We start from the raw sequence: 55997 nt of genomic DNA, 5'->3' as shown, positions 1-55997 counted from the left end.
CTCGCAAGGAGGCGCTCATGACCGGCGCTTCCGTCGCCCGTGACGCCTTCGTCTCGGGCAGCGCCCGGCACGTCGTCGTCGACGTTCGCGAGGAGGGCGCGCCGTTCCTGAAGGTGTCGATCACGCTCGAGGTCGACGAATCTTAGGCGTGCGGTGTCGGCAGGGGCGTGGCCGCTTCGCACCTGCGGCAGGGCGGCGCACGCGATCTTGACGTATCGCAAGGAGGCGCCGCCTCCAGCCGGTAAGGTCTGCTTGCATGACTGCCGAACCAGCGTTGCGCTCCCGCGGAGGCAAGTGGACTCCGGATCATGCCGACCTGGAGACGCCGCCATGAGCCTGATCCTTCGCATTCTGTTCGTTCTCGCCGGAGCCATCACCGCGCTGTTCGTCGCGCGGGACGCGCTCAACTTCACCATCATCCAGACTTTCGTCGCCATTCTGCTCGTGACCGTCGTTCTGCTCGCCGGGAGTCTCTGGAGCCTGCGGCGGAAGACGTGAGCGGCAAGACGAAGGCGCGACCGGCCGGACTGAGCGAGGCCGAGGCGACGGCGCGGCTGAAACAGGACGGCGCCAACGAGTTGCCGCGGCCCGAGCGGCGCAGCCCCTTGCGCATCGTCGTGGAGGTGCTGCGCGAGCCGATGCTCCTGCTGCTGCTTGGCGGCGGGCTGATCTACCTCGTGCTCGGCGATCTCAAGGAAGCGCTGATCCTGCTGGCCTTCGGTGCGATGTCCATCGTGATCACGGTGGTGCAGGAGACCCGGACCGAGCGCGTGCTGGACGCCCTGCGCGACCTGACAAGCCCGCGGGCACTCGTGGTGCGGGACGGCACGCGCCGGCGAATCCCCGGCCGTGAGGTCGTGCGCGGCGATCTCCTCGTCCTCGGCGAAGGCGATCGGGTTCCCGCCGATGCCGCGCTCGTGGAGGCACGCGATCTGCAGATCGACGAGTCCCTGCTGACGGGCGAGTCCGTGCCGGTTCACAAGCAGGCCGCGGACCGGATCGCAACAACCGATCACCGGCCCGGCGGCGAGGATCAGCCCTTCGTGTATTCCGGCTCGCTCGTCGTGCGTGGTGAGGGGCTGGCGCTCGTCGAGGCGACCGGCCCGCGCAGCGAGATCGGAAAGATCGGACTGTCGCTGCGCGGCTTGCAGGCCGAGCCGCCCCGGCTGCAGCAACAGACCGCAAGGCTGGTGCGGCTCTGCTTCCTTGGCGGCGCAATGGTCAGCCTCGCCGCCGTCGTGCTCTACGGCGTCTTGCGCGGGGACTGGCTGCAGGCGTTGCTTGCAGGCATCGCCATCGGCATGTCGATGCTGCCGGAGGAATTCGGCGTCGTGCTCACGGTCTTCATGGCGATGGGAGCGTGGCGGATCTCGCAAGCCCGCGTGCTGACGCGACGCGCCGCCGCCATCGAGGTCCTGGGGTCTGCGACCGTCCTGTGCACCGACAAGACCGGAACACTGACGCAGAACCGCATGTCCGTCGCAGAATTGCGGCTGCCCGATGGGGCGCGGATGCGCCCCGCGGCCGGAGAAGATCGCGCCAGGCCGGAATTTGTCGAGCTGGCACGCTGCGGCGCCCTGGCGAGCTCGCCGGAACCGTTCGATCCGATGGAGAAGGCGCTGCACCTGTTCGCGCATGAGGCCTTGCAGGACGGCGATGCCATGGATGGTGAGCGGACGCTGCTGCGCACCTACGGTCTGCGCCCAGAGCTGCTGGCCATGACCCAGGTCTGGTGGATAGCCGGCCGGGCGGATCTCGTCGCGTGCGCCAAAGGTGCGCCCGAGGCGGTCGCGCGCCTGTGCAGGCTGAACGATGCCGACCAGGAGCAGGTCAGGGATGCCGCCAGCGCGATGGCGAAGGACGGGCTTCGGGTGTTGGGTGTCGCCGTTGCCGTCTGCGATGACAGCTCACTCCCGCAGTCACAGCAGGCGTTCGCGTTTCGATTTGTCGGCCTGGTCGGGCTTGCCGATCCGCTGCGACCCCATGTCCCGGAGGCGGTTCGCGAATGCCGTGCGGCCGGGATTCGCGTCGTCATGATCACGGGCGATTATCCGGCAACGGCCGTTGCCATTGCGAACCAGGCCGGCCTCGACGTCCAGGACGTCATGACCGGCGATCAGGTCGGACTGGCCGATAATCCGGAGCTTGCACGGCGCGTCAGGCATGTGAGCGTGTTCGCGCGGGTCCTTCCGGAACAGAAGCTGCGCATCGTCCAGGCGATGAAGGCCAATGGCGAGATCGTGGCGATGACCGGCGACGGCGTCAATGACGCGCCATCGCTCAAGGCCGCCCACATCGGCATCGCGATGGGTGGGCGCGGCACCGACGTCGCGCGAGAGGCATCGTCGATCGTGCTGCTCGACGACGATTTCGGCTCGATCGTCTCGGCCATTCGCCTCGGACGCCGCATCTATGACAATCTGCGCAAGGCGATGGCCTTCATCTTCGCCGTACATGTCCCGATCGCCGGACTTGCGCTGCTGCCGCTGGTGTTCGGGCTGCCGCTGATCTTCAGTCCGGTGCACATTGCGTTTCTGGAGCTGATCATCGACCCCGTGTGCTCGCTGGTGTTCGAGGCCGAGCGTGACGAGCGCGATGCGATGACGCGTCCGCCAAGGCGGGCCGATGCCGAGCTGTTCTCGTGGGCCCTGGTCGGCTGGAGTGTTCTGCAGGGCGCGCTCGCCTTCGCCCTGACGGCCGCCATATTCGTCGGCGCGCTTCGCTCCGGCCTTGCCGCCGACGAGGCGAGGTCACTCGCCTTCGTGACCCTCGTGGTCTGCTTCGTCGCGCTGGTCCTCGTCAACCGGTCCTTCAGCGCCTCGTTCGTGTCGGCCTTCTTCCGGCCCAATCCCGCGCTGGCCTGGATCTTCGCAGGCGTCGCCGCCATTCTCGCCGCCGCGCTGCTCTGGCCGCCGGCCTCCAGCCTGTTCCGCTTCGGTCCGCTGCATGCCGATGATCTCATGATCACGCTCGGCGCGGGACTCTTGCTGCTGACGCTGCTCGAAGCGCTGAAGCCGTTGTGGACGCGGCGGCTGCGATTCTAGTTCACACCCGGAGGGCCCGGCTTCGGCGGCGCATCGGTTTCATGCGTCTCGTGCCTGCCACCGAGCATTCGGTGCAGCCAGTGCTCGGTGCGGTTGCCGACGGTGAGGATCAGGAAGGCCAGCGTCAGCGCCGTGCCGACGATCGGCCACTCGCCGACGCCGCAGGCGATGCCGAGGCAGGCGGCGAGGAAGGTGCAGGCGGCACTGGTCAGGCCGCGGACGCGAAACCTCTCGCTTTCGTGGACGATGACGCCGGCACCGAGGAAGCCGATGCCGGTGAGGATGCCCTGGATGACGCGGCTCGCCGCATCGGTGATCTTGCCGGCCTCGGCGAACTGCACGGCCAGCAACACGACGGTCGCGGTCGACAGCCCGACGATGCCGAGCGTCTTCAGCCCGATCGGCTTGCCGTGCAGGTCACGATTGAGGCCGATGGCGCAGCCGGCGAGCGTGGCGACGCCGAGGCGCAAAAGGATCTCGGGCCAGTCCAGCACGGTCAATGCCCTTCTGTCATTTCTTCGGCAGGCGTCCCATCAGATAGAACTCCTCGTTCGGCCGCATGCCCGTGAAGTTCGCCAGCCGGTTGGACAGCGCGAAGAAGGAGGAGATCGCGGCGATGTCCCAGATGTCGTCGTCGCTAAAGCCATGCGGGGCGAGCGCGGCGAAATCCTCCTCCGAGACGCGCTGCGCATCGGCGGAGACCTTCATCGCGAAATCGAGCATCGCCTTCTGGCGCGGCGTGATGTCGGCCTTGCGGTAGTTCACCGCGACCTGGTCGGCGATCAGCGGATTCTTGGCGCGGATGCGCAGGATCGCGCCATGCGCGATCACGCAATACTGGCACTGGTTGGCGGCGGACGTCGCCACCACGATCATCTCGCGCTCGGCTTTGGTCAGGCCGCCGTCCTTCTCCATCAACGCGTCGTGATAGGCGAAGAAGGCGCGGAACTCGTCGGGGCGGTAGGCCAAAGTGAGGAACACGTTCGGCACGAAGCCGCTCTTTTCCTGCACGGCGAGGAGGCGGGTGCGGATGTCCTCGGGGAGCGTGTCGAGAGCGGGAGCGGGGAAGCGTTGCGCGGCGGTTTTTGTCATGTGCATGGTTTCCGGCTTTCAGGCCGGCGACCATAGTCGATGCGGGCGGCGGGCTCAATCTGGCCGGCCGCGTTCGTCGCGACGAAAGTGCGAGTTACGGACGACGCTCCATCCGCCGTCATTGCGAGCGCAGCGAAGCAATCCAGACTCCCTCCGCGGAAAGACTCTGGATTGCTTCGCTGCGCTCGCAATGACGGTGTGGATAAAGCGTGGCCTTACCGCAGCGGCTTCTTCAGCAGCGAGAAGCGATCGGGATCGAGTCCCATCGAGGGCTGCAGCATCGGGGCTTCGAGGCTGGACATCGTCTTCGTGGGCGGAGCCGAGAACACCGGATCGTTCGGCACGTCGCGCTGCGAGGTGGCGCCGCGCCAGCGCTCCAGCACCGCGCCGACGAAATGCATGTCGTGGCCGGAGGTGAGGGAGGGAACGCTGCTGATGGTGGCTTCGCCGCGCGGCAATTGGTGCGGCGGCACCTCCTTGAAGCGCAGACGGGTCGGCAGCGCGACGCCTTCGCCGAACGCCAGCACCTCGCGGGTGCCGAGCGAGGGCACGAAGGACAGGAGGTTCGCGGCCGCATCCGACACCGCGGCGCGCAGCAGCGCCTGGTCGCGGTCGTTGGCAAGACGCATCGTGAACAGCGTGTTGCACTGGGAGATAATGGTGGCGTCGAGCTCCGCGGGGCGCTGCGTGATGAGGCCGAGATAGACGCCGTATTTGCGGCCTTCCTTGGCGATGCGCGACACCGCCTTGCGGGTCGGGCCGAAGCCGACGTTGCGGTCGGCGGAGGCGTAACGGTGCGCTTCCTCGCAGACGAACAGCATCGGGGAGACGCCGTCGCTCCACAGGCCGAAATCGAACGCCATGCGGCAAAGAACAGACACGACGGAGTCGATGACCTCGGCCGGGAAGCCGGCGAGCTGCATCACCGTCATCGGCTTGCCGTTGGCGGGCAGGCGGAACAGATGGCTGATCACCTCGGCCATGGTGTCGCCGCCGACATTGGCGTTGTCGAACATGAAGGCGTAGCGCGGATCGTTGCGCACGGCGTCGATGCGCGAGATCAGCTTGTGGTAGATGATGCGCGAGGAGCGGTTTTCCAGCTTGCCCATGCGCTCGTCGATCAGCGAGATCAGGTCGACCAGGCGGTACGGCACCGGCGTGTCGACGGTGAAGCCGATCTGCTTGGGATCGATGCGCTTCAGGCCGAGGCGATCGGAGTTTTGATACTGAGTGTAGATGCCTTTGGCGAGCGGGATCACTTCCGCAAGGACGTCGAGCTCCTCGGGCACGCCGGCGCGGCCGCCGAACAGCACGTCGACGATTTCCTCGAAATTGAACAGCCAGAACGGCAGCTTCAGGTTCCGCGGGTTCAGCACCAGCGCGCGGTCGCCGAAGCAGCGGCCATATTCGTTGTGGACGTCGAGCAGGAAGATGCGCAGGTTCGGCCGCGCCTTCAGGATCTCGTTGAGCAGCAGCGAGACGCCGGTCGATTTGCCGACGCCGGTCGAGCCCAGCACGGCAAAATGCTTGGACAGCATTTCCTCGACGTCGACATAGGCGACGACGGAGCGGTCCTGCTGCAGGAAGCCGACATTGATCTGGTCCGATCCGGTCGGCGCGTAGATCGTGCGCAGCTCCTGGCTGGTGATCAGGTCGACCGCATCGCCGATGGTCGGATAATTGGTGACGCCGCGCTGGAATTTGGCCTTGTCGGCGGCGTTGAGGATTTCGCCGAGCAGGTCGACCGAGGCGATGGCGATGTAATTGTCCGTGCTCGACAGGTTCTCGCAGGAGACCTCGGTGATCATCGCGACGATGACCGAGCTGGCGCAGCGAATGCTGACGAAGCGGCCGACGGTGGCCCGGACCTCCGAGATCGGCATTTGGCTGGCCGCCAGAAGCCCGACCCGGGCGAGCGACCCACGTACCGAAATCACGCGTCCAAAGGATGTCACGATGAATGAACCCGGCAAGAGCGAGGAATTTGTTCCAGACTATGCGCGGGCGTCGCTGGACAAACGGTTAAACGCCGGGCGCGCCCGCTCCGTCAAATCCGCGGTAATTCGGTCGGAAGCTTTGTTGCAAATGCATCTTTATGGACGAAATCGCCGAGAAAACGCTGCATTTCCCGGCGGCCGGAGGCGAGGCGACCTTAAGGAAGATTTTACCATTCGGGCAGGCCGCCTTCGTTCGCGCGACGCCTGCCGGACGCACGGGGCCCCGTTTACGGCGGGGGGATGGTGGTTGATTTGTTGACGGGACCTAATCATTTGTACATTAGTACAAATGAAAACGTTCGGCGCCGTGCAGAGACGCCTGTCGTTATGTCCCGCGTCTCAATCGCGCCGTCGGTCAGGCGGAACGCAGCCACGCCTTACTGGACAAGCCCTGGAGGAAATCATGCAGCCCGAACCGATTCTCGATCTCGCCCATCTCGGCCACATGGAATTGCTGACGCCGAAGCCCGACGAGAGCCTGAAATTCTTCGTCGACGTGATGGGCATGACCGTCAGCGGGCAGAAGGGTGAGTCCGTCTATCTGCGCGGCTGGGACGATTACGAGCGCTATTCGCTCAAGCTCACGGCGTCAAAGACGTCAGGCATGGAGCACATGGCGCTGCGCGCGCGCAGCCAGCAGGCGCTGGAGCGCCGTGTTGCGGCGCTGAAAGGATCCGGCTTCGACATCGGTTGGATCGACGGCGACATGGGGCAGGGGCCGACGTTCCGCTGCCGCGACCCCGACGGCCACATCGTCGAGCTCTATTACGAGACCGAATGGTATCAGGCGCCGCCGGAGCTGAAGCCCGCGCTGAAGAACCAGGCGCAGCGCTTTCCCGCGCGCGGCGTCAATGTCCGCCGCCTCGATCACCTCAACTGCCTCGCCGTCGACATCAAGGCGAACCGCGAGTTCTTCGAAAACTATCTCGGCTGCCGCCTCACCGAGCAGATCGTGCTCAACGATGGCCGCGAGGCGGCGATGTGGCTGACCATGTCGAACAAGAGCTACGACTTCGCCTATTCGCTCGACCATTCCGGCACACCCGGCCGCTTCCACCACGTCACCTATGCGCTCGACAGCCGCGAGGAGATTCTTCGCGCTGCGGATATTTTCCTTGAGAACGGCATCCACATCGAGACCGGCCCGCACAAGCACGCGATCCAGCAGACCTTCTTCCTCTATGTCTACGAGCCCGGCGGCAACCGCGTGGAGGTCGCCAATGCCGGCGCGCGCCTGATCCTCGCGCCCGACTGGAAGCCGATCGTGTGGACGGAAGAGGAGCGCAAGAAGGGCCAGGCCTGGGGATTGAAGACGATCGAGTCCTTCCACACCCACGGAACGCCGCCGGTGGAGGTGAAGAAGCACGCCTGATTGCGCGCTTCTCTTAATGCGCAGACGCCCGCACCCTCGCGATCGTCTCGCGCACGCCGGTCCAGGCCGGCTTGTCCGGCGCGAACTGCCGGCGCAGGAAGGTGACGAGCTCCTCGAGCTGTGCGTCGCTCATGCTGTTCCTGAACGCCGGCATGTAGCCGAGATCGCTCGAGACCGGTTCAGTGATGCCGTGCAGGATCACCTGCACGAGATTGTCCGATGTCGTGCTGTGCAGATTGCTGTTGAGCGCGAGCGAGGGACGGCTGCCGAACAGCGGCAGGCCGCCGACCTCGTGGCACACGGCGCAGGCGCCTTGATAGAGGCGCGCGCCGGAGGAGGAGGCGACGGTGACCTGCGTCGCGCTTTCCAGCCGTGCTGCAAGCGCGTCCGGCGTCTCGGTCGCGGTGTCGTTGAACGAGTTGAGATAGACCGCCATCGCACGGATGTCCTCGTCGGGCAGGGCCTTGAGGTCCCTCACGATCGGCGCCATCGGGCCGGCGGCGACGCCGTGATAGCGTGAATGGCCGGTGCGCAAATAAGCGTAGAGCTCGTCCTCGCTCCACGGGATCGGCGCGTGCGAGAGCGAGGTCAGCGGCGGCGCTTCCCAGCCCTCGGCAAAGCCGCCGGCAAGATAGGCCTTGCGCTGCTCGGCGCCGAGCGCGTTGCGCGGTGAATGGCAGCCGCTGCAATGGCCGAGACCTTCGACGAGATAGGCGCCGCGATTCCATTGCTCGGACTTGGCGGGATCGGGCTTGAACTCCTGCGTCTGATGGAACAGCGCATTCCAGCCTGCAAGCAGCGGACGGAGATTGAACGGGAAGGCGAGCGTGTTGGCGGGCGCTGTCGCGCGCACCGCGGGCTGGGCCATCAGATAGGCGTAGAGCGCCTGCATATCGGCGTCGCTGGTCTTCGCAAAATGCGTGTAGGGGAAGGCGGGGTAGAGCTGGCGGCCGTCGCGATGCAGGCCGTCGCGCATCGCGCGCTCGAAGGCGGGATAGGACCAGGCGCCGATGCCGGTCTCGACATCGGGCGTGATGTTGGTTGAATAAATCGTGCCGAAAGGCGTCTCCAGCGCGCGGCCGCCGGCGTTTGGCGCGCCGCTGAGGCTGGTGTGGCACTCCGCGCAATTGCCGAGCGCTGCGAGCTCTTGGCCGCGCGCGATCGTCGCGGTGGTATAGACCGATGCATCGGGCCGCGCGATCGGCGCAATGGCGCGCCCGGGCAGAAGCGCGGCGCCGATTCCGATCGCGGCGGTGCAGACGGCCGCAATCGTCGCGAAGATCCCGGCGCGCTTGGCGAATGGACTTTCCCAGATGCGGAACGGTCGCGGGGCTGCGGGCGCGGGCAGCGATTGCGGCACGGGCGATGCCTCCCCGTACAGCCCCTTCAGAATGCGCTCCGGCGTGAATGGCGGCTCGCGAAAGCGCACGCCGGTGGCATCGAAAATCGCGTTCGCAATCGCCGCCGCGCTCGCCACCGAGGCGGACTCGCCGACGCCGAGCGGCGGCTGGTCCTGCCGCGGCAGCAGGAGCACGTCGATCTTGGGCACGTCGGGGAAGGGGATGATCGGATAGGCGCCCCATTCGCGCGCCGCCACCGCGCCGCGCTCGAACGAGACCTCCTCCATCAGCGCACGGCTGGCGGACTGGATGACGTTGCCGTGGATCTGGTGGCGGACGCCGTCCGGATTGATCATCAGGCCGGAATCCTGCCCGGCGACGACGCGCGTGACGCTGACGTCGCCGGTGGCCTTGTTCACCGCGACGTCTGTGACCCAGGCCGACCACGCCGCGCCATAGCCGGGAAACTTGCTGTGGACGTAGAGCGCGTAGGCAAAACCGCGCCCGTGCACGACCTCGCCATCCTTCTCCTCGCGAACCGGCCGCGGCGTCCAGCCGGCGCGCTCGGCCACCGCATTGACCAGTTCGACGGCGCGCTGGTCCCTCAGATAGCGCAGGCGATATTCAATCGGATCGACGCCGGCCTCGGCCGCGGCCTCGTCGATATAGGATTCATGCGCAAAGGTGTTCGGCAGCGCCGAGACGCCCCGAAACCAGGAGGCGCGCACGATCGGCGCCATGTCGTGGGCGACGACGCGCATGTGGTCGTAGTCGTAAGGCGGGATCGCGGTGCGGTCGCCCATCTGGAGCACGGCGGGATCGGGCGAGATGCGACCGGTGAGCAGGAGCGCGAGCGTCGGGGCGGCGTTCGAGGGATAGCGCGTGGCGAGGTCGTAGGCGGCGATGCCGCCGTCGGCGTCGAGGCCGCCATTGACGTCGATGAGTTGCGCGGTGCCCTTGGGCTCCCAGGCATGCTCCTGCTCGCGCGTCAATTGCACGCGGACGGGGCGGCCGACCGCGCGCGACAGCAGCAGCGCGTCGGCGGTGACGTCATCGGCGCAATTGCGGCCGTAGCAGCCGGCAGCCTCCAGCCTGACGACCTCGATCTCGCTCTCGGGACGCTCGATCAGCAGCGCGAGATCGCTGCGCAGGACATGCGGGTTCTGCGTGCCGGACCAGACGCGGATATTGCCGTCCTGAAAATCGGCGACCGCGCAGGACGGGCCGATCGAGGCGTGCATCTGATACGGCCAGACGTAAGTGCGCTGCATCGGCTTGGCCGCGCCGGCAATGGCAGCATCGACGTTGCCCTTGTCGATCAGCGTGCGCGGCGTCGAGGGATTGGCGCGCAGCGCGGTCTCGACATCGGCGAGATCGGTGAGGGAGGGCGTCGGCTTCCAGCTCAGCTTGAGCTGCTCGGCGGCGCGAATCGCATTCTCTTCGCGCTCGGCAACGACACCGACGAAATCGCCGATGTGGACGACGGCGACGATGCCGGGAATGTGGCGCACCGAGGCTTGGTCGACCGCAAGCAGGCTGGTGCCGACGAACGGCCCGGCATCGACGCCGGCATAGGGCGGGCGCACCACGCGGCCGTGCAGCATGCCCGGTACGCGGATGTCGTGGACGAAGGTCAATTCGCCCGTGGCCTTGGCCGGCACGTCGACACGCGGGACGGAGTGGCCGACGATGGCGTAATCGCCGACAGGCTTCACAGCGACGTCGTCTTCGAGCTCGAGCCGGATCTCTTCGCCGGCGATCAGTTCGCCATAGCTGACGCTGCGGTTGTCATGTCCGCGCACGAGGCCGTCCTCGATCTTGAGGTCGGCGGGCGGCAGCTCCAGCCGTTCGGCCGCGCGTGCGATCAAGAAGTGCCGCGCCTGCGCTGCGGCCTTGCGCAGGGGGACGGCGGTGATCTGGATGGTCTCGCTGGCGATCGTCGCGCCCTGGTTTGGCACCACGGCCGTGTCGCCGAGCACGACGACGACGCGCGCAAAGGAGACGTCGAGCTCTTCGGCCACGATCTGGCCCAGCGCAGTGCGGATGCCGGTGCCGAGATCGACATGGCCGTTATAGGCCGTGACCGAACCGTCCGCGGTGATGCGGACGAAGGTCTCGGATGTAACCTCGTCCACGCTGCGGGCGACGACGAGCGAACCCGATGGGCGCCCAGCTCCGTTCGAAACAGGGGAGGCCATCAATCTGCGGCCTCGGTGAGCTGACCTGATGCGCGCATCACGGCGCGCAGGATTTCGACATGCGTGCCGCAGCGGCAGAGATTGTAGCGCAGCGCAGCCAGCGCCTCCTGCTCGGTCGGACGGGGGTTCTGCGCGAGCAGCGCCTTGGTGGTCATGATCATGCCGTTGAGGCAGTAGCCGCATTGCGCGGCCTGCTCGTCGATGAAGGCCTGCTGCACGACATCAGGCTTGTCGCGCGTGCCGAGGCCTTCGAGCGTCACGATGTCGCGGCCGGCGCAGCCGCCGATCGGAATCACGCAGGAACGCGCCGCGGCGCCGTCGATCAGGACAGTACAGGTGCCGCATTCGCCGAGGCCGCAACCATATTTCGGGCCGTTGAGCGCGAGATCGTTGCGCAGCACATAGAGCAGCGGCGTCTGGCGCTCTGCAGCGACCTCGTGGATCCTGCCGTTCACGGTGAGGCGGATCGGTGTCTGCGTCATCCCTGTTCCCAAGTCCAAGACCATGCAGTCGCAAAAATTCTACGTCGCGACGATACCGTTTGTACACAAACGTGCAAGCCGTGCATGCCGCACTGCAGCGCGAGTGCCTTCTTTGTGGACAGAACCGATAGGCAAATGAGGTTTTATGCGGCAGCTATATCTTTTGCGCTGCACCGCCGCTTGACAGGCCTAGGGGACCACGCGCAACATCGTTCGTATACGAATGATAACGACGTCTCCGCTGGCCTGACATGGTGATGGAAACAACGAGCGCTGCCACCGACAAGATCCGCTGCGATGCCTGTCCGGTAATGTGCTACATCAAGCCGGGCGCGGCGGGCGCCTGCGACCGCTATGCCAACCACGATGGCAAGCTCGTCCGCGTCGATCCGCACGTGATCCTGGAGCGCACCGTCTCGCATGGCGGAAAGCTCGTTCCGTTCAGCCGCACGGAAGACTGGGACGGCAAGATCGTCCACGAACCCTCGACCTTCGTCACCGCGATCGGCGCTGGCACGACCTATCCCGACTACAAGCCGGCGCCGTTCATCGTCTCCGCGGAGGTCGACGGCGTCGACATGGTGACCGTGGTCACCGAGGGCATCTTCTCCTATTGCGGCATCAAGGTGAAGATCGACACCGACCGCTATCTCGGCCCGGAGACTGCGACCGTGCGCGCGCAGGGCGAGGCGGTCGGTCACGTCACCACCAGCGAATACGGCTCGCAGATGCTGTCGCTCGGCGGCGTGCATCACCTGACCGGCGGCTCCAAGAAGGAGGGCCGAGTCACCTGCGACACGCTGATGGACCTCGCCAATTGCAAGGCGGTCGAGCTCACCATCGACGGCGGCGCCACGGTGGTGGTGCAGGCCGGCCAGCCGCCGATCGTCAACGGTGTGAAGGAAGAGCGCATGCGCGTCGGCTGCGGCTCGGCGACGATCGGCATGTTCGCCAAGCAATGGCACGGCAAGGTCGACGAGGTCGTCGTGGTCGATGACCACATCACCGGTGTGCTCTCGGAGCACCAGGCCGGCAAGCTGCTCGACATCGCCGACACCGGCATCAAGATGAAGGGGCGCCGCTCGACGCCCGGCCGCTACTTCCAGGTGGCCGATCCCGGCACGGGCTGGGGCGGCACCAACATTTCCGATCCGCTTGCGATCCTCGGGCCCTTCGACAAGAAGGAGGCCAAGGCCGGGCTGACCATGTTGATGGTCTCCACAACCGGCGAGCATTCGTCCTATTACGTGCTCGACGAGGCCTTGAATCCGGTTGAGACCGAGATGCCGGCCGATCTGAAATTCTCGGTCGAGCGCATCCAGGAGAATTGCGAACCGGCATTGTGCACGGTGTTGTTCATGGCCGGTGCCGGCGGCTCGCTGCGCGCCGGTGTCACCGACAATCCGGTGCGGCTGACGCGCTCGGTGAAGGACGCGCTGACGCGCGTCACCAGCGGCGGCGCGCCTGTTTACGTCTGGCCGGGCGGCGGCATCACCTACATGGTCGATGTGACGCAGATGCCGGCGGGCGCATTCGGCTACGTGCCGACGCCGGCGCTGGTCGCGCCGATCGAGTTCACGATGAAGCTGTCGGATTATGCCGCGCTCGGCGGGCACATGGATTACGTGAAGCCGCTCTCGGAAGTGCAGAGCGGCGAGGATGTTCGCCAGCTGCCTTGGCAGAATCCGATTCCGGGGCCTCGGGCATGACACGGCTCCCGCAAATCGCATTGCTGTCTGATGGCCGGCGGCTGCATTTGCAGGATGGACCGATTGATCTGATCGTCGAGGCGAGGGGACGCGCGGACGAGGTGCGCGCGGCCTATGAAGCTGCGGCGCAGCGGTTCACCGGACTGCTCGACGAGCTCTGTGCGGAACTGCCGGCGCTGCGGGCGGCCGCCGAGGAGAAAAGCTTGCTGAAGGGCGTTGTCGCGCGCCGCATGCACGCCGCCGTCGCGCCTTATGCCTCCGGTTGCTTCATCACGCCCATGGCCGCGGTCGCAGGCAGCGTGGCGGAGGAGATTCTGGGCGCGATGCTTGGCGCCGCGACGCTCGATCGGGCCTATGTCAACAATGGCGGCGACATCGCGCTGCATCTCGGCAAGGGCGAGCATTTTGCCGTCGGCCTGATGGACCGGCCGGACCGCGACGGCGTGATGCGGACCATGAGGGTCGATGCGAATGATCCCGTGCGCGGGATCGCGACCAGCGGACGCCACGGCCGCAGCTTTTCGCTCGGGATCGCCGACGCGGTGACGGTGCTCGCGGCGACAGCGTCGCAGGCCGATGCGGCCGCGACGGTCATCGCCAATGCCGTCGATCTGCCCGGGCATCCCGCCATCGTCCGCAAGCCTGCGAGCGAGCTTCAGCCCGACAGCGATCTCGGCGAGCGTCTCGTGACCCGCGATGTCGGCGAATTGTCTCACAACGAGATCGCAGCCGCGCTGGAATCTGGCGCGGAATGTGCACGGCAATTGTTCGATCGCGGATTGATCGAGGATGCCGTGCTGCGGCTTTGTGGTGATATGCTTGTCATCGGAACCAAGGATATAGAAGAGCAACGAACGCGCCCGCTTGTGCTGGAGAACGCGGTCGATGCCTGAACGGGGAAGCGAAACATGAGCGCGATCATCCGCAAGATCGTCACCGTCGTCGAAGAGACGCAGATGGAGATGGGCCGCCAGGTCTCGCCGCCGACCCGGCGTGCCGCCGCGATCGCCGTGATCGAAAATCCCTTTGCCGGAAAATATGTCGAGGATCTCTCGCCGCTGATCGCGATCGGCGAGGAGCTCGGCGAGCTCCTGTCGAAGCGCGCGGTGGCGGCGCTTGGCATCGAAGGCGCGAAGGCTCAAAGCTATGGCAAGGCCGCAGCGGTCGGCGAGAACGGCGAGCTCGAGCATGCCGCCGCCATCCTTCACCCCAAGATGGGCGCGCCGGTGCGTAAGGTTCTGGGCAAGGGCGCGGCGCTGATCCCGTCGTCGAAGAAGCGCAGCGGGCCGGGCACGACCCTCGATATTCCGCTCGGGCACAAGGACGCCGCCTTCGTGCGCAGCCATTTCGACGGCATGGAGGTGCAGATCAACGACGCGCCGCGCGCCAACGAGATCATGGTCGCGGTCGCCGTCACCGACAGCGGCCGTCCGCTGCCACGCGTCGGCGGACTGACGGTTGCGGAAGTCAAGGGCGAAGACGGTCTGAGATAGGTTTGAACCGGGGAGGCGGGCACAGCTTCCCCGACAAGATCACGCTGAAGACGTAGAGAGTTCAAAACTGGAGGTTGGGATGCGAGCAAGAAATTACTTCGTCGGCGCGGCCTTCGCGCTACTGGCCGGCGGCATGGCCCATTCGGCCGTGGCACAGGACATCAAGATCGGCGAGATCAACAGCTATTCGCTGTTGCCGGCGTTCACCGAGCCCTATCGCAAGGGCTGGCAGCTCGCGGTCGAGGAGATCAACGCGGCCGGCGGCATCAACGGCAAGAAGCTGGTCGTCATCTCCAAGGACGACGGCGGCAAGCCGGCCGATGCGCAGACCGCGGCCAACGAGCTCGTCTCCAGCGAAGGCGTTGCAATGCTGACCGGCACGTTCCTGTCGAACATCGGCCTCGCGGTCAGCGACTTCGCCAACCAGAAGAAAGTGTTCTTCCTCGCGGCCGAGCCGCTGACGGATGCCGTCACCTGGTCCAAGGGCAACAAGTACACGTTCCGTCTGCGTCCCTCCAACTACATGCAGGCCGCGATGCTGGTGGAGGCTGCCGCCAAGCTGCCCGCAAAACGCTGGGCGACGATCGCGCCGAACTACGAGTACGGCCAGTCGGCGGTTGCCGTGTTCAAGAAGCTGATGTCGGAGAAGCGCCCGGACATCCAGTGGGTCGACGAGCAGTGGCCGCCGCAGGGCAAGATCGATGCGGGCCCGGTGGTGCAGGCGGTTGCCGCGGCCAATCCGGAGGCGATCCTCAACGTCACCTTCGGCGCCGACCTCGTCAAGCTCGTGCGCGAAGGCAACACCCGCGGCCTGTTCAAGGGGCGCGAGGTGGTGTCGTTTCTGACCGGCGAGCCGGAATATCTCGATCCGCTCAAGGACGAGACGCCCGAGGGCTGGATCGTCACCGGCTATCCCTGGTACTCGATCAAGACGCCCGAGCATGATGCGTTCCTGAAGGCCTACCAGGCCAAGTACAACGACTATCCGCGCCTCGGCTCGATCGTCGGCTATCAGACCATCAAGTCGGCCGCCGCCATTCTCGCGAAGGCCGGCTCGACCGATCCGGAGAAGCTGATTGCCGCGGCTGAAGGTCTGTCGATGGGCTCGCCCTTCGGCGAGATCACCTTCCGCAAGATCGATCACCAGTCGACGCTCGGCGCCTATGTCGGCAAGACCGCGCTGAAGGACGGCAAGGGCGTGATGGTGGATTCGTCCTACAAGAAGGGCGCGGACTATCTGCCCAGCGACGCCGAAGTCGAGAAGCTGCGGCCGAAGGATTGATCGTTTTCTATCTCTCCCTCTCCCCGCTCTTCGCGGGGAGAGGTGACTTCAAACCTAACCCGGACCGAAGATGGCCTTTTACGTCGTACAGTTTTTGACCGGTCTCGCCAGCGCAGCGTCGCTGTTCCTGGTGGCGTCGGGCCTGTCGATCATCTTCGGCGTGACCCGGATCGTGAATTTCGCGCACGGCGCGTTCTACATGATCGGCGCCTACATCGCCTTCACGCTGACGGAGCGCCTGTCGGGCGCGTTCGGCTTCTGGGGGAGCATCGTGCTGGCCGCGCTGGCGGTGGCGCTGATCGGCGTGCTGGTCGAGATGGTGCTGCTGCGCCGCATCTATCATGCGCCCGAATTGTTCCAGCTGCTCGCGACCTTCGGCCTGACCTTGATGGTCGAGGATCTCGTCGTGCTGGTCTGGGGTCCCGACGATCTCGTCGGCCGCCGCGCGCCGGGCTTCAAGGGCGCGATCGATTTCTTCGGCCAGAACATCCCGAGCTACGATCTGTTCCTGATCGTGCTCGGCCCGGTCGTGCTCGGCATTCTCTGGCTCTTGTTCCAGCGCACGCGGTGGGGCGTGCTGGTGCGCGCGGCGACGCAGGACCGCGACATGGTCGCAGCGCTCGGCGTCAATCAGAAATGGCTGTTCACATCAGTGTTCGCGGTCGGCGTCTTCCTCGCCGCCCTCGGCGGCGCGCTCCAGATCCCGCGCGATGCCGTGCATCATGCGATGGACCTGCGCATCATCGTCGAGGTCTTCGTCGTGGTCGTGATCGGCGGCCTCGGCAGCATCGTCGGCGCCTTCGTTGCGGCGGTGCTGGTCTCCGAGCTCAACGCCTTCGGCATCCTGATCTTCCCGAAGATCTCCATCATCCTGGTCTTCCTGGTGATGGCGGTGGTGCTGATCGTGCGACCCTGGGGCCTGTTCGGCAAGCCGGAGGCCGCCGCGCGCAAGACGCCGGGTCTCACCGTCAATCCCTGGCGGCCGCTGACGTCGAACGAGCGGCTGGCCTCGCTGGCAGCGCTCGTCATCGCGGCGACGCTGCCGCTGTTCGCCGGAAATTACGCGCTGACCGTCGGCTCGGAGATCGCGATCTTCGTGATCTTCGCCGTCTCCTTGCACTTCCTGATGTCGGTCGGCGGGCTCGCCTCGTTCGGCCATGCCGCCTATTTCGGCCTCGGCGCCTATGGCATCGCCTTCCTTGCCAAGATGGCGGGGCTGCCGATGATCGTGTGCCTGCTGCTCGGGCCGCTGCTCGGCTGCATGGGCGCCGCCGTATTCGGCTTCTTTGCCGTGCAGCTCTCCGGCGTCTACTTTGCGATGCTGACGCTTGCCTTCGCGCAGATCGTCTGGTCGATTGCGTTCCAGTGGGTGAGCGTCACGGGCGGGGACAACGGCATTCTCGGTGTATGGCCCGAGAAGTGGGCGGCGAGCCCATCGCATTTTTACTGGCTGGCGCTCGGCGTCGCCGCGCTCGTCACGATCGTGCTGCGGGTCATGGTGTTCTCGCCGTTCGGCTATGCGCTCCGGGCGACGCGCGACTCGCTATTGCGCAGCGAGGCGATCGGCATCAATGCCAAGCGCATCCAGTGGACCGCCTTCGTGATCGCGGGCACCACTGCCGGCATTGGCGGCGCCCTGTTCGCGTACCTGAAGGGCAGCGTCTTTCCTGACAATCTCGGCATCTCGCTCTCCGTCGATGCGCTGGTCATGGTGCTGCTCGGCGGCGTCGAGACGGTGTCGGGCGCGGTGATCGGCGCCATCGTCTACAAGGCGCTGAACATCTGGCTGGTGAGCCAGACCGACCTCTCAAAACTCGTGCTCGGCGGCTTCATCGTGCTGATCGTCGTCGTCTTCCCCAAGGGCATCGTCGGCATGCTGGAGATGCTGGCGCAGCGCCGCAGGAAGTCATCGCCGCCGGGATCTCCTCTGCTTGCCAAGCCGATCGAGTCCGCCGAATGAGCGTTGCACCCCCACTTCTCGCGGTCGAAGGCCTGACCAAATCCTATGGCGGCATCCATGCCGTGCGCGGCGTCTCGTTCTCACTGCGCGCAGGCGAAATCCTGGCGCTGATCGGTCCGAACGGTGCGGGCAAGAGCACCTGCTTCGACATGCTCAACGGCCAGAACAAGCCGGATAGCGGCCACGTCCGCCTGCTCGGCGAGGAGACCACCGGCAAGAAGCCGCGCGAGATCTGGCGGATGGGCGTCGGCCGCACCTTCCAGATCACGGCGACCTTCGCCACCATGACGGTGCGCGAGAATGTCCAGGTCGCGCTGATCTCGCACGGGAAGCAGCTGTTCAATCTCTTCGGCTCGGCGCCGAATTTCGACCGCGGCGAGGCCGGGCGGCTGCTCGAGCTGGTCGGCATGGGCGGCTACGCCGATCGTCCCTGCGGCGAGCTCGCCTATGGCGACCTCAAGCGGCTCGAGCTTGCGGTCGCGCTCGCCAATGAGCCAAAGCTTCTCCTGATGGACGAGCCAACCGCCGGCATGGCGCCGCGCGAGCGCGTCGACCTGATGCGGCTGACCGCGCAGATCGCGCGGGAGAAGTCGATCGGCGTGCTCTTCACCGAGCACGACATGGACGTGGTGTTCGAGCATGCAGACCGCATCATCGTGCTCAACCGCGGCACGCTGATCGCCGAGGGCTCGCCGGCCGAGGTGCGCGGCAATCCGCAGGTGCAGGCGGTCTATCTCGGCGAGGGTCTCGTCTACGATTCCCGCCACCGCGAGGGGACCTCGGCATGAAGCTCACGGTGCAAGATCTCAACAGCCATTATGGCCCGGCGCATATCCTGTTCGACATCGGCTTCGAGGTCGGGGAGGGGGAGGTGGTAGCGCTGCTGGGCCGCAACGGCGCCGGCAAGTCGACGACGTTCCGCTCGATCGTGGGCCTTGTCGCGCAGCGCTCCGGCCGCATCATGTTCGAGGGCAAGGACGTCTCGGCGAAGCCGACCCATGAGATCGTGCGCGATGGCCTTGGCTACGTGCCGGAGGAGCGGCGCATCTTCACCGACCTGACGGTGGAGGAAAACCTCGAAGTCGGCCGGCAGCCGAAGCGTCCCAATGCGCCGCACTGGACGCGCGAAAAACTGTTCGCGCTGTTTCCAAATCTCGGCGAGATGAAGAACCGCCCGGGCGGACGCATGAGCGGCGGCGAGCAGCAGATGCTGACCATCGCGCGCACGCTGATGGGCAATCCGTCGCTGGTGCTGCTGGACGAGCCGTCGGAAGGCCTGTCGCCGAAGATCGTGGAGCAGATGGTCGATGCCATCCTGACCATGAAGAAGGAGGGCGTCAGCATCGTCGTCTCCGAGCAGAATTTGCACTTCGCGCGGTTGATCTCCGATCGCGCCTACATCATCGAGCGCGGCCGCATCTGTTTCGGCGGCACCATGGCCGAGCTCGATGCGCGTCCGGACATCCGCGACGCGCATCTGTCGTTGTGAAGGCAAGGGGAAGGGCGGCGAGGGGATGGCGAGAAGCGTCGCGGCGAAGAAGAACATCAAACCGGCAAAACCGCCTTATGTGCTCGACGAGCAGGTCGGCTTCATCCTGCGCCAGGTCTGGCAGCGTCACAGCTCGATCTTCTCCCGCGACATCGGCACCAATCTGACACCGACGCAATGGGCGGCGCTGTCAAAACTCGCCGAGACCGGTCCGTGCTCGCAGAACCAGCTCGGTCGGCTGACGGCGATGGACGTTGCCACCATCAAGGGCGTGATCGACCGCCTGACCGCGCGCGGCCTCACCGAGACCAGCCAGGATCCCGAGGACGGCCGCCGCCTGCTGGTGAGCCTGACCCGCGCCGGCCAGCAGCTTGCGGAGAAGCTCGCGCCCAATGCGCTGGCGATCACCCGCGAGACGCTGGCCCCGCTCGATGCGAAAGAGCGCGAGCTGCTGATGGCGCTTCTCAGTAAGCTGAGGTGAAGGCGGTCTCGTAGGGTGGGCAAAGGCGCGAAGCGCCGTGCCCACCATCTTTGCCCGCTCCAGCAGAGACGATGGTGGGCACGCTTCGCTTTGCCCACCCTACGGCAGCTGAACAAGCCGATGTGAATTCGAGACTTTGCCCGTCACCCTGAGGTGGCCGCTTCTTCAGCGGCGCTCGAAGGGCGACGGCCCGGCTGCATCTCGGCCGTTCATCCTTCGAGGCTCGTGCACAGCGCTATCGCGCCGTGCATTCGCACCTCAGGATGACGGGGTGGACACTTGCGCAGCTTTTACTTCGCCACCACCTCCGGCACCTTGCCGGCCGGCGGGGTGTTGCGGCTGCGCTGGGTGCGCACAATGCCGTCGATGATGGTCATGCCGATGCCGGGGAGGTCGCCGAGCTGGACGCTCTCCAGGATGTTCTTGCCGGGTGAGTGCTGGGCCTTGTCCATGATGACGAAGTCGGCGGAACGGCCGACTTCGATGAGGCCGCAATCGAGCTGGCGCATCCGCGCGGTGTTGCCGGTGGCCAGGCAGAAGGCGATCTCGGCCGGCAGCTCGCCAAGCGAGGACAGCATCGAGACCATGCGCAAAATGCCGAGCGGCTGCACGCCGGAGCCGGCGGGCGCGTCGGTGCCGAGGATGACGCGGTGCAGATCGCCCATCTCGCGCGCAATGCGCAGTGTGAACAGGGCCGAGCGCTCATTGCCGTTGTGCACGATCTCGAGGCCGCGCTTGCAGCCCTCGCAGATACAGCGGATCTGGTCGTCGGGGAGCGCGGTGTGGCCGCCATTGATGTGGCCGACCACGTCGGTGTCGGCCTCCAGCACGACGTCCTTGTCGATCAGGCCGGAGCCGGGGATCGAGGGGCCGCCGGTATGGATGGTGCTCTGGATGCCGTATTTGCGGGCCCAGCCGACCATCTTTCGCGCGGTCGGGCCGTCCTTGACGCCGCCGAGGCCGACCTCGCCGAGCAGCTTGACGCCGGCGGCGGCCAGCTCCTTGAAATCCTCCTCGACCATCTCGCATTCGATCACGGGCGCGCCGGCGTGAACCTTCACGCCGCCGGGCCGCAAATTCCAGAAGGCGCGCTGGGCGAAGATCGCCATGGCCTTCAGCCCGACGACGTCGCGGGGCCGGCCCGGCATGTGCACTTCGCCGGCGGAGATCATGGTGGTGACCCCGCCATGCAGATTGCTGTCGATCCAGCCGATCTGGTTCTGGCGGGGCGTCCAGTCGCCCGCGACGGGATGGACGTGGCTGTCGATCAGGCCGGGCGCCACCGTGGTGCCGTTGGCCTCGACGATGGTGGTCGCGCCTTCGGTATTGAGGTCCTTGAAGCGGCCGATCGCGGTGATCTTGCCGTTCTCGGCGACGATGGTGTCGCCGTCCAGGATCGGCTTTTCCAGCGCGCCGGACAGGATCAGGCCGATATTTCGGATCACCAGCTTCGAGGGTCCGGTGGCCTGGGGGGCGTCATGCGCCATGGAAGGGGCTCCTTATTCCTAACTGCAACGCTTCCGATCTTGGGCAGCCTTGACCGCGGGATCAAGCCGGATTATTCATTAGTATACGAATGATCGTGTACAAACGACGCATAGCTGACCGCCTCGGAACCGCACAGAAGCGAAACGGAAGGGTGAGATGAGCAATTTCAATCAGGAAAGCGTTTTGAGCGTCCACCACTGGACCGACACGCTGTTCTCCTTCAAGACCACCCGCAGCCCGACCTTCCGCTTCCGCAACGGCGAATTCACCATGATCGGGCTCAAGGTCGGCGAGAAGCCGCTGCTGCGGGCCTATAGCGTCGCCAGCGCCAATTACGAGGACACGCTGGAGTTCTTCTCGATCAAGGTGCCGGACGGTCCGCTGACCTCGCGGCTCCAGCATCTGAAGGAAGGTGACGAGATCATCGTCAGCCGCAAGGCCACGGGTACGCTGGTGATCGACAACCTGGAGGAGGGGCGCAACCTCTACCTCATCGGCACGGGCACCGGCCTTGCGCCGTTCCTGAGCGTGATCAAGGACCCCGAGACCTACGAGCGGTTCGAGAAGGTGGTGCTGCTGCACGGCTGCCGGCACGTCAAGGAGCTCGCCTATGGCGAGATGATCACCGAGCATCTGCCGAAGGACGAGCTGCTCGGCGAGTACATCCAGAGCCAGCTGATCTACTACCCGACCGTGACCCGCGATCCTTTCCGCAACCGCGGTCGCATCACCGACCTCATCACGTCAGGCAAGCTGTTCACCGATATCGGCCTGCCGGCGCTGGAAGCCGCCCATGACCGCGTCATGATCTGCGGCAGCCCGGCGCTGGTCGCCGACACCCGCGTGCTGCTTGGCGAGCGCGGCTTCGTCGAGGGCAACCACGGCGAGCCGGCCCAGTTCGTGGTCGAAAAGGCCTTTGCCGAGCGCTAAATTTCTGCGCGAGAAGATCGTATTTTCGCCACCGCCGGGGCGTTGCGGCGTCGATTCGGCGCACGATACTATGTGGGACCGAATCAGCGGAGTTCCCACATGGTTGCGGACAGCGACAGCAACATCGCCTGGCACCGGGTTCAGTTGAAGAAGAATCGCGCCGAGTTGAAGGCGCTGGAGACCGCGCGCTTCACGATGGGTGAGATCGCCTCGTCGAAGCGGAACGGCCAGACGCAGAAATCCATTGCGGAACTCAAGCGCAAGATCGCGCAGTCGGAACGCGTGATCGCCGATCACGACAAGCGCACGCGCCGTCCGCTGGGCACCGACATGCAGAGCCTCAGCAATGGCAGCTGGAGCCATTGGGACTCCTATACCAACCAGCAGCAACGCAAGACTGGCCAGCGTTCGCCGGGGCGGGGGTAGTTCCTCGGAAAGGCGAGGGTTCCTGCCCTTGCGTCGGCGTGGCGCCACACCATCTGGTTGAGACGCCACCAACCATCCCGGTGATTCCATGTCCGGTGATCGCATGTCCGGTGATCTCTTGGCACCGCGCCTCGATTTCACCAGCGAGGCTTTCTTTCGCGATCCGCCCAAGGCCATCGCCGCGTTGCGGGCGCAGGGCCCCGTGGTCGCGACGCGCTTTCCTCTGATCGGCAGCGTCTGGATCACCACCACGCATGACGCCACGGCGCAGGTGTTGAAGGACGGTGCGACTTTCACGCTGCGCAAGGAAGATGGCGACGTCGCGGGCCTGCGCTGGTGGATGCCGAGATATGTGAGGACCATCGCCAACAATATGCTGACGATGGACGAGCCGGATCACACCCGGCTGCGCAGCATCGTGGACGAGGCTTTTCGTCGCCGCGCCATCGTCGCGATGGAGCCCCACATCCGCGGCATCGCCGATGGCCTCGCCAGCGAGCTGTTCGCGAAGGGCAGCCCGGCCGATCTCGTCCAGGACTACGCGCGCATCCTGCCGCTCGCGGTGATCTCCGAGCTTCTGGGCCTGCCGCCGGCCGATCGTCCGAAGTTCATGGCCTGGGCCAATGCAATGTCCTCGCTGACGAGCGTCGCCAGCTTCGTCCGCCTGCTGTTCGCGCTGCGCAAGATGCGGCGTTATCTGGAAGGGCAGTTGCAGATCGCGCGCGAGCAGGGCGGCGAAGGCCTGATCGCGGAACTAGTCCAGGTCGAGCGCGAGGGCGGCCAGATCACAGCGAACGAGATGGTGTCGATGGTGTTCCTGCTGCTCGCGGCCGGCTCGGAGACGACGACGCATCTGATCAGCGGCTCGGTCTTCGAGTTGCTGAAGAATCCCGGCCTGCGTGACTGGTTGGAGCAGGACTGGAGCCGCGCCTCGCTCGCGGTGGAAGAGTTCTTGCGCTTCGTCTCGCCGGTGCAATTCTCAAAACCGCGTTATGTGCGGCGAGACGTCGAGCTGGAGGGCGCGCGCCTGAAGAAAGGCGACCGCGTGATGGTGATGCTCGCCGCGGCGAACATGGACCCGGCCGTGCATGACCAGCCCGAGCGGCTCGACCTCGAACGCAAGCCCAACCGTCACATCTCCTTCGGTACAGGAATTCATTTCTGCCTCGGCCACCAGCTCGCGCGGATCGAGGCGACCTGCGCGCTCCAGGCCCTCTTCACGCGCTGGCCGCGGCTTGGGCTCGCCGTCGAGGCCTCGCAGATTCGCTGGCGCAAGCGGCCGGGCATTCGCATGATTGCGCAATTGCCTGTCATTGCCGATGCTGGTGAGGGGCGCGAGCCGAGCACTGCAAAGGCCGAGCAGTTGCTCGCAAGCTGACGGAACCGCCATCGCCGTTCCCTCATGAAACCGCGAAACAAACCCGGCGGTGCAGGCGTTGGCCAATTGCGCACAACAATGATGGAGCAATCCATGCCCCACGGAGGCAAGACGCATATCGGCTCAGGCGCGCACGGCAAGGGTGCAGGCAACGGCGCGCTGACGGACATCCCCAAGGACAAGATCGGTGACAACATGATCCTGTCGAACCGCGACAAGGCCCAGCATTCCGACATTCGCGGCATGGACAGCAAGTTCATCCAGACCGAGCAATATCAGGATCATTCGGCCAATCGGCTCACCGACGACGAGGAGCCTGAGGATTAGGCGCGCTCAGGAGCCGGTCGACTTCTTCGCGGCCGCGAGCTCGCGCTCCCAGCCGAACACGGAGCGACCGTCGAGATCGGGCGAGGCGGCGCGTTCACCCGCGATGAACGACTCCACCGACGGTCCACGCGCGGTCCGCTCCAGCCGCCGCGCCTGGTCGTCGAGGCGCTTGATCGCCTGCATCTCCTCCTCGCGACCGAGCTTTGCGTTCTGGATTGCACCTTTCAGCACACGAATGGTCTCGTCATAGACCTTGATCGGGACCGGATAGGGATGTCGGTCCTTGCCGCCATGGGCGAGCGAGAAGCGCGCCGGGTCCGTGAAGCGATAGGGCGCGCCGTGCACGACCTCGGCCACCATCGCCAGCGAGCGCACCGTGCGCGCGCCGACGCCGGGCGTCAGCAGCAACTCCGGGAAATCCACCGGGCCGCGCTCGGCCGCCGCAGCCAGCGTGCCATGCAGGCGGCGGGCGAACACGTCCTTGGGCCTGACATCGTGATGATCAGGCATGATCAGATGCGGCAGCATGGCCTGCGCCGGCTCGGGCGTCGTGTTGGTGAGCCGCTCGAATTCCGTCAGGATGCGATCGGGGCCGAGCTCGGAGAGCAGTTCAAGCTGCGCGGTGCGCGAGACGTCGGCGCGGTGATCGGTGAGATTGACGATCTCGCCTTGGGCGGGACCGTCGATTGCGCTGTGGGGCGCATCGACAAAGCTCTTCAGCGTCTCGGAATGCCAGTGATAGCGGCGGGCCTGACGCTTGTCGCCGTTCATACCCTGCTGCACCACCGTCCACTTGCCCTCAGTGGTGACGAAGAAGCCGTGGAGATAGAGATCGAATCCGTCCTGCACCGCGGCGCTGTCGACCTTGGCCACCAGACGGCTGGCGCGCGTCAGCTTTGCGCCATCGAACCCGACGCGATCGCCGAGCTGCAGCAGCTCGTCCGGCGTCTTGCGCGAATGCTGGCCGCGGCCGCCGCAGACATAGATGCCGAGCTCGTCCTGGAGCGGGCCGAGCCCGCGCTTCAGCGCGCCGATCACCGACGTGGTGATTCCCGAGGAGTGCCAATCCATCCCCATCACGGCGCCGAACGACTGGAACCAGAACGGATGCGACAGCCGCTGCAGGAATGCATCGCGCCCGTAATGATGCACGACCGCCTGCGTGACGATTGCGCCGAGCGTTGCCATGCGGCTCGCGAGCCACGGCGGAACCCGTCCGGTGTGGAGAGGAAGATCGGCGCTGCCGGTTCGTCTGGTCATCCGAACCACAAACTAGCGCAGGTCGGCGACAGTTGCACCAGCGGAATGCTGCGTTGCACGAGGCGGGGGAGCGAAGCCGGCCGGGGGGCGTTGAGCGCTGACGCGAATGCAAGACGGGGATATCAATGAATTGGCAGACCCTCATGGCCGACATCGACAAGATGTTCGGGTGGATACCATCATGGTTCATTGGTCTCGGCCTGGTCGCCGGGGCGATGCTGCTTGCCCTGTCGTTTTATCGATTTGCCGTCTGGCTGCTGAATCGCGCCTTCGGAACCCGGCTTCCGCTTCTGAGCGTGTTCATCGAGCGTACGTCCGGCCCAGCCCAGCTGGCGCTGTGCCTTGCCGCCGTCGCACTGGTCCTGCCGCTCGCGCCGCTGGATGATGTTTTCCGCAAGCCGCTGACGAGCCTTTTCGTCGTCGCCTTCATCGCGCTGATCGGCTGGATCTCGATCCGCGTCGTCGACATGAGCGCGGCGCGATACCTGCAGAACTTCCGCGACGTCGCCGAGAATTTCGTCGCGCGCAAGCATGTCACGCAGGTGCGCGTGTTCAAGCGCGTTACCGACACCATCATCGTCATCATCACGGTATCGGCAGCGCTGATGACGTTCGATTCGGTGAGGCAATACGGCGTCAGCCTGTTCGCCTCCGCGGGCGCTGCCGGTATCATCGTCGGTCTTGCCGCCCGTCCGCTGCTCAGCAACCTGATCGCGGGATTGCAGATCGCAATCACCCAGCCGATCCGGATCGAGGATGCCGTGATCATCGAGAACGAGTGGGGCTGGGTCGAGGACATCGCCTCGACCTATGTGGTGATCCGACTCTGGGACTGGCGACGCATGGTGGTGCCGCTGTCCTACTTCATCGAAAAGCCGTTCCAGAACTGGACCCGCGACACCGCCTCCCTGATCGGCGTGATCGCGCTGCATATCGATTATCGCGCCGATGTGCCGCGCATCCGGCGCTGGCTGGAGGAGGCGGTGAAGGAGTCCAAGCTTTGGGACGGCGCCGTCGTCAATCTCCAGGTGATCGACGCGGATTCGCGCACCATCGAGCTGCGCGCGCTGGTCAGCGCCCGGAATGCGCCGCAGTCCTGGGACCTGCGCTGCGAGATGCGAGAGAAGCTGATCGCCTTCATCCGCGACGAGATGCCGGAAGCCCTGCCGCGCGAACGCGCGATCCTGATCCCGCAAGGAGGAGGCGATGACATCGAATTGTTCGAGCGCCCCGCCGCGCCGGAGCGGATTCGGGCGGGCGCCCACAATTGACCGGTGCGGTGCTGCCTTTATTGAGCCTTGGTCGCGCCGCGCAGGCCCGCCTGCTGCTGGATCGTGTCCAGCGCGCCGGATGATCGCTCTTCGGCCACGAAGTGGTTGAGCAGGGGAAGCGCGTCCTCGCGCCCCCGGGGGATCGCGATCGCCATGTGCTCCAGCCCCCAATTGCCGTCGAGGATCTTGGCGCCCGGCATCTGGTCGGACATTTCGAACAGCGTCGGCTTGTTGGTGGCGTAGAGGTCGATCTCGCCGCGTCCGAACATGGCGGTGGCGACCTTGACGCTTTCGGCGGGAATGATGGTTGCCGCCTTGAATTTCGCCGGCAGGACGCGCTCGGAGGTCGAGCCCTTGGTGACGCCGATCTTCACGCCAGGCTTGTCGATATCCTCGATCTTTGCGACCTGTGAATTCGCGGGAACGAGATAGCCGAGCTCGATCGAAAGCACTGGCTGGCTGAAGCTGACCTCGCTCGCGCGCGCCGGTGTGGCGTTGGTCACGGTGAAGTCGACCTGGCCGTCGTGGATCGCGGTGACGATGTCGGCGACGCGCTGAAACCTGACATAGTCGACGCCAACGCCGAGCCGTTTTGCCAGCTCGCCGCCGAGATCGTAGGCGAGGCCGTGCGGCTTGCCGGCCGGATCTGTGACCATCGAGGTCGGACTGCCCGGATAGATGCCGACGCGCAAGGTGCCGCTCGGCGCGAGAAGCTTTGCTTCGCCATCGGCGCGCGCAGGCGCGCCGAGCAGGCTAATGACGGTAACCGCGAGCAGGGCGGTGCGCGCAAGGCGTCCGGAAGAGGTCCTCATGTGAAGAACCCTACTGCGCGCGGATGTTGGCGGCCTTCAGCACCGGCTCCCATTTGGTCGCCTCGGCGTGCATGTAGGCGTCGAAATCCTTGGCGGAGGAGCCGACGGGGGCTGCGCCGATCTTGCCGAGCGTCGACAGCACGCTCGGGTCTTGCAGCGCGCCCTTCAGGTCGGTCTCGAGCTTGGCGACGATCTCCGGCGGCATCTTGGCCGGACCCAGCACGCCCCACCAGACCGAGACGTCGTAGCCGGGTACGCCGGCCTCGGCGATGGTCGGAACATCCGGCAGCGCCTTGGAGCGTTCGGCCGAGGTCACCGCAAGCGCGCGCACCGGGCCGCCCTCGAGCTGGCCGATGGCTTCCGCGAGCGGATTGATGCTGAGCGGGATCTCGCCGGCGATCACGGCCGTCAGCGCCGGTGCGCCGCCCTTGTAGGGGATCGCGACGATCTTGGTGCCGGACATGTATTTCAGCAGCTCGCCGGCGAGATGCGCCGAGGTGCCGTTGCCGGACATGCCGTAGGAGAGCTTGTCCGGCTCCTTCTTGGCCGCGGAGAGGAGATCGCCGAGCGTCTTGTAGGGGCTGTCCTTGGCCACGACGATCGCGAGCGGCGAGGAGGCGACCTCGGTGATCGCCGTAAAGTCCTTGAACGTGTCGTAGGGCACGCTCGGATAGATGAACTGGTTCAGCGGATGACCGCTCGCGACCAGGATCAGCGTGTAGCCGTCGGGCGCAGCCTGCGCCAGGGTCTGTGACGCCACGATGCCGCCGGCGCCGGGACGGTTGTCGATCACTGGCTGCTGACCCCAGGTCTTGGCCAGCGCCTGGCCCAGGGTACGCGCGAGCACGTCGACCGCGCCGCCGGCCGCATAGGGCACCAGGATGTGGACCGGCTTGCTCGGATAATTGTCGGCCTGCGCGGCACTCGCTGCCAGCAGCATGCCTGCACCGACCGCGAGCCGGCCGATCATTGTGTTCAAACCCAGCATTCCCAGCACTCCTTGCGGGCATTCCATCCCTGGCGGCGGTCTCTGAGCCGCTCCGGACGATGCCCATGGTTCTTGTTGACGAGACCTGATCTTTTGTACGATAGTACAAATCACATGGTACGCAAGCCCACCAGCAAGGAAACGGCCCGCAAGCCGAACATGCGCGAGGCGATCCTCGCCGCAGCCGAGGAGCTGTTCGCCACCAACGGCTTCAATGCCGTCTCGGTGCGCGACATCGCGCAGGCCGCCGGGGCCAATCCCGGCAGCGTGACCTATCATTTCAAGACCAAGGACGGCCTGCTGCTGGAGATCTACCGGCGCCATTGCGGGCCGATGAATTTGCGCCGTTCCGAGCTGCTCGCCGCCGCAAAGCGCGTGCGCGATCTGCAGGACCGGTTGGAAGCGATCGTGCGTGCCTATGTGGTGCCGGCCTTCACCTCTGGCAGCGATCTCGCCGGTGGCGGGGCGCGCTTCACGCGGCTGCGCGCGGTGATGTCGGCGGAAGGAAACGAGGTTGCGCGAAAGATCATCGCGCAGACATTCGATGACACCAGCCACGCCTTCATCGACGCGATCCACGAGAGCCTGCCGCACATTCCGCGCACCGACATCGTCTGGCGCAGCCATTTCCTGCTCGGCGCACTCTATTATTCGCTGGTGACGCCGGACCGCGTCTCGCGCCTGTCGCGCGGCGAGGCCGACGGCAGCGATGCCGCGGGCGCCATCGAGCAATTGGTGCAGGCGACCGTTGCCGCGTTCCAGGCGCCGGCGCTTGACCAGGCGGCGCCTGCACGGCGGCGACCGGCCGTCAGCAGCAAGACTTGAAGGAAACAGTCTCGCTCGCGATTCAAGTGATGACGATGATGTACACGCCGACCATTCCGCCGCCCGATCCGAACACGCGCACGCCGAAGTTCAAGCTGCCCAAGCTGTCCTGTGACGCGCATTGCCACATCTTCGGGCCCGGCTCGAAATACCCTTACGCGCCCGATCGCTCCTACACGCCGCCTGACGCGCCGCTGGAGGATTTCAGGGCGCTGCACGCCAAGCTCGGCGTGGAGCGCGCGGTCATCGTCAATGCCAGCGTGCACGGCACCGACAACACGGTGGCGCTCGATGCGATCGCCGAGAGCAATGGCGCCTACCGTGCGGTCGCCAATATCGACGACACCATTACCGAGCGCGAACTGCGCGTGCTGCACGAGGGCGGTTTTCGCGGCTGCCGCTTCAATTTCGTCCGCCATCTCGGCGGCGTGCCCGACAAGCGCGTATTCGACCGCATCGTCGCGATGGTCACGCCGCTCGGCTGGCACATCGATCTGCACTTCGATGCGATCGACCTGCCTGAATATGCCGACATGCTGACCAGGCTGCCGCTGAGCTACACCATCGACCATATGGGCCGGGTGAAGGCGGCGGATGGGCTCGATCAGCTTCCATTCAAGATCCTGATCGAGCTGATGCAGCGCGACGAGAAATGCTGGGTCAAGATCTGCGGCTCCGAGCGGGTGTCCTCAGTCGGTCCGCCGTTTACCGACGCGGTACCCTTCGCGCGAAAGATCGTCGAGACCGCGCCCGACCGCGTCATCTGGGGCACGGACTGGCCGCATCCCAACGTCAAGGTCATGCCGAATGACGGCGACCTCGTCGATCTGATCCCGCTGTTCGCGCCGGAGCCGGAGTTCCAGCAGAAGATCCTGGTCGACAACCCTGCGCGCCTGTTCGGGTTCGATCGATGACGGCGATCGCGATCGACAAGCCGCGCGGCAGCGCCTGGTGGAAGGAGCTCTGGATCCAGGTGCTCATCGCCATGGCGGCCGGGATCGCGCTTGGGATCGCCAGCCCCGAGGCGGGCGCCAAGATGCAGCCCCTTGGCGATGCCTTCATCAAGGCGATTCGGATGCTGATCGCGCCGATCATCTTCTGCACCGTCGTGCACGGCATTGCCCACATGGCCGACATGGCGCGGGTCGGGCGCGTCGCGGTGAAGGCGATCATCTATTTCGAGATCATGACCACGATCGCGCTGATCATCGGTCTCGTCGCGGTGAACCTGCTCAGGCCCGGCGTCGGCATGAACATCGATCCCGCCAGCATCAATGCCAGCGCGTCGAACCTTACGTCAAGCAGACCGGCGCGATCGGCTTCGTGCCGTTCCTGATGAACATCGTGCCGGCGACGTTCGTCGGTGCTTTTGCCGAGGGCAACATCCTCCAGGTGCTGTTCATCTCCGTGCTGTGCGGCTTCGCGCTGGTGCAGCTCGGTGAGCGCGCCGCGCCGCTGGTCCATCTGATCGACATCGCCGCCAAGATGGTGTTCGCGGTGGTCGGCTTCGTGATGTGGGCGGCGCCGATCGGAGCGTTCGGCGCCATCGCCTTCACGGTCGGCAAGTTTGGCGTCGGTTCGTTGGCCTCGCTCGGCAAGCTCCTTGGCGGCTTCTATCTGACCTGCCTGGTCTTCATCGTCATTGCGCTCGGGCCGGTGGCCCGGCTGTGCGGCTTCTCGCTGCTTAAGCTGATCCGCTACATCTGGGAGGAGTTGCTGATCTGCATCGCCACGACCTCGTCGGAGACGGTGCTGCCGCGGATGCTGACCAAGCTGGAGAAGGCCGGCTGCGAGAAGAGTGTGGTCGGGCTGGTGATCCCGACCGGCTATTCCTTCAATCTCGACGGCACCTGCCTCTACCTTGCCGCCGCCTCTGTGTTTCTGGCGCAGGCGACCAACACGCCGTTCGGGCTCGCCGAGCAGATCGAGCTCTTGCTGATCCTGCTCGTGACCTCCAAGGGCGCGGCGGGGATCGCGGGCGCCGCCTTCGTCGTGCTGGCGGCGACGCTGTCGGCGACCGGCACCATCCCGGTGACGAGCGTGGCGCTGGTGCTCGGCATCCACCGCCTGATGTCGCAGGGTCTGACACCGACCAACCTGATCGGGAACGCGGTTGCGACCATCGCGATTGCCAAATGGGAAGGCGCGCTCGATGGCGAGCGGCTGAAGCGCGTGCTCGACGGCGAGGACTCCGCGGTCGCTGTCGCTTGAAATGAACCTGCTGCCGGCGTGACGCGGGCGGCCTATGATGCTTACGAACGAAAGAGGGGAGTTCTCCCATGAAAACAGGTCTCGTCGTCACCGCCCATCCCGGCGATTTCGTCTGGCGCGCCGGCGGCGCCATCGCGCTGCATGCGAAGAAGGGCTATCGCATGAAGATCGTGTGCATGTCCTTTGGCGAGCGCGGCGAGAGCCAGTTCGCGTGGAAGGAAAAGGGCGCGACGCTGGAATCGGTCAAGGCCGGTCGCAAGGACGAGGCGGAGCGGGCGGCAAAATTACTCGGCGCCGAGATCGAGTTCTTCGACTGCGGCGACTACCCGCTCAAGCTCACCGAGGCGCATTTCGACCGCATGGTCGACATCTACCGCGAGCTCAATCCGAGCTTTGTGCTGACGCACGCACTGGAAGATCCCTATAATTTCGACCATCCAAACGCGGCCCATTTCGCCCAGGAGACGCGCGTGGTCGCGCAGGCCATGGGCCACAAGCCGGGCGCGCAGTACAAATATTCCGCGCCGCCGGTGTTCCTTTTCGAGCCGCACCAGCCCGAGCAGTGCAATTACAAGCCGGACACGATCCTCAAGATCGACGAGGTCTGGAAGGAGAAGTACGAGGCGTTCCAGATCCTGGCCGCACAGAAGCACCTGTGGGGCTATTACGAGCGCGTCGCGCTCAACCGCGGCATCCAGGGTAGCCGCAACACCGGCGTGCCCATGACCTATGGCGAGGCCTATCAGCGGCTGTTCCCGACCGTTGCGGAGGAATTGGCATGAAGCCCGTCGTCGTTCGCAACATTGAGCGAGCCGATCCCGCCGGGATGGCGGAGTACGGCGTCTCCACCGTGCACGAGGCCTATGGCCGCCTCGGACTGATGAAGCCGTATTTGCGCCCGGTCTGGGGAGGTGCGTCGATCGCCGGTCCCGCGGTCACCGTGCTGGCACAGCCCGGCGACAACTGGATGATCCACGTCGCCGTGGAGCAGTGCAAAAAGGGCGACATCCTCGTGGTCGGCTGCACCACCGACAATACCGACGGCATGTTCGGTGAGCTGCTGGCCACCTCGCTGAAGGCGCGCGGCGTGCAGGGGCTGATCATCGATGCCGGCTGCCGCGACGTCAAAGCGCTGCACGAGATGAACTTTCCGGTGTGGTCGCGCGCGGTCTCGGCCAAGGGCACGGTCAAGGCCACGCTCGGCTCGGTCAACGTCCCCGTGGTTTGCGCCGGCGTCAACGTCGATCCCGGCGACATCGTCGTCGCCGATGACGACGGCGTCGTCGTGGTGCCGAAGCGCTATGCGGCTGAAGTCGCCGAGAAGGCCAAGAAGCGCAACGCGGATGAAGGCGGCAAGCGCAAGCGGCTGGCCTCGGGCGAGCTCGGCCTCGACATGTACAGCATGCGCGAGGCCCTGGCGAAGGCCGGCCTCGTCTATGTCGACAATCCCGAGGACGTCTGAAGCAAGTCACGGAGCGGGCGCATGGAACGTCACAAGCTGAAAGCCGTGCTCGGCAGCCACCCCCATGTCCAGGCGGTGAAGAGCGGCGCGCTCCGCTCCGACCTCTTTGATTTGGAATTCATCGAGTACACGCCGACCAACACGGCATTCAAGCCGATGGTGCGCGAGCAGGCGTTCGACGTCTGCGAGATGGCGATCGTCACCTACCTGATGGCGAAGGCGCACGGCAAGCCGCTGGTGCTGCTGCCGGCGACCATGATGGGCCGCTTCCAGCATGCCTATGCGCTCTACAATCCCGCCCGGGGCACGCTCGGCCCGTCCGATCTCGAAGGCAAGCGCGTCGGCATCCGTTCGTTCACGACCACGACGGGCGCCTGGATCAGGGGCATCCTCGCCAACGACTATGGCGTCAATCTCGACAAAATCCGCTGGGTGACCTTCGAGGACCCGCACGTCGCCGAATATGTCGACACGACCGAGCGCGCGCCAAAGGACAAGAAGGTGTTGCAGATGCTGCTCGATGGCGAGCTCGATGCCGTGCTCGGCGAGACCTCTGACAATCCCAGGCTGAAGCCGCTGTTCCCCGATCCGGCGGCAGAGGCCGCCAAATGGTACGCCCGCCGCGGTGTCGTGCCGGTCAACCATCTCGTGGTCGTAACGGAGCAGCTCGCAGAATCCCGCCCTGACGTGGTCGCGGGCGTCTATGATCTGCTCAAGCGGAACAAGGCGCAGATGGGACCTGTGGCAACGCCCGACCTCGTTCCGTTCGGGATCGAAGCCAACAGGAAACCGCTCGAGCTGATCATCGACTACGCATTCCAGCAGGCGCTGATCCCGCGCCGCTATGCGGTCGAGGAGCTCTTCGACGCTACGACACGAGGATTGAACTGATGGCGGGTGATCCCAGGCGCTGGCAGATCGGGCTGGTCGGCTATGGCGAGGTCGGCAGGATTCTGGCCGAGGATTTGCGCCAGCAGGACATCAAGGTCTTAGCCTATGACATCAAGCTCGGCGCCGAGCAGGGCGCGCCGCTGCAGGAGCATGCGGCGAAGTTCGGCGTGACGCTCACAGCGTCTCACGCGGAACTGACCGCGAAATCCGACTTCATCATCTCCGCCGTCACGGCGAGCCAGGCCGTGCCGGTGGCAAAGGCCTGCGCGGCCGCGATCAACCAGGGCACCTGGTTCCTCGATTTCAACTCGGCCTCTCCCGGCGCCAAGCAGCGCGCCGCGGCGCTGATCGACGGCGCTGATGGCCGCTATGTCGAGGGTGCGGTGATGACCTCGGTGCCGCCGTATCGCATCAAGGTGCCGCTGCTGCTCGGCGGGCCCGGCGCGAGGGAGCTGGAGCCGCTGCTGAACGCGATCGGCTTTGCGGCGAAGGTTGCGAGCGACAAGCTCGGTGTGTCCTCGGCGGTGAAGATGTGCCGCAGCATCATGATCAAGGGCCTGGAAGCCATGGTCATCGAGAGTTTCACCACCGCGCGCGCCTATGGTGTCGAGGATGCGGTGCTGGCGTCACTCACCGAGACATTCCCCGCCATCGACTGGGAGAAACAGGGCGCCTATTTCTTCCAGCGCGTGATCGAGCATGGACGGCGCCGTGCCGAGGAGGTGCGCGAGGTCGCCGAGACCGTGCGCGAGGCGGGGCTGACGCCGTGGTCGGCGCATGGCACGGCCGAGCGTCAGGCCTGGGTGGCCGATCTTGCCGATGAGGGGCTGTTCGGACCGAAGGGGACCAAGGGGTTTGCCCGCAGCGCAGACTGGCGTACCGAAGCGGATCGGATCCTGGCGAGGATCAATCGCGCGAAATAGGGCGGCTCCGGTTCAGGATTTCGCCGCGCAACAGCCCGTGAGCTCATCGCGCGCGCGGTCGATCAAGTCGATCAGGCTTTTGGCCTCCCGCACGACTTCGGTCGTGCGCTCAGTGCGGAATTCGGCGAGGATCATGCGAATGCACTTGTCGGCGGTCTCGAGCGTCCACAGCATGCGGGCCATCTCGTCCTCGGCGCGGATCGCCGCGATATCGAGGCCTGACAGGACTTCGCCGATGCCGTTCAGCCGTTTGACGGCGGTCTCGGCGGGCGTCCCGGACCGAACGGAATGAGAGTTGATGCTGCTGAATGCGCTGAACACGTCCATGCTTCCCGATTGAATGCAGACATCAGTGCGGTCTCACTAAGACCGGCACTGCGGGACTTGCAATGCGTGCACCTATCGGGAATCGGAGAGAGTCTACTATCCGGAAGAGTACCGGATTCGGAATTTTGGAACTGTGGGCGGTAACATCGGACGGTAATCCGGCTCGTTGCAATGCAGATATGCGTTGGGAGCCGTTCACGGGCCTGGGCGGAATAGCGTGGCACGCTGCCGTGCAAAGGTCTGCCGGCCAGCTTTGAAGCCCATCATGACGTCAGGCAGCTCGGCGATGGCGAATCGGCTGTCCCTGGTATCGAGCACGATCAGATCGGCGGGATTGCCGACCTTGATGCCGTAATCACCGAGGTTCATCAGCCGCGCCGGCAGCTCGGTGACGAGATCGAGGCAGGTGTCGAAGTCGCTGACCGAGGCGTGCGCGACGTTGGCATAGAAGTTCGCCATCCGCAGCAGCGAGGCATCGCCAAACGGCGTGAAGGGATTGAGCACGTTGTTGGTCGCGACCGAGCACAGCACGCCGTCGCCGGCGAGCTTGTGCGCGAGCGTCAGCCCGCGCGGCGCATTGTGGGTGGCCTCGCGGCCCATGAGATAGAGATCGGTCGCGGGCAGCACGGTGACGGCGACGCCGGCCTTTGCCAGTTGCGCGGTGGCCGCCTTCATCCGTTCCGGCGGCAATGCCGAGAGTTTCGTGGCATGGCCGATCGCGACGCGTCCCCCGTAGTTGCGGCGCACGGTCTGCCGGCAGACCTCGTCGAGATGCCACCAGGAGGGGTCGAGGTCGAAATCGAGATGGAGGTCGACGTCGACGTCGAACTCCTCAGCGAGATCGAAGATGCGCGCGAGATGGGCGTTCGGATCGGTGTCCATGTAGGGGCAGCCGCCGATGGCTTCGCCGCCGTCGCGCAGCGCCTGGATCAGCAGCTTCTCGGCGCCGGGATCGTTGGTCAGGCCTTCCTGGGGGAAGACGCAGAGTTCGAGGTCGATCGCCCAGGCATGGTCGCGCTTGAGCGCCTTCACCGCCTCGAAGCCGCGGAGGCCAATGCGCGGATCGATCTCGACATGCGTGCGCATCCGCGTCGTGCCGTGCACGATGGCGCGTTCGAGCACCTTTGCCCCGCGCGCGTAGACGTCCTCGACGGTAAAATCCTTCTTCATCCCGGCGACGGCGCGGATGGCTTCCGAGACGCTGCCGTGATCGTGCCCGCAGCGGCCGAGCAGGCAGGCCTTGTCGAGATGGATGTGGGTGTCGACGAAGCCGGGCAGGGCCAAATGGCCGTCGACGTCGACCTCCACGGCCTCGCAGGCGAGCCTGGGCGCGATCGCGGCGATGCGGCCGTCCTTCACGCCGATATCGACGGGTGCGGCGGATGAGCGCAACAGCGCGTTGCGGAAGATCAGGTCGAAGGCGGCTTGGGTGGTCATGGCGTCGGATTCAGGTGTGGTAGCCTAGCGGAAGCCGAGGGAGCGGGCAGCTCCAGATTGTGTGCAATCAAGGCGTCAGATTGTTCAAAAAATGTGCATGCACTTTGAGGTCTGAATTGTAGAATGCCGGCACTTTCGGAGAACCCACGATGTCCGCTCCCGTCAAAGCCGAACGCCCGATGACCGACGCCGAGATCGTCGAGGCTTATCTGACGGCCTCGATGATACCCGATCCCGACGCCGCCGCGGCCTATATGAAGCCGGGCACGGTGATCACGTTCACCGGCGGGCGCGAGTTCGACCATCCGCGCGGGCCGACCGGTTTCAACGCGAAGCGCTATCGCTGGGTCAAGAAGAAGATGGACCGGTTCGACGTCTGCCCCGGCGCCGACGAGACCGTCGTTTACAGCGTCGGCACGCTCTATGGCGAGTGGATGGACGGCACGCCGTTCGAGGGCAATCGCTATGTCGACCGCTTCGTCGTGAGGGACGGCCAGATCGTGAAGATGGACGTGTGGAACGACAGCGCCGAGCGCATCCTGGTCCAGCGCGGGATCGAAGCCTAGCCTCTTCTAGCGACCTTCGGCAATTTGACGACGCGGTCGCTCGTTACCTCATCGGCGTAAGGCGCCAAAATATCGAGCAGGTCGCGGCCGCGCTGCGGGGTGGGGGCAACCAGTGCGCGATTGGCCACGGAATCCAGGTGATGATGCATCAAGTCCATCACCTTGGACTCGTCACCCTTGGCGAGCGCCGAGATGATGGCGCGATGCTCGTTGATGGCGCATTCGGTGGAATGCGGGCGGCTGTAGAGCGAGAGCGTCAGGCAGCAGCGATAGGCGACTTCGCTGACATAGCGCACCAGGATCGGGCTGTTCGTCATGTGGGCGAGCAGGATGTGGAATTCGGTCGCGAGCCGGATCGACACCGCATCCGTGCCGCCGCGCGCGCGATCCTCGGCGTCGACATGGGCGTTCAGCTCGGCGATCTGCGCCTTGGTCAGCTTGCCCGCGAGCTGGCGCACGACGAGACGCTCGAGCTCGATGCGGATGTCGAAGGCATCGCGCGCCTCCTGCCAGCTCGGCGTCGCCACCACCGCGATCCGGTTGCGGCGGAGCTCGACGAGGCCCTCGGCGGCGAGCTGCCCCAGCGCGTGGCGGGCAATGGTGCGGCTGACGCCGAAGCGCTCGCCGAGCGAATCCTCCGGCAGCTTGGCACCGGGCTCCAGCGCCTGCTCGATGATGGCGCGCCGCAGCGCGCGGCAGATCACGCTGACCTTGTCCGACGATTCAGAAGTCTTGCTGCTCGCGCGCGCCGCCATCCGCGAATCCTGTGGGAGATGACGTCATTCCTTAGCACAGGCTCGCGCCAATTCCGCGCTCCAATTGCATGCAGTTTGGGGTCCGGACTGCCTAAATCGAATCCGGCCGTCAGGCGCGGCGTTTTGCCAAGCCGTTGATTTCGCGGGCGGTGAAGGCTGGCATTCAGCTTGCATGCACTTTTGCTGTGATGCGCATGCAACCCAACATCCAGTTTGACGGCCGGCCCGTTCCCGAAGGCGCCGCCGCGACCGCCATCGAGCTGTCCGAGGCGTCCGTGACCTTTGGACGGGGCGACCGCGCCGTGCCCGCGCTGTCGAAGACCAGTCTGAGGATCGCCGACGGCGAGTTTGTCGCACTGGTCGGCCCGTCCGGATGCGGCAAATCGACCATTCTGCGCCTCGTCTCTGGCCTGGTGCAGCCGACCAGTGGCGTCGTCATCGTCGGCGGCCGCGAGGTTGCGGCGCGGGCGATGCGGGTCGGCATGGCCTTCCAGAACCCGACCATGCTGCCGTGGATGACGATCGAGCGGAACATCATGCTGCCGCTGAAGATCGTCGAGCCGTTCCGTTCCAACTTCCGCAGGCTGCGCAAGACCGAGTTTCGCGACAAGGCGAATGCGCTGCTGGAGCAGGTCGGCCTCGAGGGTTTTGGCAATCGTTATCCCTGGCAGCTCTCCGGCGGCATGCTCCAGCGCGCCAATCTCTGCCGCGCGCTGATCCACGAGCCGCGCATGCTGCTGCTGGACGAACCCTTCGGCGCGCTCGACCAGTTCACGCGCGAGGAGCTGTGGGCGATCCTCCAGAACCTCTGGATGACGCACAAGCCGACTGTGCTGCTGGTCACCCACGATCTGCGCGAGGCCGGTTTTCTCGCCAGCCGCATCTGCGTGATGAGCGCGCGCCCGGGCCGCATCCTCGACGACAGCCGCGTCGACTTCGCGCGCCCGCGCACCGTCGCGATGACCTTCGAGCCGGATTTCGTCGCGCTGAACCAGAAGCTGCGCACTTTCATCGAGGATGCGCGCAGCGCGGCCGGGCAGGGAGCAGGCTGATGTTCGGAATCGATATCAGGCAGAAAGCGTGGTCGGCGGGACTGATCGTGCTGTTCTTCGTCGCCTGGGAGCTGTTCTGCCTGATGACGGGCATGTCGGACCTGGTGCTGCCGCGGCCCTCGCAGGTGTTCGTGACCCTGGTCCAGCGTTTTCCGGTGCTGTGGCCGCACATCGTGCAGACGCTCGCCACCACGATGTTCGGCTTCGTGCTTGGCGTCGCGCTCGGCGTCGCCCTTGGCGCCATCATCGGCGTCTCCAAGACAGCCTACGACACCTGCTACCCGCTGCTGATCGGCTTCTCCTCGATCCCCAAGGTCGCGGTGGTGCCGATCTTCGTGCTGTGGTTCGGCTCCGGCACGGTGCCGGCGGTGCTGACGGCGCTGTCGATCTGCTTCTTCCCGATCGTCGTCAATATCGCCACGGGCCTTGCTACCACCGAACCCGAGCTCGAGGACGTGCTGAAGGCGCTCGGCGCCAGCAAGCTCGACATCCTCTGGAATGTCGGTCTGCCCCGGACCATGCCGTTCTTCTTCGCCTCGCTGAAGGTCGCGATCTCCTATGCCTTCGTCGGCGCCGTGCTGTCGGAGACGGTCGCCTCCAACCGCGGCATCGGCAACGTCATGATGACCGCGTCATCCAATTTCAACGTGCCGCTGGTGTTCGCCGGCTTGTTCGTGCTCGCCGGCCTCGGCGTCGCGCTCTACGTCGTGTTCTCGCTGATCGAAGGGCAGGTCACCGGCTGGGCGACGCGCAAGAACGACGTGATCGCCACCTGAAATCTTGAACCGTCACGCGACGAAGCTGAGGAGGTCTCGATGTTGAGAAAAGTAACTGTCGCCCTGTTGGGCTTGGCCCTGTCCGCGGGCGCTGCCACGGCCGAGGACACCACGATCAAGTTCACGCTGGGCTGGAAGACGCAAGGCAGCGACGCCGCGTTCTTCTATGCCAAGGACAACGGCTACTTCAAGGAGGAAGGCCTCAACGTCGTCATCGACCAGGGCGAAGGCTCCGGCGCCACCGTCACGCGCGTGATGTCCGGTGCCTACGATGCCGGCTTCGGCGACGTCAACGCCATCATCCAGAACGCCTCGACCAAGCCGCAGGAGGCGCCCGTCATGGTCTACATGATGTGGAACCAGCCGCCGTTTGCGATCGTCGCCAAGAAGACCAGCGGCATCAACTCCATCAAGGACTTCGAGGGCCACACCCTCGGCGGCGCGCAGGGCACGCCGACGACGCGGCTCCTGCCGGTGTTCACGCGCAAGAACGGGCTCGACGGCGAGAAGATCAAGATTTCCAACATGGCGCCGAACCTGCAGGAGCCGATGCTGATCAAGGGCGACATCGACGCCGCGCTCGTCTTCAACATCACCAGCTATTTCAACCTGGTGCTTAACCGCCAGGACCCGGACAAGGATTTCAAATGGTTCTCGTTCGGTGAGTACGGCCTCGACCTCTACTCCAACGGCGTGATGGTCTCGAAGAAGCTGATCGCATCCAACCCGAAGGCGGTGGCCGGCCTCGTGCGTGCCATCAACAAGGGCGCGATCGCGGTCGCCAAGGACCAGAACGCCGGCATGAAGGCCGCGCTGAACTACGACAATCTGATCGACGTCGCCGTCGAGAAGCGCCGGCTGCAATATTCCTTCGACAAGCTGATCGTCTCGCCGGAGATGAAAGAGATCGGTATCGGCGACATCAAGGACGACCGCATGACCCGCGCCATCGGCATCGTGGTCGAGGGCTATCAGCTCGCCCGCGCGCCGACGCCGGCCGAGGTGTTCTCGCGCGAATTCCTGCCGCCGCGCGCGGAGCGGGAACTGGTGTATACTGCCAACTGAATTTGGAGAGACGGTCATGGCCACGGAGATCTCGGCAACCAGCCTGTTCCGTGGCCCTGACCGCGGCGTCAGCGACAATGTCGTGCTGCGGCACGATGGCGGTGTCATCACCGATATTTCGGAAGGAGCGGGGCCGGCGCCGCGCTCTTTCGTCATTCCCGCCTTCGTCAACGCCCATGACCACGCCCGTGCCACGGCGTCGTCCTTCGGTGCGGTCGGCATGCCGCTGGAAAGCTGGACCTGCGGACTGCGCTCGGCACGCCGGTCGATCCTTATCTGACTGCGGCGTCCGCGCTGGCCCGTTCGGCCAGGGCCGGCTGCGCGGCCATGATGGTGCACTACACCCGTCCGAGCGGGACGATGCCCTTGGTGGACGAGGCCAAGGCCATTTCGAAGGCTGCATCCGACGTCGGTATCCGCATCGCGTTTGCGCTGGCCGTGCGTGACCAGAATCCGATCGTCTACGGTGATGCCGAGCCGGTGCTTTCGGGACTTCACAAGGATGATCGCAAGACCATCGAAGATCTCTTCATCCGCGCGCCGATGTCGCCCAAGGCGTATATCGAGCTGACCGATGCGATCGCCGCGGCCATCGCAGGGCCGATGGTGGATGTGCAGCTCGGGCCCGCCGGCGTGCAATGGTGCTCGAAGCCGCTGCTGGAAGCGGTAGCGGAGAACTCCGCGCGGACCGGCCGGCGCATCCACATGCATCTCCTGGAAACCGTGTACCAGCGCGCCTGGGCCGACCAGAGCTTTCCGGACATGGTGCGCTGGCTCCGTGACATCGGCTTCCTCTCGGAGCGGCTGACGCTGGCGCATTGCATCCACGCCCGCCCTGATGAGCTCGAGATGATCGCGGCTTCGGGCGCGCGCATCGTCACGAATTTCAGCTCGAACATGCACCTGCGCTCGGGCCTTGCCCCGATCGCGGCGGCGCACAGATGCGGCTGCGCCATCGCTGTCGGCGTCGACGGGCTGGCGCTGGACGAGGACGACGACGTCCTGCGCGAGATGCGGCTGGTGCAGATGGTCCACGGCGGCCTCGGCTTCAAGGCGACGTGGACGCCGGCCGAGATGTTTTCGCTCGCCATCCGCAACGGACGCCGCGCAACGAGCGCCCCCGGGAGCGGGGAGCTCGTCGCCGGCAACCCGGCCGACTACGTCGTGATCGATCTCGACCGGCTCGACCGCGACAAGATTATGCCGGTCGATCCCATGGCGCTGCTGTTCGCGCGCGGCAATGCGTCCCTGGTGAAGGAGGTCGTCGTCGCCGGCAAGACGATCGCGCGGGACGGGGCCTGCGTAGGCGTTGACCTGCCGGCCATTGACCAGGAGTTGCAGGGCATGTACCGCGCCAATGTCGGCAAGCTCGAAAGCTTCCGGCGGCTATGGCCTCAGCTTTCGGAACGGCTAGGCGGCTGGTTCGAGCAGCAGCTGACCTGCCAATGAGGCGACTGTCCTCGACCGGGATGCATATAAAAAGGCGATAGCTGGTAGACCCTGCCTCGTCTGGCGCCCGCTGCATTGATGCGCTATCAGCTCGGCGATTGCGTCTCGACACCGGTCGATGACCCCTTTGAGGAGCCCTCCGATGCGTCTTCCCATCATTCTTCTGGCCGTGACATGTCTTGCCGGCGCGGCTTCAGCCGAAGACCTCACGGGTACGCTCCAGAAGGTGAAGGAGACCAAAAAGATCACGCTGGGCTATCAGGAGGCCTCGGTCCCGTTCAGTTATCTCGATGGCAACCAGAAGCCGGTCGGCTTTGCCATGGACATCTGCCTCAGGATCGTCGATGCCGTGAAGAAGCAGCTCGGCATGCCCGACATTTCCGTCGAGACCCTCGCGGTGACGTCGTCGAACCGCATCCCGCTGATGGTCAACGGCACGCTCGACCTGCATTGCTCGGCGACCACCAACAACGCCGATCGCCAGAAGCAGGTGGCTTTCACCAATACGCACTTCCTCAGCGCGACGCGCTTCGCCGCCAAGAAGGCTGCCAAGATCAACACCATCGACGATCTCAAGGGCAAGGCCGTGACGGCCGTGGCCGGATCGGTCAACCTGAACCAGCTTGCGAAGGTCAATACCGAGCGCAATCTCGGCATCAGGATCATGCCGGCCGTGGACCAGGCCGAGGCCTTCCTGCTGCTGGAGACCGACCGGGCCCAGGCTTACGCGCTCGACGACGTCCAGCTCGCGGTCGCCATTGCGCGCTCGAAGGAGCCGGCCCTGTTCATGATCAGCGAGGAGACCTTTGCGAAGGCCGAGCCCTTCGGGATCATGCTGCGGCGGGAGGACGCGCCGTTCAAGACGCTGGCCGATCGCGCCACGGCCGAGCTCTACGCAAGCCCGGAGATCGAGGTGCTCTATCGGAAGTGGCTGGAGTCTCCGACGCCGCCGAACGGGCTCAACTACAACGTCCCGATGTCGCCGGCCCTGCGCAACGCCTTCAAGACTCCGAGCTCGAGCGCCGATCCGGACGTGTACCTGGTGAAGTGAGGCGAGGGCGATCGCGCGCGGCGTGTCGCTCGGACGGCACGCCGGCGTTCAGGAACTCCGCCAGAAGCTGCCGAGAGTCGGTCGCCATTTCGTGATCGGCTCATGATTGCGAATTATTAGATAGCATCCTATCTAATTTGGATGGCTCCGTCGCAGGCTCACATCTACGCCGAGATCGGCAGATTGATCGCGCGATTGGGGCGGATGTGGCGGCGCGAGTCGGATTCAGCGCTGTCCGAGCACGGCCTGTCCTATGCGACTGCGATTCCGCTTCTGGTGCTGTCGCGCCAGGGCGAGCATGTCCGGCAAGGCGCGCTCGCGGATGAGCTCGGCATCGAGGGGCCGTCGCTGGTGCGCCTGATCGACCTGCTCCAGGCCGAGGGTCTGGTCGAGCGCCGGGAAGATCCCACCGACCGTCGTGCCAAAACGCTACATTTGACGAGAGCGGGCGCGGTCAAGGTCGAGGAGACCAACCGGGTGCTGCGCCGGGTGCGGGCCAGCCTCCTGAAGGATATCGGGCCCGAGGAACTTGCGATAACCTTCGAGACTCTTCAGCGCATCGAACAGCGGGCCAGTCGCCTGCAAGACTTCAAGACTGGTCCCGAGGCGAAATAGCCATGCGCGCAGACAAGCCGTTCCTGGTCCGCCACGCGGACCTCATCTTTGCTTTGAAGACGTTCGCCGCGTCGATGCTGGCGCTCGTCATCGCGCTCGCGATGGACCTGCCGCGGCCCTATTGGGCGATGGCGACCGTCTACATCACCTCGCAGCCGCTGGCGGGGGCAACCAGCTCGAAAGCTTTCTTCCGCGTGATGGGCACGCTGGTCGGCGCCGTCATGACGGTGGCGCTGGTGCCGAACCTGATCGACGCGCCGGAACTGCTCTGTCTCGCCATCGCGCTGTGGGTCGGGCTTTGTCTCTATCTGTCGCTGCTCGACGGCACGCCGCGCAGCTATGTCTTCATGCTGGCGGGGTACACGGTGGCGCTGATCGGCTTCCCCTCGGTGTCCGAGCCCGGTGCGATCTTCGATACCGCGGTGGCAAGGCTCGAGGAGATTTCGCTCGGCATCATCTGTGCCAGCCTGGTATCCACCATCGTGTTTCCCCGCAGCGTCGCTCCTGCCGTGGCCCACCGCGTCGATAGTTGGCTGGCGGACGCGCGGCGTCTCAGCCAGGCGGTACTATTGCGGGAGGGTACTGACGAATTTCGCCGTGGTAAGCGCCTCAAGCTTGCGACCGACATCGTCGAGATCGACACGCTCTCCACCCATCTTGCCTATGACCGGCTGACGGACCGCGACGCGGTGACGGGCCTTGGCGAAATCCGGCTCCGGATGCTGACGCTGCTGCCAGTGATCGCCTCGATCGAAGATCGACTGGCTGCACTGGGCGAGGAAGCCCTGCGGCGGCAGCCCGAGCTGAAGCGGCTGCTGGAAGACCTCGCACAATGGATCGTGAGCGACGTCGGCGCACGGCAGCCGGCCGAGCGGATCCGCACCGCGATCGCGGAGCAGCAGGCCGTGCTCGATGACAGCGCGGACTGGGAACGGATCATCACCACAAGCCTGCTGTTGCGACTGCGCGAACTCGTCGACCTCTCGCGCGACTGCCGTGAACTGACCGAGGCGATCGCCGACAACCGCAACGTCTCGACGCTCGATCTTGCGTTCCATTCCGAGGCCGGCGCCGCGCCGGTGCGCCACAGGGATCGCGGCCTTGCGCTGTGGTCGGCGGCCGGCGCCGCCATCGCCATCCTGATCTGCTGCGCATTCTGGATCGGCACCGGCTGGCCGGACGGCGCATCGGCGCCGATGATGGCGGCGGTCGCCTGCTCGTTCTTCGCCGCGCAGGACGAGCCGGCGCGCTTCATCCGCAGCTTCGGCCTGTGGTCGCTGGTCGCCATCGTGGTGGTCGCGGTCTATCTGTTCGCGCTGGTGCCCGCGATCTCCCATGTCGAGGTCCTGATCGTCGCGCTGGCGCCGACCTTCCTGCTCTATGGCTTCCTGATCAGCCGGCCGGCGACGGCGGGCGCCGGCATGGCGCTCGCGGCCAACACCGCGACGCTGCTGGCGCTGCAATCGACCTACAGCGCGGATTTTGCGGCCTTTGCCAACTCGGCCGTCGCCTTCTTCGTCGGCGTCGTGATTGCCGAGCTGGTGACGCGGATCGCGCGCGGGGTGGGCGCCGAATGGATTGCCAACCGTCTGGTGCTGTCGAACTGGAAGACGCTCGCGGTTGCCGCCGAACGCCGCGGCAAGCGCGACCGCGCGGAATTCGCCGGCCTCATGCTGCATCGGCTCGGGCTGCTGGTGCAGCGCATCGCGTTCCTCTCGGAGAGCGACCGCCGCGACGCCGACGGCCTGGTGCAGCTCCGCATCGGCATCAACATCATCGACCTGCGTCGCGCCCGCTACGGGCTTGCAGCGTCCACCATTGCCGTCATCGACGACATGCTCGACCAGCTCGCCATGGCCTGCCGCAGCTATGCGGGGAATGGCATGTCGGCCAAGCTGCTGACGAGCGTCGACCGGGCGCTGGCCCAGGCGGTGAAGGATCCCAATGACAGCGCGCGCGAGGACGCCCTGATCGGCCTTGTCGGCATCCGCCGCGGCCTGTTCCCGGACGCGCCGGCCTATCGGCCGCGCGCAGAAAGTGTTGCCGCATGAGATATGTGATCGACGTCTATGGCGTGCTCGTGCCGGCGCTGCTGCTGTGGATCATCATCGCCTACGTCCTCAGCGCGCTGCTGCGCCGGCTGATGCAGCGCTTCGACCTCTACCGGCTGGTGTGGCACCGCGCGCTGTTCGATTTCGCCATCTTCGTCTGCCTTCTCGGCGGCGTCGTCTATCTCTCGGAGTACCTCACATGAAGGGCAATCTTGCCTTGTTCGGTCGCATCGCGCTGACCGTCCTTGCCGTCGTAGCCGCGCTCGTCGTCGGCCGCGAGCTCTGGGTCTACTACATGGAATCGCCCTGGACCCGCGACGGCCGCGTGCGCGCCGATGTGGTCCAGGTTGCCCCCGATGTCTCCGGCTTCGTCACCGAGGTGCTGGTCAAGGACAACCAGAAGGTCCGTCGCGGCGACGTTCTGTTCCGGATCGACCGCGAGCGATTTGCGCTGGCGCTGCGCCAGGCCGATGCGTCGGTGGCCGGTCATCAGGCCACGCTCGACCAGGCCAATGCCGATCTGAAGCGCTACAGCACGCTGACGACCGACGCGGTCTCGCAGCAGAAGCAGGAGCAGGTGCTGGCCACCCAGCTGCAGGCCAAGGCGACCTTCGATGCAGCTGTCGCCGACCGCGCCGTGGCGCAGCTTAACCTCGACCGCAGCGAGGTTCGGGCTTCCGTGAACGGGGTGATCACCAACATGGATCTGCGCCCCGGCGCCTATGTCACGGCCGGAAAGGGCGTGATGGCACTGGTCGACACCGACACGCTGCATGTCGAAGGCTATTTCGAGGAAACGAAGCTCGCGCGCATCCGCGTCGGCGACAGGGTGCAGGTCCGCCTGATGGGCGAGAAGACCACGCTCACCGGTCACGTCGAGAGCATTGCCGCCGGAATCGAGGACCGTGACCGCGCGGAAGGCGCGAGCATGCTCGCCAACGTCAACCCGACGTTTAGCTGGGTGCGCCTCGCGCAGCGCGTGCCGGTGCGGATCGTGCTGGACAATGTTCCGGGCAACGTGTCGCTGGTCGCCGGCCGCTCCGCGACGGTGGAGGTATTGGACTAACGCAGCGAGCAGATGATTGCGCTTGACCTGGGGAAAACCGGCGACAAACGTTTCAATGCCAAATGCTGGGGCTAATCCTGACTCGCCTGTGTTGAGTCGGGGGACTGTATGGGCCTTTGGTTTTTAGTCCTAGCAGCCTGTGTCGTCGGCGCGTTGCTCCTGTTGGCGTTCTGCCGATAGCGCCGATAGCAGATGCAATTGTTGCCGCGAAGCATCAGCGAGCCGCGGAATAGCGGTTCCAGACGGATGGTTTTTGACTGTGCACGGATGAACGCGTTCACTTCCGGGATCGGAGGCGGACGTGAGCTGGTTGTTTGTGTTTCTCATTGCCGCAAGCGCAGCCGTTCTGATCGCCCATGCGATTGACGCGATGCGTTCTTGATACGGCCTGTGACTCGTTTTCGTCGGTAGCTCGGTAAGCGCCGAAAATGTTCCGAGGCGGGCGAGCGTCAATTTGAGGAACCTGGCCCTGCAGGCCAAGGTTGTCACATCAGGAGGAATACGATCATGCTTGCGTTCTATCTGCCGTTCATCATTTTCGGAGCGATGCTCGAAGCGATTTCGAATCAGAACGTATCTGCGCCCTTCCAGGAGCCGCCAAGCTTCGACTAGACGCCGATCCCTGCGCCGTCTCTAGGGCGTGGACTCATAACGCGCGGCCAGCCCTTCCTGTGCAAGACGCCGCCGAAGGTCGCCACGGAGATGGCGCGGTGTGCGCTGACCTACAATCTGACGCGCGTGCTCAACTGCGTCGGCGTCGAGCCTCGAGTCCGTTATTATTTGCGTAATGATCTGAAGGCTGCGCGTACCTCATCTGAAAACAGCGTGGGCTCCTCCCAGGCGGCGAAATGTCCGCCACGTTCGACCTCGCTGAAGTAGGCGAGGCCGGGGTACATAATCTCGACCCAACTTCGGGGCGCAGCAAAGATTTCGCCGGGGAACGTCGTAAATCCCACGGGAACCGCAACCGCCGGAGGAGACTTGCCGGCCGCACGGGCTGCGGCCTGTCCGGCCTCCCAGTACCACCGTGCGGCCGAGGCCCCAGTGCCCGTCAGCCAGTACAGCGTGATGTTGTCGAGGATGCTGTCCCGGGTGAGATTGCCCGCGGGCTTACCCTCCACGAACGCTCGGGAAATCTTGTAGTAGCTGTCCGTGTCATGGTCGAGCATCCAGCTCGCGAGCCCGAGGGGTGAGTCCAGCAGGGCGTAGCCGATCGTCTGTGGCCGCGTCGACTGCTCCAGGAAGTAGCCAAAGCCACTCGCCCTAAACGTCGCGGCCGCCTTCTGCGCTGCGCGTTCCTTCTCGGATTCTGCGGGCAGCTTGTCGGACATTGCCGCCACACCCGCGAGCAAGTTGAGGTGGATGCCGAGAAGTCCCTTGGGTGCCTGGCGCCCCATCGCATCCGTTACCGCGGCTCCTACGTCGCCACCCTGGGCGACGTAGCGCGTGTAGCCGAGGCGATCCATCAGCACCGCCCACGCACGCGCGATGCGGGCGGTGTCCCAGCCGAGTTCGGTCGGCTCGCCCGAGAAGCCGTAGCCAGGCAAGGACGGCAGCACCAGGTGGAATGCATCGTCGGGAGTGCCACCATACTTGGTCGGGTCAGTCAGGGGACCGACGGTATCGAGGAGCTCGACGACCGACCCAGGCCAGCCGTGGGTCATGATCAGCGGCAGCGCGTTCTCATGCCGGGACTTGACGTGGATGAAATGGATCTTCACCCCGTCGATCACGGTCGTGAACTGTGGCAGCGCGTTCAGCCGTGCCTCGCACTTGCGCCAGTCGTACTCAGTCGACCAGTAGCGGGCGAGCGCCCGCAGCGTCGCCAGCTGCACACCTTGCGACCGATCCTCAACGAGCTCTTTGGTGGGCCAGCGCGTGGACGCGAGGCGCCGGCGGAGATTAGCGAGGTCTTCACCCCGGACATTGACGCGGAAGGGAAGAATTGCGTCGGCTTTGGTCGTACCAAGCGGGGACCCGCCTTGCTTCGATTGCGCGCGTGCGGCGACGAAATGTATTGGAAGCAAGCTGACGGCACCAGTTGCGGCTGACCCTGCGAGGAGGTTTCGCCGGGTGGGTGAGGAGGAGATTGCAGTCATGTCCGGCCTCCTTGTCTACAAGCGTGCTCCTATACTAGTACCGACGCGCCGGCGTCGGCTTAGACATTCGAGTATTTCTTCAGCTCGAATCGCGCGATCTGATTCCGGTGGACCTCGTCCGGCCCGTCGGCAAGGCGCAGCAAACGCGCCGTCGCATAAGCCTGCGTCAAACCGAAATCGTTCGAGGTGCCGCCGCCGCCATGGGCCTGGATCGCCCAGTCGATGATCTGGCAGGCCATGTTGGGCACGGCGACCTTGATCATCGCGATCTCGCTCTTCGCGACCTTGTTGCCGACCGTATCCATCGCGTAAGCCGCGTTCAACGTCAGCAACCGAGCCTGCTCGATCATGATGCGGGCTTCCGCGATGCGCTCCTGCGTCACGGTCTGCTCGGAGACCGGCTTGCCGAAGGCGATGCGGCTGCGGACGCGGCGGCACATCTTCTCCAGCGTGCGCTCGGCAAGTCCGATCAGGCGCATGCAGTGGTGGATGCGGCCGGGGCCGAGGCGGCCCTGCGCGATCTCGAAGCCGCGGCCTTCGCCGAGCAGCATGTTTTCCTTCGGCACCCGCACATTGGTGAAGACGACTTCCGAGGCCCGATCCGGCACGCCGTAGAAGCCGAACACAGGCAGGGGTCGCTTTACCTCGATGCCCGGCGTGTCCATCGGCACCAGGATCATGGATTGCTGCTTGTGGCGATCCGGATTGTCAGGATCGGTCTTGCCCATGAAGATGCAGATCTTGCAGCGCGGATCGGTCGCATTCGTCGTGTACCATTTGCGGCCGTTGATGACGTAATGGTCGCCGTCGCGCAGGATCGAGCTCTCGATGTTGGTCGCGTCCGATGATGCGACGGCGGGCTCGGTCATGGCGAAGCAGGAACGGATCTCGCCCGCGAGCAGCGGCTTCAGCCAGCGCTCCTTGTCCTTCTCCGTGCCGTAGCGCTCCAGCACCTCCATGTTGCCGGTGTCGGGCGCCGAGCAGTTGAACACTTCGGGCGCAAGATGCGAGCGGCCCATCACTTCGCAGAGCGGGGCATATTCGAGATTGGTGAGACCCGCGCCGTGGCTGGACTCCGGCAGGAACAGATTCCAGAGACCTTCGGCGCGCGCCAGCGGCTTCAGCTCCTCGACGACGGGATAGACCTTCCACGGTCCGAGCTCTTCGGCTTCGCGATAGAACCGCTCCTCGTTCGGATAGATGTGCCGGTCCATGAAGCTCTCGAGCTTGCGCTTGAGCTCGACGACTTTGGGCGACATCGGGTAGAGCATCGTTCGTTTCCTTGATCGTTGGGCGGCGGGGACTTGAGGGCGATCGCGCGTCGCTTCATGCGACGCGATACTCCCTAAACTTCTCGCGCAGCGCCGATTTCAGCACCTTGCCGGTGCCGGTCATCGGGAATTCGTCGAGGAATTCGACGGCGTCCGGCAGCCACCAGCTCGCGATCCTCGGGCGCATGTGCTCGAGCAGTGTCTTGCCATCGACGGTCGCGCCCTTCTTGCGGACGACGAGGAGCAGGGGGCGCTCCTGCCATTTCTCGTGCGCGATGGCAACGACGGCGGCTTGCAGCACGTCGGGGTGAGACAGAGCGATATCCTCGAGCTGGATCGAGGAGATCCACTCGCCGCCCGACTTGATCACGTCCTTGGAGCGGTCCGTCAGCGTGACGTGGCCTTGGCTGTCGATCACGGCCATGTCGCCGGTGATCAGCCAGCCGTCGCGGTCGAGGCCTTCCTCCAGCTTCATATAGCCGGAGGCGACCCAGGGACCGCGGGCCCGCAAATGGCCGACGGTCTTGCCGTCGCGCGGCAGCACGTTGCCTGCGTCGTCGACGATGCGCAGGGCGGTGCCGAAACAGGCGCGGCCGGAGACCTGGCGGCGGTCGAACTTCTCCTTGTCGCCGAGATGCTCCGAGCCCGGCCGCAGGCCCGGCATCGAGCAGCCCAGCGCCTCGGTCATGCCCCAGGCCTGGATATAGTCGACATCGTACTCGCGCTTGAGCTTCTCGACCATCGCGCGCGGCGGCGCGGAGCCCGACGACAGCGTTGCGCGCAACGTCGAGAATCTGTTGCCGGTCCGCCCGAGCCAGTCGAGCAGGATCAGCCAGAAGCTCGGCACGCCCGCTGACAGCGTCACCTTCTCGCCTTCGAGCAGCTCGTAGAGCTTGTCCGGCTCGTAGTTGCGGCCGGGCAGCACCAGCTTGGAGCCGGTGTAGGGTGCTGTGAACGGCATGTTCCAGCCATTGCCGTGAAACAGCGGCGCCATCGGCATCATCACCTCGCGCACGCCTTCGACATGGCCCGGCAGGAAGTCGAAGTTGCAGCAGGTCATGGTCTGCAGGATCGCGGCGCGGTGCGAATAGATCACGCCCTTGGGATTGCCCGTCGTGCCCGAGGTGTAGCAGATGGTGGAGGCGGACTTCTCGTCGAACTCCGGCCAAGTGAAGCCGGCGTCGTCTTCCTTCTCCAGCAACTCCTCGTAGCAATGCACGTTGGCGAGCGTCGTCTCCGGCATCCGCTCGCGCGAGGACATCACGACATAGGCCTCGACCGTCTTCAGCTGCGGCGCGATCGCTTCCACGATCGGCAGCGTGGCGCGGTCGATGAACAGCAGGCGGTCCTCGGCGTGGTTGATGATGTAGACGAGCTGCTCGGGAAACAGCCGCGGATTGACGGTGTGCAGCACATAACCCATCCCCGGTGCGGCGTAGAACATCTCGAAATGCCGATGCGTATTCCAGGCCAGCGTGCCGACGCGATCGCCTTGCTTCATGCCGAGCCGCTTTAAGGCCAACGCCATGCGCTTGATGCGCGGATGGGCATCCGCATAGGTGTAGCGGTGGATGTCGCCTTCGATCTCGCGCGCGACGATCTCCGCCTCGCCGTGGTAGTCGGCGGCGTACTGGATCAGGCCGCTGATCAGCAGCGGCATGTCCATCATCAATCCCTGCATGGTCTCCTCCGGATTGCCACGTCGTTGCATGGCGTAGGCTTGTGGTTTGCGCTTGAAGGTAGCGGAACGTCACGCGGCGTTCACGTAAAAAACAGCGGACGTGATTGCATGCGTCACTTTTTCAGGGCTAATTTGAGGTTGAGCTGCCGGCGAAGCAGCGTCCGCCGTGGAGGAAATGAATGTCAGCGGAAAGACACAAGACCGGGACAGCCGGCGCATCTACGGTCGATATTTCCGCACTCCGCGCGCGCTATCGCGACGAGCGCGACCGCCGTCTGCGCGCCGAGGGCAAAGCCCAGTACGTCGAGGCCACCGGCGAATTCGGCCGCTATCTCGACGATCCCTGGGCCGATCCGGGCTTGGCGCGCGAGCCCGTCAGCGAACAGACCGAGGTGTTGATCGTCGGTGGCGGCTTTGGCGGCCTGCTCTGTGGCGCGCGCCTGCGCGAAGCAGGCATCGCGGATTTTCGTATCGTGGAAAAGGCCGCCGATTTCGGCGGCACCTGGTACTGGAATCGCTATCCTGGAGCTGCCTGCGACACCGAAAGCTACATCTACCTGCCGCTCTTGGAAGAGACCGGCTACATGCCGGTGCGCAAATATGCGCGGGCGCCCGAGATCTACGAGCACTCGCGCCGCATCGGCCGGCACTTCTCGCTCTATGAGCGCGCGCTGTTTCAGACCGTGATCTCGCGCATGACCTGGCAGGAGCAGGAGGCGCGGTGGCTGGTCGAGACCGATCGCGGCGACCAGATCCACGCGCGCTTCGTCATCCTGGCCGGGGGCCCGCTGAGCCGCCCGAAGCTGCCGGGCATTCCCGGCATCGAGACGTTCAGGGGGCACAGCTTCCACACCAGCCGCTGGGATTACGCCTACACCGGCGGCACCGCCGAGGGTGATCTCACGGGCCTTGCCGGCAAGCGCGTCGGCATCATCGGCACCGGCGCCACCGCCGTGCAATGCGTGCCGCATCTCGGCCGCTCCGCGAAGGAGCTCTATGTCTTCCAGCGCACGCCATCGGCGATCGGCGTGCGCGACGACCGTCCGACGGATCAGGCCTGGGCGCAAAACCTCAAGCCCGGCTGGCAGCGCGAGCGCATGGACAATTTCACCGCGGTGATCTCGGGCGAGCCGTTCGAGCAGGATCTGGTGCAGGACGGCTGGACCGGTCTCCTCGGCGAGATCCTGCTGGCCCCGCGCCGGCAACCGCAGCCGGTGACCTCGATGGAGGAGGCGCTGAAGGTGATCGAGCAGGCCGACTACCGCAAGATGGAAGAGATCCGCGCTCGCGTCGATACCGTGGTGAAGGACGAAGCAGCCGCGGCCGCGCTGAAACCCTGGTACAAGGCGTTCTGCAAGCGGCCGTGCTTCCACGACGAATATCTCGACACGTTTAATCAACCCAACGTGCATCTCGTCGACACCAAAGGGCAGGGCGTCGAGCGCATCACGGAGAATGCCGTCGTCGTCGACGGCAAGGCCTATGAGCTCGACTGCCTGATCTATGCCAGCGGCTTCGAGGTCGGCACCGATTACGCGCGCCGCATGGGTTTTGAGGTCTACGGCCGCGACGGCACCAGCTTGTCCGAGCGCTGGCGCGACGGCGTCAAGACGATGCACGGCTTCTACAGCCGCGGTTTTCCGAACTGCTTCCTGATCGTCACGGTGCAGGCCGGCCAGAGCGCCAACTTCCCGCACATCATCGACGAGCAGTCGCAGCACATCGCCTATGTCATCGATCAGGCGTGCAAGCGCGGAGCCAGGACGCTGGAGCCGACGCTCGCCGCCGAGAACGCCTGGGTCGAGGAAGTGGTCAAGGCCGCGATCGGCCGCCAGACCTATCTCGCCGAATGCACGCCCGGCTATTACAACAACGAGGGCGTGTTCGATCCCATCGCCGCCAGAAACAGCCAATACTGGCGCGGGCCGGTGGCGTTCCTGCGGATGCTCGACAGATGGCGCAAGGAGGGCAATCTGGACGGACTGGAATTGACTTACGGGACCGCCGCGGAGGTCCGGGCTTGAGCGACATGATCCCGGCACCTTCAGGTGCCACGCGGCTCCACGTCATCGTCGGCGATCCCATCGCGCAGGTGCGCTCGCCCGCGGGCGTGTCGGCCGCCTTTGCCGCGCGCGGGCACGACGGCATTCTCGTGCCGGTTCAGGCGGCGCCAGGGGATTTGGCCGATTTCCTCTCGGTGGCAACGCGGCTGAAGAACCTCGACGGCATCGTCGTGACCATCCCGCACAAATTCGCCTGTTACCAGGCCTGCACGAGCGCGACGGCGCGCGCGCATTTCCTGCGGACCGTGAACCTGATGCGCCGCCGTCCCGACGGCGCATGGCATGGCGACATGGTGGACGGCCTCGGCTTCGTCGGGGCGGCGCGGGCTAAGGGGATCAACCCTGCGGGCATGAGGGCGCTGCTTGTCGGCGCGGGCGGTGCGGGCTCGGCGATCGCGCTCGAGCTGGTCGAGGCCGGGGTGAGCGAACTGGAGATTCATGACAGCCTGACTGAGCGCCGCGACGCCCTGATCGGCCGGCTCAACGGCCTCGGCAAGGCGCCCGTGCGGGCCGGCACCTTGGACCCCGCAGGCTTCGATTTTGTCGCCAATGCGACGCCCGCAGGGATGAAGGATGGCGATCCGCTCCCGGTCGATGTGGCGCGGCTTGCGCCATCCGCCTATTGCGGCTGCGTCATCACCAAGCCCGAGGTCTCGCCGTTCATCGCAGCCGCCCGCAAGCTCGGCTGTGTCACGGGGACCGGCACGGACATGTACCAGCAGCACCAGAGCATCATGGTGGATTTCCTGCTGGGAACGGACGAGGCGTGACCGCTGGTGTCAAGGGCTTTGCTTGGATTGATTGTAGCCATCGGGACTTGAGCGATTGCAACTGACGTAGGATCATGCGCTGGCGCGAGCCGGTCGCGCACCAGCAAGAGGAACGCGCAATGATCAAGGGCAGGATAGTCGCAACGGCGGTGATTGGCGCGACCGCGCTGCTACTCTCCCTGCCTTCGGCCGAGGCCGCACAATGCGGCAGCTCGCCGGCTGGCTTCGAGGCCTGGAAGCGCGAGTTCAGCGCGGAGGCGCAAGGAAAGGGTATTGGCCAGACCGCGATCTCGGCCTTGATGCAGACCAACTACGCCAGCGCCACCATCGCCGCCGACCGCGGCCAGCGCAGCTTCTCGCTGTCGCTCGACCAGTTCCTGGCCAAGCGCGGCGCCACCACGATCGTCGCCAAGGGGCGGCAGCTCAAGCAGTCGCAGGCCGCGCTGTTCGCCTCGATCCAGCAGCGCTATGGCGTCCCGCCCGGGCCGCTGATCGCGATCTGGGGCATGGAGACCGGCTTCGGCAGCCAGCGCGGCAACCAGAACATGCTGTCGTCCATCGCAACGCTCGCTTATGATTGCCGCCGTCCCGAATTCTTCACCGACCAGCTCTATGCCGCGCTGAAGCTGATCGACCGCGGCACCCTGTCGGGATCGACCCGCGGCTCCATGCATGGCGAGGTCGGCCAGACCCAGTTCATGCCCAAGAACATCCTGGCCTATGGCACCGGCAATCTCGAGGTCGCTGCCAACGCGCTGAACTCGACTGCCAA

At 65.4% G+C, this 55997-nt stretch carries 52 protein-coding genes and 1 pseudogene (2 of these 53 only partly in view); 38 read left to right on the top strand and 15 right to left on the bottom strand.

Going from position 1 to position 55997, the window contains the following annotated elements; all coding sequences use genetic code 11:
• From QA649_RS28365 to QA649_RS28355, 3 genes are all read left to right on the top strand, one after another.
• On the top strand, positions 1-146 hold the 3' portion of the coding sequence (locus QA649_RS28365) for a hypothetical protein (protein ID WP_283020081.1). 85 nt of this gene lie to the left of the window's left edge; the window shows 146 of its 231 coding nt (coding positions 86-231); its start codon lies off the left edge, out of view; it ends in the stop codon at positions 144-146.
• Between the two features lie 184 nt (positions 147-330).
• On the top strand, positions 331-498 hold the full coding sequence (locus QA649_RS28360) for a hypothetical protein (protein ID WP_018645561.1): 168 nt from the start codon (positions 331-333) through the stop codon (positions 496-498).
• Positions 495-3044 (top strand): HAD-IC family P-type ATPase, encoded by a 2550-nt coding sequence (locus QA649_RS28355; protein WP_283020080.1) that lies wholly within the window; start codon positions 495-497, stop codon positions 3042-3044. The genes QA649_RS28360 and QA649_RS28355 overlap by 4 nt, the downstream gene beginning before the upstream one ends.
• Here the strand turns inward: QA649_RS28355 and QA649_RS28350 are convergent.
• The 3 genes from QA649_RS28350 to QA649_RS28340 form a co-directional block, all read right to left on the bottom strand.
• Positions 3041-3544, bottom strand: a complete 504-nt coding sequence (locus tag QA649_RS28350) for an MgtC/SapB family protein (protein WP_283020079.1) — start codon at positions 3542-3544, stop codon at positions 3041-3043. The genes QA649_RS28355 and QA649_RS28350 overlap by 4 nt on opposite strands.
• A gap of 10 nt (positions 3545-3554) precedes the next feature.
• The gene (locus QA649_RS28345) at positions 3555-4136 is read right to left on the bottom strand and encodes a peroxidase-related enzyme (protein WP_283020078.1); all 582 of its coding nucleotides are present in this window, start codon (positions 4134-4136) and stop codon (positions 3555-3557) included.
• Between the two features lie 215 nt (positions 4137-4351).
• Positions 4352-6091 carry a DUF87 domain-containing protein gene (locus QA649_RS28340; RefSeq protein ID WP_026312405.1) on the bottom strand — a complete coding sequence of 580 codons (1740 nt, stop codon included), beginning with the start codon at positions 6089-6091 and terminating at the stop codon, positions 4352-4354.
• A 445-nt stretch (positions 6092-6536) separates the two neighbouring features.
• Between QA649_RS28340 and QA649_RS28335 the strand changes: the two genes are divergently transcribed.
• A complete protein-coding gene (locus tag QA649_RS28335) occupies positions 6537-7505 on the top strand; it encodes a catechol 2,3-dioxygenase (protein ID WP_283020077.1) in 969 nt (322 codons plus the stop codon).
• A 13-nt stretch (positions 7506-7518) separates the two neighbouring features.
• Here the strand turns inward: QA649_RS28335 and QA649_RS28330 are convergent, their stop codons facing one another.
• Together QA649_RS28330 and QA649_RS28325 are read right to left on the bottom strand one after the other, a co-directional pair.
• Positions 7519-11043: a molybdopterin cofactor-binding domain-containing protein gene (locus QA649_RS28330; RefSeq protein WP_283020076.1), complete on the bottom strand. Its 3525-nt coding sequence runs from the start codon at positions 11041-11043 to the stop codon at positions 7519-7521.
• Positions 11043-11525 (bottom strand): (2Fe-2S)-binding protein, encoded by a 483-nt coding sequence (locus tag QA649_RS28325; protein WP_283020075.1) that lies wholly within the window; start codon positions 11523-11525, stop codon positions 11043-11045. Before QA649_RS28325 ends, QA649_RS28330 begins: the two co-directional genes overlap by 1 nt.
• Positions 11526-11776: 251 nt before the next feature.
• On the opposite strand from QA649_RS28325, the gene QA649_RS28320 reads away from it, so the two are divergent.
• The 8 genes from QA649_RS28320 (at position 11777) to QA649_RS28285 (ending at position 19939) form a co-directional block, all read left to right on the top strand.
• On the top strand, positions 11777-13234 hold the full coding sequence (locus QA649_RS28320) for a 6-hydroxynicotinate reductase (protein ID WP_283020074.1): 1458 nt from the start codon (positions 11777-11779) through the stop codon (positions 13232-13234).
• Positions 13231-14127, top strand: coding sequence for a UPF0280 family protein (locus QA649_RS28315; protein WP_283020073.1), 897 nt, complete (start codon positions 13231-13233; stop codon positions 14125-14127). The genes QA649_RS28320 and QA649_RS28315 overlap by 4 nt, the downstream gene beginning before the upstream one ends.
• A gap of 15 nt (positions 14128-14142) precedes the next feature.
• Positions 14143-14727: an amino acid synthesis family protein gene (locus QA649_RS28310; protein WP_018645575.1), complete on the top strand. Its 585-nt coding sequence runs from the start codon at positions 14143-14145 to the stop codon at positions 14725-14727.
• Between the two features lie 79 nt (positions 14728-14806).
• Positions 14807-16009, top strand: a complete 1203-nt coding sequence (locus tag QA649_RS28305; protein WP_018645576.1) for an ABC transporter substrate-binding protein — start codon at positions 14807-14809, stop codon at positions 16007-16009.
• A 70-nt stretch (positions 16010-16079) separates the two neighbouring features.
• A complete protein-coding gene (locus QA649_RS28300; RefSeq protein ID WP_283020072.1) occupies positions 16080-17969 on the top strand; it encodes an ABC transporter permease in 1890 nt (629 codons plus the stop codon).
• Entirely contained in the window at positions 17966-18757 is a 792-nt protein-coding gene (locus tag QA649_RS28295; RefSeq protein WP_283020071.1) for an ABC transporter ATP-binding protein, read from the top strand. The genes QA649_RS28300 and QA649_RS28295 overlap by 4 nt, the downstream gene beginning before the upstream one ends.
• Positions 18754-19458 carry an ABC transporter ATP-binding protein gene (locus QA649_RS28290; protein ID WP_283020070.1) on the top strand — a complete coding sequence of 235 codons (705 nt, stop codon included), beginning with the start codon at positions 18754-18756 and terminating at the stop codon, positions 19456-19458. The genes QA649_RS28295 and QA649_RS28290 overlap by 4 nt, the downstream gene beginning before the upstream one ends.
• 25 nt (positions 19459-19483) lie before the next feature.
• A complete protein-coding gene (locus tag QA649_RS28285) occupies positions 19484-19939 on the top strand; it encodes a MarR family transcriptional regulator (RefSeq protein WP_283020069.1) in 456 nt (151 codons plus the stop codon).
• Between the two features lie 290 nt (positions 19940-20229).
• Here the strand turns inward: QA649_RS28285 and QA649_RS28280 are convergent, their stop codons facing one another.
• Positions 20230-21426, bottom strand: a complete 1197-nt coding sequence (locus tag QA649_RS28280) for an amidohydrolase family protein (RefSeq protein ID WP_283020068.1) — start codon at positions 21424-21426, stop codon at positions 20230-20232.
• A 157-nt stretch (positions 21427-21583) separates the two neighbouring features.
• Here QA649_RS28280 and QA649_RS28275 point away from each other — a divergent pair, with 157 nt between their 5' ends.
• The 4 genes from QA649_RS28275 to QA649_RS28260 all read left to right on the top strand — a co-directional run bounded on the left by QA649_RS28275 (position 21584) and on the right by QA649_RS28260 (position 24488).
• Positions 21584-22357 (top strand): ferredoxin--NADP reductase, encoded by a 774-nt coding sequence (locus QA649_RS28275; protein ID WP_018645584.1) that lies wholly within the window; start codon positions 21584-21586, stop codon positions 22355-22357.
• Between the two features lie 99 nt (positions 22358-22456).
• Positions 22457-22783, top strand: coding sequence for a hypothetical protein (locus QA649_RS28270; protein ID WP_283020067.1), 327 nt, complete (start codon positions 22457-22459; stop codon positions 22781-22783).
• 118 nt (positions 22784-22901) lie between these two features.
• Positions 22902-24161 carry a cytochrome P450 gene (locus tag QA649_RS28265; protein ID WP_283026119.1) on the top strand — a complete coding sequence of 420 codons (1260 nt, stop codon included), beginning with the start codon at positions 22902-22904 and terminating at the stop codon, positions 24159-24161.
• A gap of 93 nt (positions 24162-24254) precedes the next feature.
• Positions 24255-24488 (top strand): hypothetical protein, encoded by a 234-nt coding sequence (locus QA649_RS28260; RefSeq protein ID WP_283020066.1) that lies wholly within the window; start codon positions 24255-24257, stop codon positions 24486-24488.
• Positions 24489-24494: 6 nt separating this feature from the next.
• On the opposite strand, the gene QA649_RS28255 is transcribed toward QA649_RS28260, so the two are convergent.
• On the bottom strand, positions 24495-25748 hold the full coding sequence (locus tag QA649_RS28255; RefSeq protein WP_283020065.1) for a DUF763 domain-containing protein: 1254 nt from the start codon (positions 25746-25748) through the stop codon (positions 24495-24497).
• Between the two features lie 125 nt (positions 25749-25873).
• Here QA649_RS28255 and QA649_RS28250 point away from each other — a divergent pair, with 125 nt between their 5' ends.
• Positions 25874-27019: a mechanosensitive ion channel domain-containing protein gene (locus QA649_RS28250; protein WP_283020064.1), complete on the top strand. Its 1146-nt coding sequence runs from the start codon at positions 25874-25876 to the stop codon at positions 27017-27019.
• 17 nt (positions 27020-27036) lie between these two features.
• Here QA649_RS28250 and QA649_RS28245 read toward each other — a convergent pair whose 3' ends face one another.
• Positions 27037-27831, bottom strand: coding sequence for an ABC transporter substrate-binding protein (locus tag QA649_RS28245; RefSeq protein ID WP_283020063.1), 795 nt, complete (start codon positions 27829-27831; stop codon positions 27037-27039).
• Positions 27832-27841: 10 nt separating this feature from the next.
• Positions 27842-28819 carry a tripartite tricarboxylate transporter substrate binding protein gene (locus tag QA649_RS28240; RefSeq protein ID WP_283020062.1) on the bottom strand — a complete coding sequence of 326 codons (978 nt, stop codon included), beginning with the start codon at positions 28817-28819 and terminating at the stop codon, positions 27842-27844.
• A gap of 114 nt (positions 28820-28933) precedes the next feature.
• Between QA649_RS28240 and QA649_RS28235 the strand changes: the two genes are divergently transcribed.
• The 7 genes and pseudogenes from QA649_RS28235 to QA649_RS28205 all read left to right on the top strand — a co-directional run bounded on the left by QA649_RS28235 (position 28934) and on the right by QA649_RS28205 (position 35131).
• Complete coding sequence (locus QA649_RS28235) at positions 28934-29644, top strand: TetR family transcriptional regulator (RefSeq protein WP_283020061.1); 711 nt, start codon at positions 28934-28936, stop codon at positions 29642-29644.
• Between the two features lie 29 nt (positions 29645-29673).
• Positions 29674-30558, top strand: coding sequence for an amidohydrolase family protein (locus tag QA649_RS28230; RefSeq protein ID WP_283026118.1), 885 nt, complete (start codon positions 29674-29676; stop codon positions 30556-30558).
• Positions 30555-31855, top strand: a pseudogene (dctA, locus tag QA649_RS28225) (C4-dicarboxylate transporter DctA). Before QA649_RS28230 ends, dctA begins: the two are co-directional and overlap by 4 nt.
• A 68-nt stretch (positions 31856-31923) precedes the next feature.
• A complete protein-coding gene (locus tag QA649_RS28220) occupies positions 31924-32637 on the top strand; it encodes a PIG-L deacetylase family protein (RefSeq protein ID WP_211403268.1) in 714 nt (237 codons plus the stop codon).
• A complete protein-coding gene (locus QA649_RS28215) occupies positions 32634-33317 on the top strand; it encodes a 4-carboxy-4-hydroxy-2-oxoadipate aldolase/oxaloacetate decarboxylase (RefSeq protein WP_283020060.1) in 684 nt (227 codons plus the stop codon). The genes QA649_RS28220 and QA649_RS28215 overlap by 4 nt, the downstream gene beginning before the upstream one ends.
• Before the next feature lie 21 nt (positions 33318-33338).
• A complete protein-coding gene (locus tag QA649_RS28210) occupies positions 33339-34208 on the top strand; it encodes an ABC transporter substrate-binding protein (RefSeq protein ID WP_283020059.1) in 870 nt (289 codons plus the stop codon).
• Entirely contained in the window at positions 34208-35131 is a 924-nt protein-coding gene (locus QA649_RS28205; RefSeq protein ID WP_283020058.1) for a DUF1932 domain-containing protein, read from the top strand. Before QA649_RS28210 ends, QA649_RS28205 begins: the two co-directional genes overlap by 1 nt.
• Positions 35132-35143: 12 nt before the next feature.
• On the opposite strand, the gene QA649_RS28200 is transcribed toward QA649_RS28205, so the two are convergent.
• Positions 35144-35458: a hypothetical protein gene (locus tag QA649_RS28200; RefSeq protein ID WP_283020057.1), complete on the bottom strand. Its 315-nt coding sequence runs from the start codon at positions 35456-35458 to the stop codon at positions 35144-35146.
• 195 nt (positions 35459-35653) lie between these two features.
• Positions 35654-36895: an amidohydrolase family protein gene (locus QA649_RS28195; protein ID WP_283020056.1), complete on the bottom strand. Its 1242-nt coding sequence runs from the start codon at positions 36893-36895 to the stop codon at positions 35654-35656.
• Between the two features lie 149 nt (positions 36896-37044).
• Here QA649_RS28195 and QA649_RS28190 point away from each other — a divergent pair, with 149 nt between their 5' ends.
• Positions 37045-37461 carry a nuclear transport factor 2 family protein gene (locus QA649_RS28190; protein WP_283020055.1) on the top strand — a complete coding sequence of 139 codons (417 nt, stop codon included), beginning with the start codon at positions 37045-37047 and terminating at the stop codon, positions 37459-37461.
• Here QA649_RS28190 and QA649_RS28185 read toward each other — a convergent pair.
• Positions 37458-38216 carry a GntR family transcriptional regulator gene (locus QA649_RS28185; protein WP_283020054.1) on the bottom strand — a complete coding sequence of 253 codons (759 nt, stop codon included), beginning with the start codon at positions 38214-38216 and terminating at the stop codon, positions 37458-37460. The genes QA649_RS28190 and QA649_RS28185 overlap by 4 nt on opposite strands.
• 194 nt (positions 38217-38410) lie before the next feature.
• On the opposite strand from QA649_RS28185, the gene QA649_RS28180 reads away from it, so the two are divergent.
• From QA649_RS28180 to QA649_RS28135, 10 genes are all read left to right on the top strand, one after another.
• A complete protein-coding gene (locus QA649_RS28180; protein ID WP_283020053.1) occupies positions 38411-39268 on the top strand; it encodes an ABC transporter ATP-binding protein in 858 nt (285 codons plus the stop codon).
• Complete coding sequence (locus QA649_RS28175) at positions 39268-40044, top strand: ABC transporter permease (RefSeq protein WP_212339035.1); 777 nt, start codon at positions 39268-39270, stop codon at positions 40042-40044. The genes QA649_RS28180 and QA649_RS28175 overlap by 1 nt, the downstream gene beginning before the upstream one ends.
• A gap of 39 nt (positions 40045-40083) precedes the next feature.
• Complete coding sequence (locus QA649_RS28170; protein ID WP_283020052.1) at positions 40084-41109, top strand: ABC transporter substrate-binding protein; 1026 nt, start codon at positions 40084-40086, stop codon at positions 41107-41109.
• Positions 41110-41125: 16 nt separating this feature from the next.
• Positions 41126-41389, top strand: coding sequence for a hypothetical protein (locus tag QA649_RS28165; RefSeq protein WP_283020051.1), 264 nt, complete (start codon positions 41126-41128; stop codon positions 41387-41389).
• On the top strand, positions 41344-42558 hold the full coding sequence (locus tag QA649_RS28160; protein WP_349254080.1) for an amidohydrolase family protein: 1215 nt from the start codon (positions 41344-41346) through the stop codon (positions 42556-42558). Before QA649_RS28165 ends, QA649_RS28160 begins: the two co-directional genes overlap by 46 nt.
• Before the next feature lie 142 nt (positions 42559-42700).
• The gene (locus QA649_RS28155; RefSeq protein WP_283020050.1) at positions 42701-43609 is read left to right on the top strand and encodes an amino acid ABC transporter substrate-binding protein; all 909 of its coding nucleotides are present in this window, start codon (positions 42701-42703) and stop codon (positions 43607-43609) included.
• Positions 43610-43750: 141 nt separating this feature from the next.
• The gene (locus tag QA649_RS28150; protein WP_283020049.1) at positions 43751-44224 is read left to right on the top strand and encodes a MarR family transcriptional regulator; all 474 of its coding nucleotides are present in this window, start codon (positions 43751-43753) and stop codon (positions 44222-44224) included.
• A 2-nt stretch (positions 44225-44226) separates the two neighbouring features.
• On the top strand, positions 44227-46275 hold the full coding sequence (locus QA649_RS28145; protein WP_283020048.1) for an FUSC family protein: 2049 nt from the start codon (positions 44227-44229) through the stop codon (positions 46273-46275).
• Positions 46272-46478, top strand: coding sequence for a DUF1656 domain-containing protein (locus QA649_RS28140; RefSeq protein ID WP_283020047.1), 207 nt, complete (start codon positions 46272-46274; stop codon positions 46476-46478). Before QA649_RS28145 ends, QA649_RS28140 begins: the two co-directional genes overlap by 4 nt.
• On the top strand, positions 46475-47341 hold the full coding sequence (locus QA649_RS28135) for an HlyD family secretion protein (protein ID WP_283020046.1): 867 nt from the start codon (positions 46475-46477) through the stop codon (positions 47339-47341). Before QA649_RS28140 ends, QA649_RS28135 begins: the two co-directional genes overlap by 4 nt.
• Positions 47342-48117: 776 nt before the next feature.
• Here the strand turns inward: QA649_RS28135 and QA649_RS28130 are convergent.
• Genes QA649_RS28130 through QA649_RS28120 form a run of 3 tightly spaced genes read right to left on the bottom strand, consistent with a single transcriptional unit; the run spans position 48118 to position 52392 of the window.
• Positions 48118-49440 (bottom strand): epoxide hydrolase family protein, encoded by a 1323-nt coding sequence (locus QA649_RS28130; protein WP_283020045.1) that lies wholly within the window; start codon positions 49438-49440, stop codon positions 48118-48120.
• Between the two features lie 59 nt (positions 49441-49499).
• Positions 49500-50711, bottom strand: a complete 1212-nt coding sequence (locus QA649_RS28125; protein ID WP_283020044.1) for an acyl-CoA dehydrogenase family protein — start codon at positions 50709-50711, stop codon at positions 49500-49502.
• Positions 50712-50766: 55 nt separating this feature from the next.
• On the bottom strand, positions 50767-52392 hold the full coding sequence (locus tag QA649_RS28120) for a long-chain fatty acid--CoA ligase (protein ID WP_283026116.1): 1626 nt from the start codon (positions 52390-52392) through the stop codon (positions 50767-50769).
• Between the two features lie 179 nt (positions 52393-52571).
• Here QA649_RS28120 and QA649_RS28115 point away from each other — a divergent pair, with 179 nt between their 5' ends.
• The 3 genes from QA649_RS28115 to QA649_RS28105 form a co-directional block, all read left to right on the top strand.
• Positions 52572-54416 (top strand): NAD(P)/FAD-dependent oxidoreductase, encoded by a 1845-nt coding sequence (locus tag QA649_RS28115; RefSeq protein ID WP_283020043.1) that lies wholly within the window; start codon positions 52572-52574, stop codon positions 54414-54416.
• 5 nt (positions 54417-54421) lie between these two features.
• Positions 54422-55225, top strand: a complete 804-nt coding sequence (locus QA649_RS28110; RefSeq protein ID WP_283026115.1) for a shikimate dehydrogenase — start codon at positions 54422-54424, stop codon at positions 55223-55225.
• A gap of 119 nt (positions 55226-55344) precedes the next feature.
• Positions 55345-55997 carry the 5' portion of a lytic murein transglycosylase gene (locus QA649_RS28105; protein WP_283020042.1) on the top strand. The gene runs 163 nt beyond the window's last position, so the window shows 653 of its 816 coding nt (coding positions 1-653); the start codon lies at positions 55345-55347; its stop codon lies beyond the right edge, outside the window.

The organism is Bradyrhizobium sp. CB1717 (assembly GCF_029714325.1).
Classification (GTDB): Bacteria; Pseudomonadota; Alphaproteobacteria; order Rhizobiales; family Xanthobacteraceae; genus Bradyrhizobium.
The sequence above is the reverse complement of the archived record's forward strand: the minus strand, read 5'-3'. Positions and strand labels throughout refer to the sequence as shown.

Excerpts from the sequence above, each read along its gene's own strand:
- QA649_RS28310 (WP_018645575.1), top strand. The coding sequence starts at position 14,143 with ATGAGCGCGATCATCCGCAAGATCGTCACCGTCGTCGAAGAGACGCAG.
- QA649_RS28185 (WP_283020054.1), bottom strand. The coding sequence starts at position 38,216 with ATGGCGGCGCGCGCGAGCAGCAAGACTTCTGAATCGTCGGACAAGGTC.
- QA649_RS28125 (WP_283020044.1), bottom strand. The coding sequence starts at position 50,711 with ATGCTCTACCCGATGTCGCCCAAAGTCGTCGAGCTCAAGCGCAAGCTC.
- QA649_RS28330 (WP_283020076.1), bottom strand. The coding sequence starts at position 11,043 with ATGGCCTCCCCTGTTTCGAACGGAGCTGGGCGCCCATCGGGTTCGCTC.
- QA649_RS28240 (WP_283020062.1), bottom strand. The coding sequence starts at position 28,819 with ATGCTGGGTTTGAACACAATGATCGGCCGGCTCGCGGTCGGTGCAGGC.
- QA649_RS28155 (WP_283020050.1), top strand. The coding sequence starts at position 42,701 with ATGCGTCTTCCCATCATTCTTCTGGCCGTGACATGTCTTGCCGGCGCG.
- QA649_RS28120 (WP_283026116.1), bottom strand. The coding sequence starts at position 52,392 with ATGCAGGGATTGATGATGGACATGCCGCTGCTGATCAGCGGCCTGATC.
- QA649_RS28320 (WP_283020074.1), top strand. The coding sequence starts at position 11,777 with ATGGTGATGGAAACAACGAGCGCTGCCACCGACAAGATCCGCTGCGAT.
- QA649_RS28175 (WP_212339035.1), top strand. The coding sequence starts at position 39,268 with ATGTTCGGAATCGATATCAGGCAGAAAGCGTGGTCGGCGGGACTGATC.
- QA649_RS28300 (WP_283020072.1), top strand. The coding sequence starts at position 16,080 with ATGGCCTTTTACGTCGTACAGTTTTTGACCGGTCTCGCCAGCGCAGCG.
- QA649_RS28145 (WP_283020048.1), top strand. The coding sequence starts at position 44,227 with ATGCGCGCAGACAAGCCGTTCCTGGTCCGCCACGCGGACCTCATCTTT.
- QA649_RS28235 (WP_283020061.1), top strand. The coding sequence starts at position 28,934 with ATGGTACGCAAGCCCACCAGCAAGGAAACGGCCCGCAAGCCGAACATG.
- QA649_RS28140 (WP_283020047.1), top strand. The coding sequence starts at position 46,272 with ATGAGATATGTGATCGACGTCTATGGCGTGCTCGTGCCGGCGCTGCTG.
- QA649_RS28360 (WP_018645561.1), top strand. The coding sequence starts at position 331 with ATGAGCCTGATCCTTCGCATTCTGTTCGTTCTCGCCGGAGCCATCACC.
- QA649_RS28285 (WP_283020069.1), top strand. The coding sequence starts at position 19,484 with ATGGCGAGAAGCGTCGCGGCGAAGAAGAACATCAAACCGGCAAAACCG.
- QA649_RS28295 (WP_283020071.1), top strand. The coding sequence starts at position 17,966 with ATGAGCGTTGCACCCCCACTTCTCGCGGTCGAAGGCCTGACCAAATCC.
- QA649_RS28255 (WP_283020065.1), bottom strand. The coding sequence starts at position 25,748 with ATGACCAGACGAACCGGCAGCGCCGATCTTCCTCTCCACACCGGACGG.
- QA649_RS28290 (WP_283020070.1), top strand. The coding sequence starts at position 18,754 with ATGAAGCTCACGGTGCAAGATCTCAACAGCCATTATGGCCCGGCGCAT.
- QA649_RS28250 (WP_283020064.1), top strand. The coding sequence starts at position 25,874 with ATGAATTGGCAGACCCTCATGGCCGACATCGACAAGATGTTCGGGTGG.
- QA649_RS28315 (WP_283020073.1), top strand. The coding sequence starts at position 13,231 with ATGACACGGCTCCCGCAAATCGCATTGCTGTCTGATGGCCGGCGGCTG.
- QA649_RS28260 (WP_283020066.1), top strand. The coding sequence starts at position 24,255 with ATGCCCCACGGAGGCAAGACGCATATCGGCTCAGGCGCGCACGGCAAG.
- QA649_RS28345 (WP_283020078.1), bottom strand. The coding sequence starts at position 4,136 with ATGACAAAAACCGCCGCGCAACGCTTCCCCGCTCCCGCTCTCGACACG.
- QA649_RS28205 (WP_283020058.1), top strand. The coding sequence starts at position 34,208 with ATGGCGGGTGATCCCAGGCGCTGGCAGATCGGGCTGGTCGGCTATGGC.
- QA649_RS28325 (WP_283020075.1), bottom strand. The coding sequence starts at position 11,525 with ATGACGCAGACACCGATCCGCCTCACCGTGAACGGCAGGATCCACGAG.
- QA649_RS28305 (WP_018645576.1), top strand. The coding sequence starts at position 14,807 with ATGCGAGCAAGAAATTACTTCGTCGGCGCGGCCTTCGCGCTACTGGCC.
- QA649_RS28280 (WP_283020068.1), bottom strand. The coding sequence starts at position 21,426 with ATGGCGCATGACGCCCCCCAGGCCACCGGACCCTCGAAGCTGGTGATC.
- QA649_RS28200 (WP_283020057.1), bottom strand. The coding sequence starts at position 35,458 with ATGGACGTGTTCAGCGCATTCAGCAGCATCAACTCTCATTCCGTTCGG.
- QA649_RS28165 (WP_283020051.1), top strand. The coding sequence starts at position 41,126 with ATGGCCACGGAGATCTCGGCAACCAGCCTGTTCCGTGGCCCTGACCGC.
- QA649_RS28215 (WP_283020060.1), top strand. The coding sequence starts at position 32,634 with ATGAAGCCCGTCGTCGTTCGCAACATTGAGCGAGCCGATCCCGCCGGG.
- QA649_RS28135 (WP_283020046.1), top strand. The coding sequence starts at position 46,475 with ATGAAGGGCAATCTTGCCTTGTTCGGTCGCATCGCGCTGACCGTCCTT.
- QA649_RS28170 (WP_283020052.1), top strand. The coding sequence starts at position 40,084 with ATGTTGAGAAAAGTAACTGTCGCCCTGTTGGGCTTGGCCCTGTCCGCG.
- QA649_RS28150 (WP_283020049.1), top strand. The coding sequence starts at position 43,751 with ATGGCTCCGTCGCAGGCTCACATCTACGCCGAGATCGGCAGATTGATC.
- QA649_RS28130 (WP_283020045.1), bottom strand. The coding sequence starts at position 49,440 with ATGACTGCAATCTCCTCCTCACCCACCCGGCGAAACCTCCTCGCAGGG.
- QA649_RS28195 (WP_283020056.1), bottom strand. The coding sequence starts at position 36,895 with ATGACCACCCAAGCCGCCTTCGACCTGATCTTCCGCAACGCGCTGTTG.
- QA649_RS28110 (WP_283026115.1), top strand. The coding sequence starts at position 54,422 with ATGATCCCGGCACCTTCAGGTGCCACGCGGCTCCACGTCATCGTCGGC.
- QA649_RS28220 (WP_211403268.1), top strand. The coding sequence starts at position 31,924 with ATGAAAACAGGTCTCGTCGTCACCGCCCATCCCGGCGATTTCGTCTGG.
- QA649_RS28180 (WP_283020053.1), top strand. The coding sequence starts at position 38,411 with ATGCAACCCAACATCCAGTTTGACGGCCGGCCCGTTCCCGAAGGCGCC.
- QA649_RS28230 (WP_283026118.1), top strand. The coding sequence starts at position 29,674 with ATGACGATGATGTACACGCCGACCATTCCGCCGCCCGATCCGAACACG.
- QA649_RS28275 (WP_018645584.1), top strand. The coding sequence starts at position 21,584 with ATGAGCAATTTCAATCAGGAAAGCGTTTTGAGCGTCCACCACTGGACC.
- QA649_RS28245 (WP_283020063.1), bottom strand. The coding sequence starts at position 27,831 with ATGAGGACCTCTTCCGGACGCCTTGCGCGCACCGCCCTGCTCGCGGTT.
- QA649_RS28335 (WP_283020077.1), top strand. The coding sequence starts at position 6,537 with ATGCAGCCCGAACCGATTCTCGATCTCGCCCATCTCGGCCACATGGAA.
- QA649_RS28270 (WP_283020067.1), top strand. The coding sequence starts at position 22,457 with ATGGTTGCGGACAGCGACAGCAACATCGCCTGGCACCGGGTTCAGTTG.
- QA649_RS28190 (WP_283020055.1), top strand. The coding sequence starts at position 37,045 with ATGTCCGCTCCCGTCAAAGCCGAACGCCCGATGACCGACGCCGAGATC.
- QA649_RS28115 (WP_283020043.1), top strand. The coding sequence starts at position 52,572 with ATGTCAGCGGAAAGACACAAGACCGGGACAGCCGGCGCATCTACGGTC.
- QA649_RS28210 (WP_283020059.1), top strand. The coding sequence starts at position 33,339 with ATGGAACGTCACAAGCTGAAAGCCGTGCTCGGCAGCCACCCCCATGTC.